We start from the raw sequence: 56,874 nt of genomic DNA on the forward strand, positions 1-56,874 counted from the left end.
GGAATGACTTTTGGTGTTGAGTGAACGAAGAAACGCGGACCTTGCGGTCCGCGTTCTCTGTTTTCTGGATTGTTTTGTCGGTTGCGGCACGACTGAAGTCGTGCCCTTTCAAAGCTGCCCGAGGCCGTAGGACTAGGAGCAGAGGATCGGTTTATGCCTTCGCCAGTGCTGGTGAGGCCTGGCCGAGTTTCTCGGCGATCATCTCGTGGGCGTGGGCGAGGAAGTCTTCGGTTTTGATCTTGCCTGCGTCTACGTCAGCGAGGATCGCCTTCTGTGCGAGGTATTCCTTGTTGACGATGCCGGCCTTGGACTGGAGCATACGCCATGCTTTGCGGCGTTCGACGCAGAACATGACCAGCTGACGCGAGAGCGCACGGTACTCGATCTTTCCGTTCTCTTCGTACTTGATGTAGACGCCGAAGTCGGGAATGAAGGAGCGGTGCTCAGGCAGGAGATAGCGACGGTAGACGACATCCTGCTGCGTGATGCGCACCAGCATGTTGTCGAGCGGGATGAGCTTCTCGGCCTGCTCGGGCTTGATCTTCTTGAGGTGGTTGCGGAAGCGGGCTTCCGTTGTGCACCAGTGAGCCACGGTGTAGCGCATGGTTTCGCCGGTGGACTTGAGCTTGGTCTCGTACCAGTCGAGTTCCTTGCTCGGGTTGCCGGTGATGTCGAGCGCTTCCTGATAGCTCTCGCCCTTGCGCGGATCGAAGACGAACTCGGGCACGCCACGCGAGTCGCGGGTGCGCTGCGCCTGGTGGAGAGCCATGTCGTCGGCGACGCCGTGTTCGGGCTGGCAGGTGGTGAATGCCTGCAGGAACATGGTGCCGCGATACTCGAGGCCGTCGAGGATGGCGCGGTAGAGCTTCGGTGCGTTGGCCATGGAGACCTGCGCGACAAAGGGCGAACCGTGTCCGGCGAGGAAGGTTTCTGCGACGGTCTTTTTCTCGGTGTTCTTGCCCTGCGTGGCTGCGCCGAAGACGTTCATGTCGTTGCCGCCGAGCATGGGGGTTGAGTCGGAGTTCTGACCGCCGGTGTTGGAGTAGACCTGGGTGTCGAGCATGACGGCCTTGACGTTCGGCCGGTTCTGCAGGATCACCTTGGACATATTCTGGTAGCCGATGTCGCCCATGCCGCCGTCGCCACCGACCACCCAGACCTTGGGAAGTTCGATGATCTCCTTGTCGGTCATCAGGGCATCGGTGAAGTGCGTGAACTCGTAGTACTCGCGCGGCGACACGCCCTTGCCGGCAAGGATGATGTCGGTGAGGCGCTCGGGCAGGACGGAGCGGCGGGCGTGGTCGACGATGAAGCTTTCGCCCATGAGCCAGCCGATGGTGATGCCGTCCTGGAAGAGTGAGTTCATCCAGGGGTACGGATGAGGGTTGTTCGGCGAGGTTGAGCCGTACACTGTGTTGCAACCCGTGTGCGCGGCCATGGCCATGACGCTCATGCCGTTGGCGAGGCGTCCGTCGATGGGCTGAAGGCTCTTGTGATTGAAAGCCTCGGTGAGCAGGACGGCGGCAATGGCCTCGACCATCTGCGCGTCGGTGATGGGGCCGTTCGCCTCTTCGTACGCGGCGATGCGGGCCTTGGTGTCTTCAGTCCGTTCGCCGCCGAGTCCGAGGATGAGGTGGGCAACGGTCTGACGGAGTGTCGCATACTCCTCGGGGTTCGAGGCCTTTAGAGCTTCGAGCTTCGCGACCCCGGTCTTCTCGAGATCGCCAGCCTTGGATACGAAGCGATCGGCCTTGGCGTGGTAGACGGGGCGCATGTAGGCCTCGGTTACCGCAGCGATGGAGCGGAGCACGCTCTTCTCACCGCAGCCTGCGCAGGCGCCGTCACCCGCGACGAGAGCGTCGTAGTTGCGGCGAACCATGAGCATGTTGCGGAGCGTTGCGGTCTTCGAGTCTGCCGGGTTGGCGGCGTTGAAGAGGCCGAGGTACTTCTGTGATGTGTCGGGCAACTGGTTGAGGAAGGCGGTGCCGGTTTCGTGCTCGGCATTGACGTCCTCGGTCTCCTTCACCATCTTGAGCGCTTCGTGATCGCCGCAAGCGGTGACGCAGGCTGCGCAGCCCTTGCAGAGATCGCTGACAAAGATGGAGAAGATGCCGCCGGAGCCGGGGGCCTTGCGCTCGGGCGAGGAGAAGATGGCGTTGACCTTCTGATAGGCCATCGGCACCTTGTCGATGATGGAGTAGAACTGCGCCTTGGCTTCCGCGGAGAAGCCGTCGACCGATTCGGTGACTTCGCGGATGATCTTCGGCAGCGGCGTGCCCTGCTTGATTTCGGCAAGCATGCGGGCGCGGGTCTGCTTCTCGATCTCGGGAAGTTTCTCGAGCATCTTGGCGCGTTCGGAAGGGATGCCGACGTAGCGCGAGACTGCAGTCTTGAGCAGGGTGCCGAGGTCCTGCGAGGTGTTGGGCAGCGCGGTGTCGGGGCATACCGAGATGCACTCCATGCACTGCGTGCAGTTCTCGGGGATGTAGAGCGGAGTTTCGCGGCGGGCAACATACTTGGAGGCCGTGTCGCCTGTTGCTGCTGCGATGACGCCCATGGCCGCGAGCGGTGTTGCGGGCTGGTCGTAGCCGAGGTTCGAACGGAACTCGGAGTCGAACATCGAGATGCTTGCGACCGGCGGGCGCGCGGACTGTCCGGTGGGCGGCGGTGTGGAGCGGCAGCCGCTGACGGTGCAGCTTTCGCCAGCGCCGGCTTCAGCGAATGCGGGAACCGGCTCGAGGATCGGAAGCAGCGCAGCGCCGCGGAGAGACGAGTGGTCGGCGGCATTGAGTTCGCCGATCTTGATCTCCTTGACGAGCTCGAAGCCCTGCGTCATGACTTCCATGTTGGAGTTGACGACGGCTTCGCCGAGCTTGCCGAACTTCTTGACGTACTGCTTGCGGACGACGTCGCGATACTGCTCGCTGGTGATGCCGAAGTCCTGCAGCAGCGGGCTGACGGCGAAGAATGCACCGAGGAACGCGTTGCCCTGCATGCGAAGCTGGAGGTCAGCGCGGTCCGTGGCCTTGCGGGCGATCTCAAACCCGGGCAGCGTGTAGACGCGAATGTTCTTCTCGATGATCTGCTTGCGCGCCCACTGCGGCAGGTTCTCCCACGCGCGCTCGCCTTCAGCGTCGGACTCCCAGATGAGAGCGCCGCCAGGCTGGATGCCGTCGAGCGGGTTGCAGTGGGTAAAGGCCTTGGGATCGCAGCAGAGGACCGTGGTTACGTGGCGCAAATCGCAGTTAACGCGGATGCGATCCTTGGCGGCAACCATGAAGTAGCTGGTGGGCGCGCCCTTCTTTTCTGAACCGTACTTGGGATTGGCGCTGACGTGGATGACTTCCTTGGGATTGCCCTTTTCGTCGACGAGACCGTCGCGCTCGTAGAGCAGGTCGTTCAGGTCGCCGAGGATGGCGCCGAGGTTCTTGCCGGTAGTGATGGCGCCCCATCCACCGATGGAGTGGAAGCGGACGGCGACTGCGCCTTCCGGAAGCAGCGAAGGCATCTCGTCGGCGATGACCGCGTAGGGGTGATCGATGCCGAGAACGAAGAAGTTGACCCCGTCGGCTGCGGTTTTGCCGTCTTTGCGTGCGCGGCCGGCCGTGGCGAACTCGTACGCGCCGATGATGTGCTCGGGGCGGAAGTCGCGCGAGCCGAGGCCGTAGCTGCCACCGTAGATGGCCGGGAGCTCTTCAAGGGCGATCTTGGGGATGCCGGCCGTGCCTTGAACCGCTTTCGAGAGAGCAGTGCGGATGTCGCGGCCGAGCGGGTTGTCGCCGGAGAGAGCTTCGTCGGTGCGCTCGAGGATGATGACGTTCTTTTTGCCCTTGAGTGCGGCGGCGATGGCAGCCTCAGGGAATGGGCGGATGACATTGACGTGGATGGAGCCGACTTTTACTCCGCGCGATTCGCGGAGGTAGTCGACTGCAGCCTCGATATTCTCAGCAGCGGATCCGAGCGAAACGAAGACGGTGTCGGTGTCATCGCACTTGTATTGCGTGACAAGGCCGTAGTAACGGCCGGTGAGATCGCCGAAGTCTTTGTATGCGGCTTCGAGGAAATCGAGAATCGGCTCGGCGAAGTTGTTACGGCGCGCGACGACGCCGTTCATGTAGTGTTCCTGGTTCTGCACGGGGCCGAGGAGGACCGGGTTGGCAAGGTCCATCATCTTGGGGACGCGGCGGCGGGTGGGTCCAAAGAGGACGCGCTGCGCTTCTGTCGGGCAGTCGATGATGTCTTCGGGCGAGCCGAGGTATTCGCGGATCAGCTCGGACTCGTGTTTGTAGAAGGTGCGCTCAAGGTGGCTGGTGAGAAAGCCATCCATGATGTTCATGCCGGGCGTGAGCGAGAGCTCGGTGACGCGGCGGAGAATAAGGGCCTGATCGGCAGCCTGCTGGGCATCTTTGCCGAAGACCATGATCCAGCCGGTGTCGAGCGCGCCGTAGATGTCGTCGTGTCCGCAATGGACGTTGAGGGCGTGCTTGGTGAGCGCGCGGGCGCCGACTTCGAGCACCATCGTCGAGCCCTTGCCCGGTGCGTGGTAGTACTGCTCGACGCCGTAGACTACGCCCTGGCCGGAGGTGAAGTTGACGACGCGTTTGCCGCAGACGGAGTGAGCGATGGCGCCACCCTGGGCCGCGTGCTCGCCTTCGGTCTCGATGGCGATGGTGTTTTTGCCGAAAACGTTCAGGTTGCCCTCAGCGTAGGCCTGCTGAAAGAGCTCGCCGCCTTCGGTGGAGGGCGTGATGGGGTAAAAGACGCCGGCTTCGGCGATGCGCGTTTCGGTGTGGTACGAGACGAGCTGGTTTCCGTTGGCTGTGACCCGGATTCCGGGATAGCGAGCAGCTTCCGACATTTGTGTCCCCTCCATGGGTGGCCGCCTCGTCACAGGGGCCCTGATGGTCTTGAAATCGTTTCCGTGCGGCGGGCTGAATTTCGATGGCGCGTGACCGCAGCGGCAAAAATCGTTATTCCAGCCTTAATGCGAGGGCGTGGAAAGATGGTTCCGGTGACCGCTGACTGACTGCGGTTTCGATCCAATTCCCTTGTTAAGTTCAATAGCCAGAATGAATGCGCGTGAGGTACCCAAGGGGGAGTTGCCCCGAATATGGCATATACACAAGTATGCACCCGCAGTGCGGTACGGTGTATCACGGTGTACCAGCGTGTGGTATTGAGGAGCGGGGCCGCTAAGTAGGAGCCGGCACTATACTTTGACGGGATTCACCGGCCCGGAGGAGGGCATATGCGATCAGCGCCCATCGGCAAGCGACGTTTGGTAGAACGAGGACGGGTTCGATCTGGAAAACTCGCATTACCTGCTGCCATGTGGTTGATCATCCTGAGTGGTCTTATAGTGACGTTGGTCTGCAGTTGCAGATCGGCACGCCAGTCTCCGGAGGGCCATCCGCATAGATTTGCTGGTGTTCGGCTAGAAGATGTCAGCTTCCATTCGGCCGGTTTAGAACGTGACGTAACCTACCGCGTCTACCTGCCGGCCCAGCTTGCGGGCGGCAAATTGCCGGTTATCTATCTTCTGCATGGGGCCTGGGAGAACTACCGCACGTGGTCGGACTACTCTCAGGCGGGTGCGCTGGCCGCAAACGGGGCGATTCTCGTGATGCCCGACGGAGTGCTCTCGTACTGGGTGAATGAAGCCGGCGCGCCGAAAGATCGTTATGGGGACTTTCTGCTGCATGATCTGCGAGCGGACGTGGAGGCGCGATTTCCGGCGCGAACTGACCGTGCGGTCCGAGCGATTGTCGGAGTCTCAATGGGCGGATTTGCAGCGATCGAATATGCGCTCACCAGGCCCGACTTGTTCGCCTTTGCCGGAGCGTTGAGTCCTGCGCTAGACGCGCCGGAGCGCAAATTCAGCTGGCGGCGCTTCGGCCAAAGCATCCGCTTGCGCAGAGTGTTCGGGGCAGACGGAAGCGCACAGCGACGGGATGAGGATCCATTTGTGCTGGTTACGAGGGCAGACCCGGCGACGACGCCCTACATCTACATCACAGCAGGTGACCAGGAGGCACTGCTGGGATCGGTGCGGCGGTTTGCAGCCCAAATGGAGCGGCGCGGGTTTGCGTTTGAATTTCATACGAGTCATGGCGGCCATAACTGGGGAACCTGGAATCAGCAGACGGCAGCATGCTTCGATGCTCTGGAGAGCAGGCTCCCTGTGCGCGGGATTTGAGAAATCGAGGATATAAAGAAAGATGCTGAGTGATTTGTTTGCGACGTATCCGAGCCTGCGGGGCAGGGCTGTGCTGGTGACGGGCGGGGCGACGGGGATCGGGGCGTCGATCGTGGAGCACTTTGCGCGGCAGGGGGCGCGGGTTGCGTTCTTCGACGTGCAGGATGAGGAGGCTCGAGGGTTGGTGGAGCGACTGCGGCCGGGGGTGGAGACAGCGCCGGTGTTTTTTCATTGCGACCTGACGAGCGTAAGTGAGCTGAAGACGCGAGTGGGGGAGGCGATCGAGGCGGTGGGTGGTGTGGACGTGCTGGTAAACAATGCGGCGAACGATCAGCGGCACAAGATCGAGGATGTGACGGAGGAGTACTTCGATCAGTCGATCGCCGTGAATCTGCGGCCGCAGTTCTTCATGATCCAGGCGGTGCTGCCGGCGATGAAGGGTGCGGGGCGGGGCTCGATCATCAATATGTCGTCGATCTCGTGGATGATTCCGTCGACGGGGGTGCCGGTGTACGTGACGGCAAAGGCGGCGATTGTGGGGCTGACGCGAACGATGGCGCACGAGCTAGGGCCGGCGGGAATTCGAGTGAATGCAGTGCTGCCGGGAGCGATTGCGACGGAGAAGCAGAAGCGGCTGGTCTACACGCCGGAGTACAAGGCGGAGATCATGGCTTCGCAGGCGCTGAAGCGGGACATTCTGCCGGAGGATGTGGCGCGGCTTGTGCTCTTCCTAGCGGCGGATGATTCGAGCGCGATTACGAATCAGAGTTATGTAATTGATGGCGGGTGGGTGTAGACCACCCCAGCGACGAGGACCTGTCGCTGGGGACCCCGGTGTAGCGCGCTCGAAGGCGCGCAGGGATTAGAGACTAGGGACTAGGGATTAGAGACTAGGGATTAGGGACCAGGGATTAGGGATTAGAGATCAGAGAACAGAAATCAGTTCTCCAGTGCGACGCGCTCAAATGTTGGTCAGGGTCTGGCGGACGAGTTGGCCGAAGGCGGTGGGGGTGTGGCGGGTGATGAGGTTGGGTTGGTCAATCCAGCTCCAGGCGGCGAAGCCGATTTGCTTCTGCTGAAGGTAGTCGAGAAGGCGGCGGACGTAGTCGAGTTCTTCGGGAGTGTCGACGCCTCCGAGTTCGCCGGCGAAGACGGGGACGGATTCGGAGAGGTCGCCGAAGACGCTGTCCCAGTCTGTGCCTTTGTTCGGGTAAACGTGCGTTGAGTAGACGACGTTATCGAGGTCGTCGATGGGCATGCCGCGAAGATCGTAGGCCCAGTTGGTGCCGCCGATGAAGATGAGGGCGTCAGGGTTCTCGTTGCGAATGGCCTCAGTGAGTTTGCGGGCCCAGGGTTGCCACTCGTTCATGGTGACGCGCGCCTGGCTGGCGGGGTAAGTGGTGCCGTCGGGCTTGTTGAGCGGATATGGATCGTCGGGCAGGCGATCGTGCGGCTCGTTGAAAAGGTCGTAGAGTACGGCGGGCTCGTCCTTGTAGCGGCGGGCGAGCGTGGACCAGAGGGTAATGGATTCGGGATTGGGGAGCGGGGCGACGAAGTTGCGGTTGCCGCCGTAGATGCGTTCGGCGTCGAGCCATTGCAGGTCGAGGAGCGTGTAGGCGCCGAACATGGACGCCCAGAAAATGACCTGATCGAGGGCCTGCTGGTATTCCTCGGCGGTGCGGCCTGAGCGGCCATTGAGAACCCAATCCTGATTGAAGGGAAGGCGGATGATGTTGGCGCGCCATTGCTGGGTAATGGCGTAGATCTCTGCGCGCGAGATGGAGGCTCCGGAGAGGAAGCCTTGCTCGTCTGGGTCGGAGTACTCAAGGCCAGAGCGGTTGATGCCGCGGAGGAGGAGGGGTGCGCCGGTGATGGTGTTGATGATGCGGTTGCCCGATGTGCGGAGGGGAGGGAGGTTGTGGGAGAGGTGTGAGGGCATCGAGACCTCTATGGGAGGGATTCTTAGTCTCTTAGCAAGTTAGCGTCGCTTGCGCGACGTAGCAAGTTAGCGAGTTAGCGGGATCCTTGTTGCTCGACCGGTGTTCATGTTAGGTCCAGGTTCTTCTTAGTCCTTTAGCAAGTTAGCGTCGCGTTCCGCGACGTAGCGAGTTGGCGAGTTAGCGGGATATTCTTTTTCACTCGGACGACGAGACGTCAGCGCTGGAGGAGGTCGATGGGTTTGGTGTAGTCGGTGGCGCGAATGTATTTGGCAAGTGAAGGGTGCTGGCGCTGTAGGGCGAGGTACATTTCCCAGGCTACGTTGCGGTAGCTGAAGTGGCCAGCCGGGCCGGAGCGGAGTTCGCTGATGTATTGCGCTTCGGCGAAGTCCATTTTGAAGAGGCAGCGGACGCGGGTGGCGAGTGGAAGCAGGTAGAGCGCGGATTGCGCAGCTTCGGGTGCGGAGCCGGCGGCAATTTTTACGCTGGCGGAGTGCGCGGATTCAATGGCGTGCTGGTATTCGGAGAGGACGCCGGCTTCTTCGAGCCCGGCGATGTCGCCGGAGTGGGGCGTGTCGTAGCCGTGACGCGCGGTGAAGCCCTGCTGAATCTGCGTGACGCGGCGGTGGCGGTGCATGTCGCGGAATCCGCCGATGTCCATGAGGATGTCGAAGCGGAGGGCGGCGCCGGCGTGGAAGACGCGCAGGGCTTCGTCGTGCTTGCCGCGATGGCGCAGGCCGATTTCGATGATCTCCGAAACGCGAGAGGCAGGAAGGCCGGCGACGATGTCGCGAATCTGTCGGTATGGGTGATGGCTGCCCCAGTAGAGGAGGGTGGCGGCCAGTTCGACTTCGAGGGACTCGGTGCGTTCGACGAGGTCGACGACAGGGGCTGAGGCAGGTTCGATTCCCTTAAGGATTTCGGAAGCTGCCTGTTCGATTTCGGCGCGGGTCTGGGTGAGGTAGGTGTTGGGCTCGGCGTACTTGACGAGCGTGGGCGCGGTGCGGACTTCGCGATTGAGGAGGGTGGCGGCTTCGGCGGCGAGATTTCCCTCAGGGGCTAAAGCCCCGTTTCCTACCGGGCCACTTTCGGCACGACTAAAGTCGTGCAAAGAAGAGAGCCCAAAGGCCTCCAATTTTTGGACGAAGGCGGCGCCGGATTTCGCGTTGACGTTCCAGGCAGGGCTGGTGGCGGCGTCCCGTAGTTTCTTGCCGAGGTCGCGTACTTCGGCGACGGGGTGGGAGAGGAGACGGGAAACCTGTGTTTCGAGGGTGCGGGCGTTGACGATCTGGCCGAGGGAGGTGTTGGTGGCGAGGGGCAGGAGGTAGCGGGCGACGTCGAAGGCACGGGCCTTGAGGGTGCGGTCGTAGGCGTCGGGCTTCATGGTCTCGGGGCAGGCGACGCGCTGCTTGAGAGCGTCGTGAACTGCCGCCGTGACCTGCTGGTAGGTGGAGAAGAGCTTGTCGATGGTTTGGGTATAAAGCTGGGCGGAGGCTGAATCGGGGCCGAAATCGGGGAAGTACCAGCCGGATTTCTGGAAGTTCTGGTAGCGGGTGGAGCGTTCCTGCCCGTCCCAACGTTGTTCATCGACAAGGACTATGGCGGCCAGCAGGCTAAGGCGCTCGACGGCTAAGGCGATGTGGGCGAGGTCGGCGATGGAACGATGGCCGTATTGGAAATAGAATGTATTGAGGAATTGCTCGGCACGCTGGGCGCTGATTTCGGCGAGCGACTCGCGCATGGAGAGGGCAGAACGGGAGTACTTGGCCATGGCGTAGGCAAGTACCTCGGGATCGGCTCCGTGAACGGCATAGACGTCAGTCTGATTATGGGCACCGGCGGGAAGGAAAGATTCACTGGACATGAAGGTGGGCTCGCGACCAGAATACGGCATCAGCGAGACCGGGCTGTGAACATCCGGGAACACAGGTCGAGCACGAGGCAAGCAGCACGGAGCAAGCGGAATGCGGGAGTATAAGTTGCGCACATCGCAAAGGCCCCGGCCATTGCCAACCGGCCGCTGGACCATGACCCAGCGCTGGAACGACATTCTCTATGCGCATTGGCGGGTGCCGGCTTCGGCGATCGCGCCTTTTTTGCCCGATGGTCTGCAGCCGGACCTGTTTCAGGGGTCGGCCTGGCTGGGTGTGGTGCCGTTGTGGATGGATCGCTTCAGCTTTCGCGGGGTTCCGACGATTCCCGGGACGAGTAGTTTTCCGGAGCTGCACTTTCGGACATACGTCAGCGATCAGACAGGGACGCCTGGAATTTTCAATCTAACAGTGGATATTGGAAGCCTGCTGGCCACGACGGCGGCGCGGTTTGTGTTCCGGGTTCCGTGCAACTGGGCGGAGATGCGGCTGAACCAGAGGACGGAGCGCGAGTTCTCGTTTTACAGCCGCAGGATGTTTGTGAACGACCCGGTAATTTTCAGTGCGCGGTATCGCGGGCTGGGGCCAACACGGCGGCTGGCGGAGATCAAGTCGGGGACGCTGGAGTACTTCTTCACCGAGCGGTACTGCATGTTCCGGCGGAATCATGCAGGACAGGTGGTACGGGCGAATATTCATGCGGTGGCCTCGCCGCTGGAAGACGCTGAGGCGGAGATTGAGCAGAATGATCTGCCCGCATCGGTGGGGATCCAGCTGCAGGATCAGGAGCCGGTGCTGCACTACTCGCGGCGGCTGGCGGTGTATATATGGCCGGCGGAACTGATCGAACTGGTAAGGCGACGTGCGCGGATTCCGGTGCAGGTTGTGCCGACGGGGTAGGTCTAGCGAGCCACTCTGCGATTTTCTGAAAACTGAATCTGAATGTTCTGCGTCGCGGCAACGATGCATGAGGCGGGGTGCGCCGGGTCTGCTTTCCTATAATTGGCACTGAAATGAACGGCGCATGAAAGGTGTGCGTCGGGAACGAGGGATGATGGCGGAGCTTGCAGGACGGATCGCGCTGGTAACGGGCGCATCGCAGGGAATTGGGCGCGCGTGCGCGCTGGAGTTGGCGAAGGCGGGAGCGACCGTCGCGTTGGCCGCGCGGAATGAAGCGAAGCTGGCGGAAGTGGCTGCAGAGATTGAGGCGGCCGGAGGGCAGGCTGCGGCGTTTGCGCTGGATGTGGCGAGCGAGGAGTCGATCAAGAACGGCGCGAAGGCGGTGCTGGACCGATTCGGCAAGGTTGAGATCCTGGTGAATAACGCGGGCATCACGCGCGACGATCTGATGATGCGGATGAAGCGCGCGGACTGGGACGATGTGCTGTCGACGAATCTGACGGGGACGTTTCTGCTGACGCAGGTACTGCTGCGGCAGATGATGAAGAACCGGTGGGGACGGATCGTGAACATCACGAGCGTGGTGGGGCGGACGGGGCAGGAAGGCCAAGTGAACTACGCCGCGTCGAAAGCGGGGCTGATCGGGTTTACGCGGTCGCTTGCGCGGGAGGTGGCTTCGCGCGGGATAACGGTGAATGCGGTGGCGCCGGGATACATTGAGACGCCGATGACGGCGGTGCTGGATGAAAAGCTGCGCGCGAAGATGGTGGAGCAGATTCCTGTTGGTCGGCCGGGAACGGATGCGGAGATTGCGCACTCGGTAGCGTTTCTGGCGTCGGAGAAGGCGGCGTACGTCACGGGGCATGTGCTGGATGTGAATGGCGGGATGTTTATGGGGTGACCACCACGCAGTGGTCAGTGCTCAGTGGTCAGTGTTCAAATCCCCAGGCGGTCTTTGAGGGTGCGGACGCGGTCTCGGGCTACGGTGAGCTGGGTGTGGGCGCCGTCCTTGAGGGTGAGGACGACTTTGCCGGCGAACCAGGAATTGACTTCGTGAATCCAGTCGACGTTGACGAGCGCGGAGCGATGGATGCGGAGGAAGCGTGCGGGATCGAGACGGTGCTCGAGGTCGGAGATCGTCTGGTCGACTGAATGCTTCTTTCCGTTGGCGATGGCGAAGGTGAGCTTGTCTTGCGCGATGAAGTGGGTGATGTCATCGAGCGCGAGGAACGAGATGCGTTCGCCGACGCGTGAGGCGATACGCGCGGGGTACGCGGGCTGAGGCTCGCGCAGAGACGCGGTCAATCCTTTCAACAGTTCAGGAAGCGCTGGGTTCTGTTGCCACTCGGGCTTGGCGATGGGGCGGAGGCGGCCGAGTTTCTTCAGGGCGCGTTCGAGTTGTTCTGGCTCGATGGGCTTGAGCAGGTAGTCGATGGCGTTGGTTTCGAAGGCGCGGAGCGCGTGCTGGTCGTAGGCCGTGGTGAAGATGACAAAGGGCTGCGATGAGAGCCGCGAGAGGAGTTCGAAACCATTGATGCCGGGCATCTGGATGTCGAGGAAGAGTACGTCGAAGGTGGGAGAGGAGCTGTTCAGGGCCGTGATGGCTGCGCTGGGATCGGTAGCGGAGCCGGCGATCTGAAGCTGCGGGAATTTTCCGAGCAGGCGCTCGAGTCGTTCGAGGGCGAGGGGCTCGTCGTCGACGAGGTAGGCGCGCAGCGGCGAGGCTTCTGTCATTGCGCTGCGTCTCCGGCAGGAATGCGGATGGTGACAACTGAAAGGGAATCGACGCCGGCGACAGTGAGTTGCGCGGAGTCGCCGTAGAGGAGTTCGAGGCGGCCGATGAGATTGGCGAGGCCGTGATCGGGCGATATATCGGCGAGCGAGAAGCCGGGGCCGTCGTCGGTGACGGTGAGTTCGCAGGACCTTTCGCGCTGAGCGGCGGAGATAGTGATGGCGACGGGCGCGGTGCATTGAGCGGCTACGTGCTTGATGCTGTTCTCTACGACGGTCTGAAGGGCGAGAGGGGGAACTCTGATGGCGGAAAGGTTTTCGGGGACGGAGATCTCGTAGCGCAGGCGCGGCCCGAAGCGGGTGGCCTCGATTTCGAGGTAGTCGCGAACGATTTTGAGTTCCTGCTCGAGCGGGACGAGGCTGGCCTGGTTGGCGTTGATGGAGAAGCGCAGGAGGGAGGCGAGTTTGCCGACGGTGTCTTCAGCGCGTTTGGGGTCGGTGGGTATGAGGGAGGAGATGGAGTTGAGGGTGTTGAAGAGGAAGTGGGGATGGATGCGCGACTCGAGCGAGGAGAGGCGTGCTTCGGCGAGGAGCTTGTTGGCGCGCTCCTGCTCCATCTGCTGCGTACGGAGCTGAAGGGTGGCGTCCTGGAGGCGATGGCGGAGCGTTTCGTAGGCGGTAACACTGAGTCCGACAGTAAGGGTGATGACAAGACTGATGGGAAGGGCGGAGCGGACCTCGCGCATATAGAAGCCCGGGGGAATGATGCCTGCAGCACGGATGATGGCTGCACCGATGAATGTTCCGACGATCGCCGTGGAGAGTAGAACACCTGAAAAGATGACGAAGATCAGGCGCGGGAACCGCTCGGTGTAGCGGAAGCCAACCCAGTTGAGAATGAGCGCGGTAGGAAACCCGATGAGGGTGGCGTAGATGAAAGACGAGAAGAACTTGGCGAGGATCTGCGCGTGAGCGTGCTCGATGACGAGGATCAGAATCGCGATGATGACCGCGATGATGGGAATGAACCAAATCTCTTTGCAGAAAGCCTTGAAGGCATCGAAGGACTTGCCGTGCCTCTTGCGGGATGGAGAGAGCTGTTCATTTGGAGTGCTGATCATAGGTGGAATCGCACTCCGATCGACGTGGCGGTCTGGTAGCGGGCGGAGTTGAAGTCGGCTGTTTTGGAACCGTGTGGAACTTCGAGGTGGGTGTAGGCGGTGAAGTGCGTGCCGAACCAGCGGCTGATGTCGGCAACGGTGACGAAGCTGCGGTCGTCGAGATTGGAGACGACGGAGGCGGAGACGTCCCACTGCTTCCAGCCGGGAAGCTCGCGCAGGCGGGATTTTCCGGCGTTGAAGAGAGCGTAGTGCTGGCGACCGGCTAAAGGTGATATGGAGATGTCGCGGAAATACGCGGTGTTGGGTGGGGTGTAGAACTCACCAAGGAACGTGAGCCCGGACTGGAAGGTGTATTTCGCGCCGATGAGGGCGGCGGCCTGTTCGCGCCAGACGGCTTCACCGTGGACCTCCCAAGCCTGGCCGACGACGCGCGTAAAGGTGAGCGCGCCGAAGGTGTCGGCGCCGCGGTCGTGACCGGCGATGAATGAGGAGTCGAAGCCGCGCACGAGTACGTTATACCGGAAGGCCGTTGTATCGCGAAGAGCAGAGTGCGCGGGCGCGAGTGCGGCGGTGGACCATGCGACGGTGAGGGCGTGCGGACCGTGGACCCAGTCGGCCTTGATCATGTCGCGGCCTTGATTCGTGTTGAGGCGGTCGGAGGGGTTGGTCGGAACGCGAGGTGGATCGAGGACGCCCGCCGCGCTGAAGGCGTATCCGGTGCCCCAGCGAAGCATTTTGCGGCCGGCGGTGAAGTCGAAGTCGCCCGCGGAGAAGCCGGCGTATGTCTCTTTCACGTGAAGGGTGGAGGCGGTGTGGTCGTAGGTGGCGGAGAGGCCGATGAGGCTCGTCGAAAAGGTGAGCCGGTCTTTGTAGCGGATGCCGAAGTTCGGTTCGACGAGGACTTGGTTGAGAATTTGCGGAGTATGTGCGGGAGAGCCGGTGTAGAAGGTGGCGTCATCAATGACGGCGAGGGAGTAGCGCGTGCTCACTGAACTCTCTTCCGAAGAGGGAGCGGGCTCCTGTGCTGATGCGGTGAAGCTCGTCAGCAGGAGGAGGAGAGTCGGGATGAGCACGCGCGATAGCATGGCGATCGGATTTACGGCCAGTAGATGAGGTTGATGGTGATGGTCGTTGTGGGTGCGGAGAAGACAAATTTGGTTTCGTTGAAGTCCGGCGGCCCCTGGCGCTTCGATGGATTGTTGGAGTGGCCGTAGCCTTCGGTTGGCATGCCGTAGTCGTTGAAGTCGAGCTTCTCGTTTTTGTTCTCGTCGTGAATGACGGCCACGCCATAGTCGCCTTCCGGAAGGTTGTCGAAGACGGCCTCGGCAGTAAGAGACTTGGGATCGATGGTGGCGATCTGCGCAGCGGCGATGGTGGATTCATCGGTACGGACGGCGATCCGGATGTTGCCTTCGGCGTTGCGAATGCCGGTGATCTTGACGATGAGCTTGCCGGTTTTTTGCGCGGGAGCTTGCGCAGCCGCTGTCATTGCGAAGACGAGTAAGCACCAAAGTGCGGGCAGGATTGTGAGCAGGAGGTTTCGGCGGACGGTTCCGATCATGTTGTTCTCCTTTCGTGATCGGGTTTGACAGCGATGATGGCGCAAATCGCAGCGGCGCGTCTGTGATGGGCGTCGTCAGAAGCGGTCGGCGCGGCCCTGATAGAAGAGCTTGTCAGGAAGATCGCGGGGAGCGGCGTTGGAGTATTCGAGTACGGAATGCGAGTTGTGGCGGATCTCGTCGTAGAGGGTGAGTTTGCGCAGGAGCAAGTGCCCGTTTGATTCCTTGAACTCGTCGAATGTGGCGGACTTAATGTGCTTGCCTGACGTCAGGTAGAACTCAGCGCGCAGGGGGCGAGCGTCTGCGGTGCGAACCCAGTAGACGATGCGCTGGTAGGTTGCGCCTTTGCGCTTCGCGGTGAGGTTGAGGACGTAGCAGTTTTCTGCGCCGAGCTTTTCTTCGCGGACGAACTCGGCGGAATAATCGACGGCGTAATTGGTGCGGGCGACATCGCCATTGGAGGCGTCGCCGGAAAGGCGCTCGAGCGGGGTGATGCGCACGGGACGGCTGGTGTCGGGAAGGTAAATCCACATGTCGTCGGCGAGCATGAGCAGGTGGCGGCCTTTTTCGCGAGGGCTCATGAATTCGACGTACGTTTTGTCAGTGCCTTTCTGCGAGACGTCATAGAGGTGCTCTTCGTCGGATTTGCCGGCTTCGTAGTTGGTGATTTTGACGCGGAGCGAGTAGGAAGGCCAGCCGTTGCGGTAGGTGTCTGAGCGCTTGAGGAGGGCGGTGGCGTCTGGCGCAGCAGCGGCATGGCCGAGTGCGGCCCAGGTGATGAGGAATGCGATGGTGACGCCGAGGAGGAAGGAACGGAGAGCCCAGTTGATGGTGCGGGCGTTCTTGGAGTCGTAAGAGCGACGTTGATGTGCAGAAGCAGGGGCTAAAGCCCAGCTTTCTCTTTTGAGCGGATTCGGCACGACTGAAGTCGTGCCCTGACGCTTATGCCTTCGGGAGGGCATTTGTCGCGCAGATGAGAGTGGCGCTGCGTTGAAAGATTTGATCATTGCGTTGGAGTGTCTAGACATGGGCTAATGCCTCCGCGATTTGCAGGCGCGACGCGCGCACTGCGGGAAGTATGGATGCGAGGGCGAGCGAGACGACGACCATGAGGGAAGCGCCCATCATGAGCGCGGGAACGTGCAGGACGCGGAAGGCCATCTCTGTGCTGAGGCCGGGAGGCGGAGGAAGGTGAAGGCCGGAGGCGTTGAGAGCGATGCCGATGAGGTTTCCGCCGATGAGGCCGACAGCTGCGCCCAAGATCCCCGTGATAGTCGCCTCCAGCATGAAGAGCGCGACGATCCAGGGGCGGGGGGTTCCCATGGCGAGCATGGTGCCGATCTCGCGGGTGCGTTCCATCATGGCCATGAGCAGTGTGTTGACGCTGGCCATGAGGACCATGAAGAAGACGATGATACCGAGGAATAGGAAGATTCCGCTGAAGAGCGTGCGGACCTGTTTGTAGTACGCGGCGAGGTCAATCCACTTCTTCATGGTCATCTCCTGTGAAAGACCACGAAGACGCGGAGTGAACGCGGCGGCGACGGCGTCAGTGTTTTCGGTCTTGTCGAGGCCGACGACGAGGTTGGTGACGCGGTCGCTTTGCAGGAGACGCTGCGCCGAGGGAAGCGTGATGCGGAGGTAGCGGTCGTCGAGGTCTTTGAAGCCGGTGTTGACGATGCCGACGATCTGGACGTCGATGCCGTTGAGTGCGCCGTCTGCGGTGACGGCAAGGATGGTGAGGCCGTCGCCGACTTTGACGCTCATGGATCGGGCTACGCCGGTGCCGACGAGCGCTTCGATCTCGCCGGAGGAGGATTCGGCCAAGTCGCGGCCGGAGGCGAGGCGCGGGCTGAAGCTCATGGCGCGTTCAGCGTCGGGATCGACGGCGCTGCCCATGAAGACGGAGGACTTCACGCCATTGGAGAGCATGCCGTAGAACTCGATGCGCGGTGCGACGCCGCGTACGTGGTCGGCGGAGCGGACATTGGATGCGACGTGCTGCCAGTCGCTGATGCCGGTGTCGAGAACGTGGACTTCGTCGCGACGGAAGTGCTCGGCAGTGAAGATCTGAATATGGCCGAGGCCGTTGCGGATAGTGCTCTCGCGAAGGCCGCGGAACATGAAGGCGAAGAATCCGCCGACGAGCAGGAGGCCGGCGACGCCTCCGCCGACCATGAGCAGCGTCATGACGGTGCGGCGGCGATTGCGAAAGACGTTACGAAACGCTAGCTGCAAAAACTTCAGCATGGGAAGGCTCCGAGATGGTGTCGCTGACGATGCGGCCGTCGGTGAGGCGGACGATGCGCGGGGTGTGTTCGAGGAGGCGCTGATCGTGCGTGGAGAAGATGAAGGTGAGGCCAAGGGTCTGGTTGAGGTTGCGCATCAGGTCGATCAGTTGGGTGGCGTTGCGCGTATCGAGATTGGCAGTGGGCTCGTCGGCAAGGACGATGGCCGGGCGATGCACGATCGCGCGAGCGATGGCGACGCGCTGGCGCTCGCCGCCGGAGAGGAGGTCGGGGCGGTGGTTGGCGCGGGCGGAGAGGCCGACGTTGTCGAGGGCCTCGGATACGCGGCGACGGCGTTCGGAGTTGGAAAGACCCTGGACGAGGAGTGGGTACTCGACATTTTCAGCGGCGGTGAAGACGGGGATGAGGTTGAAGGTCTGGAAGACGAATCCGATCTTTTCGCGGCGGAGGATAGATGTTTGTGCGGGAGTGAGACGGGAGGTGTCGGTGGCTTCGATGAGGATGCGGCCGGAGGTGGGCTTGTCGATGCAGCCAATGAGGTTGAGGAGGGTGGATTTTCCGCTGCCGCTGGGGCCGGAGATGGCGAGGAATTCGCCGCGATCGATGACGAGGGAGAGGTTGTCGACGGCGATGACGGCGTTGTGGTCGAGGGGAAAGCGGCGGGTGACCTGCTCGACGGCGATGATGGGGTCCGATGTGTGCATCGGGCGATGTCCTTTCCGGAGCTTTCGCTCTCGAGCAGACGATAGGGCGGAGCGGGTGGCGAAGGGGAGCGTATTTGGATGAGGGGTGGAAGTTGCGGATGAGGGGTAGTTCCGGGGAGATGAGCCGGAGGGTTTCGAAGACAAAAGCAGCGAGTTAGCGTCGCCTGGGGCGACGTAGCGAGTTAGCAAGTTAGCGGGTTGGGACAGAGATTTACTGCTGAGGAGCAGAGGGTGAGTTGGGGCGGTCGGGGCGCGCGCCGATAACGGAAATGGTGGTTGCGACGAAGGTGCCGTTCTTCAGTTCGCCTTCGACGCGGACCATGTCGCCGGTCTGGATGTCGGCGAGAGTGATGGGTCGCGGCGCTTGCGGAAGGTGGTGTTCTCGTCGGCGGAGAAGGTGTGCGTGGCGTTGTCGGGGCCGCCCTGGATGGTGATCGCGGTTTGATGGATGGCGGTGACGCGGCCCAGGAGCCAGGTCTTGCCGTAGTTGGCGCGCATCTGGCGCATGCGCCTGACCGTTTCGGGGTCGAGCTGGATGATGGCGATGGCGCCAATGGATTTGGCGGGTGGATCCATTTCACCAGAGGCGGCGATAGCGTCACCGATCTTGATGTCGGAGGCTTTGATGGAGATGGGTAGACCCACGTAGCGGTCGCGGTCCCGGTCGTTTGCCGGGCGGGGAGGAGCCTTCATGATGCGGGTGTTCACGCTGTAGTACGCGGTGTAGAGGTCGCCGGATTCGGTCTTTACGGTGAAGTGATCCGGAGCGATTTCGGTGACGGTGCCGGCAAGACCGGCGCCAGCAAAACCGCCCATCATGCCGCTACCACCGACCCCCAGGCTGCGTTCATCCTGCGTGGGCGGGACCTGAGATGAAAGCGAGAGAGCTATGGACGCGAGCAGGAGGGCTGTTGCGAGAGCGAAGCGAACGGCGTTCATGAGTTCTCAGCAGAATAGACGGACGGGGAGCGCTGGAAGACGAAGGTTGGAAATCCTTATTGCCGCTTCTGGGTCTGGGAGGCCAGGAGCTCTTCGAAGGCGGGGAGACCGTGGAGGGTCGCAAACTCGTTGTCCGCGATTATCTTTTTGGGATTTGTGTATCCCTCGTTGATTGCCATGCGCAGGTACTGAATGGCGCGTTCCGGCATTCCGGCACGAACGCAACCCTTGGCCATGTAGTAGTTCATCGCACCGCGATCGGATACGGAGGCGGGGTTCTCAACGCGCGGCCTTGAGGTGTCCTGGAAGATGTTCGGGTCGTACTTGATGGCCATCTGGTACTGCTGCCAGCCCTTTTCATATTTGTGCTGGGCGAGGAGGTTGGTGCCGAGGTTTTTAAGGATCAGAGCGGAGTGCGGGTCGATCTTTAGCGCTTTGCGGTACATCTTCTCTGCGTTGTGATACTGCTTGAGCGCGTCGTAAACGGTGCCGAGATTGTTCAGCACGTTAGAGTTTTTTGGATCGATCTTGTGAGCTTTCTCGTAACTTTGCATCGCATCGGTGAGGTCGAACATGAGCTGATAGGCGATGCCGAGCTTGTTCCACACGGACGGCTCGGAGGGAATTGCTTTCTTGTAAGCCTCGATGGCTGCCTGATAGCGTTGGTGGGCCATCAAAGCGTCACCGATCTGCTCCTGCGTCGGTTGGGGTTTCGGGGAGGCGGGAGCGGTGGTGGAGGGAATGGATTCCGAGACGGTTACGGCTGGGGCAGGGACCGGAGCCTGTGCAATGGCCAGGGCACAGGTCGCGGCAAGGACCGCGATGAGGATCGAAGCCGGGAGGAGTGGGTTATGGAACCTGCTCATGCTTCCTCCTTGCGAAGGAACGGCGGCGATACACGATCGTCATCGTCTGCACAGAATTAGAGCACCGTTCTGTGGAGCATCGTCAAGCTCATTAGTCACAGAGATGTAAGGCGGACAGAGAAGTGCACCAAACGGAGGAGTTTCGAATCCAAGGAAACAGCGTCAAAGGTTGAGGAGCGCCGAATGAGCACCGCGGTATCGCCGAAGTTGCAATCTGGGGTGGCGGAGAGGTTCAGGAGTGTCCGGCAGCGGACGATGGAGCTGTGTAAGCCACTCACTCCGGAAGACATGATGGTGCAGTCGTGCCCGGAAGCCTCGCCAGCGAAGTGGCACCTGGCGCATACGGCGTGGTTTTTCGAGTCATTCATTCTGAACGTGTTCCAGCCAGGTTACAAACTGTTCAACGAAGATTTTCCGTGGCTGTTCAACAGCTATTACCGGAGTTTTGCCGAGTTTCCTGAAAAGAAGCTTCGGGCGTCGTTTTCGCGGCCGGGTCTGGATGAGGTGCTGCGATATCGATGTTACGTAGACGAGCACCTGGAGCGTCTGCTGGAGGAGAATCCCGAGCCGGAGGTTCTGAGCAGGGTTGAGCTGGGGGCCAATCATGAGGAGCAGCATCAGGAGCTGCTGCTGACGGATTTGCTGCATGCGTTTTATACGAATCCTCTGCGGCCGGCGTATCTGGAAGAGACACCTCGAGCTCAGGCGGGCAGTTTGGACAAGCTGAGCTTCGTGGAGTTTGCGGGCGGGCTGGTCGATGTGGGATTCAGCGGCGGTGGATTCTGCTACGACAACGAATTGCCAAGGCATCGTGTGTGGCTAGAACCTTATGCGCTGGCGGATCGGCTGGTTACGAATGCCGAGTACGCGGAGTTCATCGCGGATGGTGGGTACAGGCGATCGGAGCTGTGGCTTTCTGCGGGTTGGGATGCGATCGAGCAGAACGGGTGGAAGGCGCCGCTGTATTGGAGCAGGGATGAAGCCGGATGGCGGATTTTCACGCTGCGCGGAGAGAAGAGTCTCGAGGAGTTGAAGAACGCCCCCGTGAGCCAGGTGAGCTACTTTGAGGCGGACGCTTACGCGCGGTGGGCGGGGAAGAGGTTGCCGACGGAACTGGAGTGGGAGGTTGCCGCGGAGGAGCGGCCGGTTGCCGGAAACCTGATGGACTCGGGAAGGTTGAGGCCGGCGCCGGCGGAGGCGACAGATGGGAAGCTCTCGCAGGTCTGGGGGGATTGCTGGGAGTGGACGGCGAGCGCCTATCTTGGCTACCCGGGCTTTGCACCGCTGGCGGGATCGCTGGGTGAGTATAACGGGAAATTCATGAGCGGGCAGATGGTGCTGCGGGGTGGCTCGTGCGCGACGCCGCAAGCGCATATTCGGGCGAGCTATCGCAATTTCTTTCAACCGGAAACGAGATGGCAATTTTCCGGAATCCGATTGGCAGAAAAGTAACTCACATCTCCGGGAGAGCATCCTACATACCTGCATGACCACGACCCCGATTTCCCCAGCAAAGATTCACATTTCAGACAAGATCGCTGCGGCGGTTTACGAGGGACTGATGTCCCGCCCCAAGTGGCTGCCGTCGTGGTTGTTCTATGACGCGGCGGGGTCAAGGCTCTTCGACGAGATCACGCGCATTCCCGAGTACTACGTGACGCGGACGGAGCGCGCGATTCTGGCGAAGCACGCAACGGAGATCGTGGCCAGAGCTGCGGGAGAACAGGTGCTGCGGATCGTGGAGCTGGGAGCAGGTTCGGCGGACAAGACCCGACTGCTGCTAACGGCTGCGGCTGATCGGCAGGATACCGTCTTCTACGAGCCGGTGGATGTGTCGGCGAGCGCGCTGGTCGAGGCGCAGTTGCGCATTGAGGATGAGCTGCCGGGCGTGATCGTATGCCCGCGCGTGCAGGACTATACCCAGGATCTGGAGCTGGATCCGACGCTGCCGAAAGAGCGCCGCTTGCTGATGTACATCGGATCAAGCATCGGGAACTTCGAGCCGGGTGAGTCGCTGATGCTGCTTGAGCGCGTGCGTGCGGCAATGGACATGGGCGACTGCTTTCTGCTCGGCGTGGATCTGGCGAAGGACGAAGCGGTGCTGCAGGCTGCGTATGACGACGCAGGTGGGGTTACGGCAGCGTTCAACCGGAACATTCTGACGCGGCTCAACCGGGAGCTGGATGCGGATTTCAATCTTGCGACGTTTGGGCATCGAGCAGTGTGGAATTCGACCGAGTCGCGGATGGAGATGCACCTGGTGAGCGCGAAAAGCCAGGAGGTCTGGCTGCCGGGCATCGATCTGCGTGTCGGGTTCGAGATGGGGGAGAGCATCCACACCGAGAACAGCTATAAGTACAAGCAGGGTGCTGCGGAAGCGCTCCTGGCGAAGACCGGGTTTGCGCCGGAAGTGACGTGGACGGATGAGCGTGGGTGGTTTGCGGTGGTGCTGGCGAGAGCGGTGTGATTCTCTTGCTCGCGACTTCTTCGCTCCCCACCCTAGATTGGTCTGACGACCAATTTAGAATGGGGCACCCGAATGATGTTGAATCATCGCGCGATGAGTGGGCCGCGAATGGACATAGACCTTTTCGATCCCACCCTAAATTGGTCTGACGACCAATTTAGAATGGGGCACCCGAAATGATGTTGAGGTGAGGATTTTCTCCGGTTCCCAAGTGCGAGGACCGGGGCACCCGAGTTGCTTACAATTCACCATTGTTACTGAACGATTGTGAACGGCGATGGCTCAGGTTGAGCGGGTGAGGGTGAGAGACTCTCACGGAAGCTGCTCCAGCGCTTGCCGATTCTGTCGGAAAGAAAGAAGAAGTCCCCCGCAGTGATGCCTCCGATCACTTTGTGATGGCCGACTGCGGCGAGGCCCATCGAAGCGATACATCCACATTGTGAGCAGTCGGGGTCGCCGCCGAACTGGCACGGCGTCACTCGCGTCTTGAGATCGGCCGAGATGGTGCGTGTGGTGCGGGCGAAGATGCATTGGTCTGGGTTGGACGGCGGAGTTGAGAGCTCGCGGAGCAGGGAGTCGGGCATCTCCAGCTTTGGGAAGCGGGGGCGCAGGCGCTTCAGTTCCGCGATGACGGTGGCCCGCTGAGCTGGCGAGAGAATCTCGATCTCGGTTGCGCCGCGCTGCGGAGTGAAGAGGCTGAACCACACCTTGACGACTTCAGTGCGAGCGCACCAGAAGTCGAGGAACTCTTCGATGTAGCCCGGGCGGTCGGCGATCTGCGAGGTGATGGTGCAGTGGACGTTGATGTGCGCGTCGGCGATGTTCTTGAGGATGCGTTCGTAGGTGGCTGGTTTGCGGCGGACGTCGTGCTCCGGTGCGAGGCCGTCAATGGAAACCACGATGTTGAGGCGCTTGTACTGCGCCCAGGCTGCTGGGATTACACGGAACGCGCTGGTGACGACCTGGGTGTGAATGCCGCGGGCGTCGATCTGCGGGATGAGCTGGTCGAGCTCGCGATAACGAACGAGGGGATCACCGCCGACGATGGAGACGTGGAGCGGCTTGTAACGGTCGATTACAGCGAGGGTTCTTGCGACAAGTTCGTCGCCGCGGAAGTCAGAGAGCTCGCGCAATTGCGAGTCACCGCCGAGGTGTGCGGGATCGAAGGCGTAGCAGCCGGGGCAACGGAGCGGGCACTCCTTAGTGATTTCGATGGAAAGGTTTGGGGCATGGCCAGTCAGGATCCTGGACCAGGCGTGAAGGACTTCAGACGTCTTCATGAAAACTCCGGCGTGCAAATACGGTTGGTCTTTCCGAGGGGACAGATAGCGATGGATCAGCTACCGGAAAGGGGCCCGACGCGCGGAGATATCAGATCAATAGGGGAGTACGGAGAGCAGGAAGGCTGGGCAGTGATGGAATTTGCGATCGGTGTTCGAACGATTCCACGGGAGCCGACGGGGAGAAGGCGATGTGCGCCAAAGCGCTCATGAGCAGCGCTCTGAAAACGGAGAGCCATCCGAGGCGGCATCGATTTTGCTGAACGCGGAGCAACACCAGGCAGAGACAGGTGACGATGATGAGGAGGCCGAGTTCGAAGTCCTGGCCGCCGTGGAGGAACTTGTCCCACGACCAGATGCCCTGCGTGATGGGCATTGTGAGTGCTTCAAGAGCGATGAAGAGAAGAAGCAGCCGGCTGAGACACGCAGCCGAGCGAGCTCTGGCAATCAGGGCTTCGAGCCTAGCCCGCGCGAAGATAGGTGGCTGGATCACGCTGGTCTTTGGATTCTACCGCACAGGGATAGGTGGCTTGTGAATCAAGCAGAGCACCTTCTATGTTCCCGGAGGCAAGTATCCCCACGCTGAGCGTGGGGATACTGAACGAGCCGCAGATTCGCGCCTATTTCGCAGAGTCGATGCGGAAGAGGCGTACGTCGTGACTGTCGATTTCGAAGCTCATATTGTCAGCGAGCTGCACGTCCTTGCCGGTCCAGAGTTCTCTGGCGTGCTGGGCGCCGTGCAGGCCGAGCTGCTTGAGGTCGAGATGGAAGGGATGGGTTGAAACGCGATCGCTGCCGATGTTGATGATGGCGATGGCTTTCGCACCGCCTTTCAGATCGCGCTCCCAGACTTCGACCTGGCCGCCGCTATAGATGTAGCGAGCCTGGTGTCCGAGTGGGTCCTGGTTGATGGCGATGACGTCTTTGTTGGTGAGGATGGCCTTGATCTCGGGCTTCATGTGCGGGAGGTCGTTGCCGGCGAGAAGCGGCGACGCAAGCATGGCCCACATGGAGAAGTGAAGGCGATTTTCGGCAAGGGAGAGCTTGCCGTTGCCGACTTCAAGCATGTCGGGGTCGTTCCAGTGGCCGGGGCCTGCGTAGGAGTAGAGGCCCTTCTGCTGCTCGAGGATGTCGCAGATGCTTTGCCATTTGGCTTCGATGTCGCCGGTGGTGCGCCAGAGGTTGCCGCCGAGCTCGGGAGCCCATTCCCATGGAGAGTCCCAGCCGTACTGGCAAAGGGAGAGGACGATGGGGCGGCCTGTGGCTTTGAGCGCCTTGGACATTTTGTCGTAGGCGGCGATCATGAGCTTCATCTGCGCGGCTTTGTCGTGCGGCGCCTGTTTCTGCATGACAGCGGGGATGAAGGAGCAGAGGTCGTACTTGAGGTAGTCGATGCCCCACTCGGCGTACATCCTGGCGTCCTGCTCTTCGTGGCCGAGGGAGCCTTCGTAGTTGGCGCAGGTTTTTGGGCCAGGCGAGGAGTAGATGCCGAGCTTGAGGCCTTTGGAGTGAACGTAGTCGGCGAGGGCCTTCATGTCGGGGAACTTGGAGTTGGTATGGAGGAGGCCGTTGGCGTCGCGCTCGCCTTCCCAGGTGTCGTCGATGTTGACGTAGATGTAGCCGGCGTCTTTCATGCCGGTGGAGACGATTTGGTCGGCGGAGTCGCGGATGTCTTTGTCGGTGACTTTGCCGGCGAAGTAGTTCCAGCTGTTCCAGCCCATGGGCGGGGTTTGGGCTACCTGGGCTGACTGCGCCTTAGTCACGGGTGACGAGGCCATGAGAGCGAGGGTGAGAGCGGCAGTGAACAGCGAGGAAAGGCGTGGTTGCATTGGCGGGACTCCTCGAGTGAAAACGATTACAGACGAGAATAGTAAGGGGATGATGCGGGTTTTGACAATCATTCTCAACCGCGTCGGTACTACCTAGGTCAGCACCACTCCCAGGTCTCAGAATCGAGACCCTTCGGCAGGCTCAGGGCAGGCTCTGGGGCACCCACCTTCTACTTTCTACCTATCGGAGATTCCTGAGGACTGCGATGGCGATGGCGTGCGAAGATGCGGGAACGATGGGTGAAGATGAGAGCGCTTCGAAGGCTGAGCATCAACTGCGACGGCAACTTGGGCTGCGCGATCTCGTGTTTTCGCAGGTGCTTTGCGTAGTCGGCACCATGTGGGTGGGCGTTGCGGCCGGGCTGGGCAAGGCGCAGACGCTGATGTGGCTGGGCGCCATGGTGGCGTTCTATCTGCCGATGGCGGGGTCGGTGATCGCGCTGAACCGCGCGATGCCGCTGGAGGGCGGACTTTACATTTGGGCGCAGAAGGCGTTTGGAAATCTGGGCGGATTCCTGACGGCATGGAATTTGTGGTTTTACGGCATAGCGGTGACGGCTTCGATTCTGTATGGAATTCCGTCGGAGGTGGCGTATCTGGTGGGCCCGAGGGGTGCGTGGCTGCCCGAAAATCGAGTCGTTTCGATTGCCATTGTGACGGTGCTCATTGTGCTGCTGACCGCGGCGGAGATCCGCGGCTTAGAGATCGGCAAGTGGATCCACAATGCTGGAGCGGTCGCGATTATGGCGGTGTTCGTTGCGCTCATCGGGCTCGGTCCGTGGGCGGTGGTGCGGCATGTGCCGGTGCACTGGACGCCGCTGTCGTTTGAAATGCCGCCGCACGATTTGCGTACCCTGGCGATGTTCGGGCAGATGATGTTCGGCGCGCTGTGCGGGCTTGAGTACATCGCGATTCTTGCCGGAGAGAGCAAGAGCCCTGAGAAGACGATTACGAAATCGGTGTGGATTGCCTCGCCGATCATCTGCCTGATGTTCATCCTGGGGACGGGCACGGTGGTGGCGTTTGTGCCGCGGGACCAGATCAACTTCATCGCACCGATTCCGCAGACTCTGCGAATCGCGCTGGGGAATGAGGGGGCGGGAAATCTGTTCGCGATGACGGCGATTCTGCTGCTTGAGATGAGGCTGCTGGGAGCCGTCTCGTACCTGATGACGGGTGTGAGCCGGTTGCCGCTGGCGGTGGGCTGGAACGAGATGATCCCGGCGTGGTTCACGCGGCTGCATGAGCGGTGGAAGACGCCGGTGAACTCGATTCTGTGTACATCAGGGTTGCTGGTTGTGATGGTGGTGCTGGCGACGGCAGGCGTGCATGCGCAGGAAGCATTTCAGGTGCTGTCAAACGCAAGCCTGACGCACTATGAGGTGGCGTACCTTGCGATGTTCGCGATTCCGCTGGTGGGAGCGGCGGGGTTGCGGAAGACACTGCCGCGCTGGCTGAAGTGGACATCGGTGGTGGGGCTGGGCGCGACGCTGTTCAGCCTGATGATCTCGGCGTATCCGTTTGTGAGCGTCGCGAATCCGCTCTCGTATGCGGTGAAGATCGTGGGTACGCTGCTGGTGAGCAACCTGGTCGCAGTGACGTTCTACAAGATGCGGACGCGAACGGTTCGGTCTGATGTGCTGGAAAGGGACGCGGAGTTCGAAGCGGGGGCGGACTAGTCTGCGGCGTTGGCGATGTCGTAGTGGGGCGTATTCGCCATCAGGTCTTCAATGGCTTCGACGTTCTTGATGCCGCCGCGAGCGCCGGAGCAGGTGCAGTTGAGGGCGGCGGCTGCGCAGGCGAAGTCGAGCTGCTGGACGAGGGGCCACTCCTGAAGAAGGCCGTAGATGAAGCCAGCATGGAAGACGTCACCAGCGCCAGTGGTGTCGGTGACAGGAACGTGATAGGCGGGATTGAGGTGGAAGTCTTCACCGTCCCAGGCGATGACGCCGTCGGCACCGAGCGTGGCAGCGGCGAGCTTGCAGCCGTACCGATTCTTGATTTTGCGGAGCGCTTGCTCGAGGTTGCGCTCGCGGGTGAGGCGTGACGGGAAATCTCGGCTCACGATGAGGTAGTCGACGTTGGCGATGAGGTCGTCGACACCGGGGTAGGTTTCATCGAGGTCGGCGATGACCGGAATGCCGGCTTCGCGTGCCCAAGCAGTGGCTTGCGTTGCGGCTGCGGTTTCGAAGCCGTCGACGTGAAGGGCGCGGGCGCTGACGATCCATTCGCGCTTGAGATCGGCGGGTTGCAACAGCAGGCGTTCGTCGCGGCGGCAGAGGACGGTTCGCTCGCCGCCTTCGTCGACGATGATGAGCGACTGCGGGCTGGCGGCGTTGGGAACGGTGATGAGGCGGGCATCGACGCCGGTGCGCTCGAATTCGCGCTGATGGAGACGGCCGGCGTCGTCTTCGCCGACTTTGCCGATGTAGCGGGTTTCGAGTCCCCAGGTCTGGCAGGCGACGATGGCGGTCGCAGTCTGACCACCGGGCATGATGCTGGCGTTGCTGTACTCGGTTTTGGAGCCACTGGCGGGAAAGTGCCGAAGCGGGATGAGGGTGTCGATTGCGTTCAATCCCACGCCAACGAGGTCGACCTTTTGCGCACCAGACATCTCAGGTAATTGTATAGGCGTTAATTCGCCGCCTGAGGTGATGGTTGCCGCTCAATCGAAGCGGGTTGCTTTCCAGAGCACCCAGGAGCTGATGGATGCGGAAATAACGAGGACGACGCTGAGGATGGCGATCCAAGTGTAGTTCATGCTGAGCGTGGGGACCTGCGCGTTGACCCCGAGCCAGATGAAGACGGCGATAGCGGCGCCGATGATAATGAAATCCCACCAGGCGCGGCCACCAGGGCGATCGGAGTCGGATGAGCTGGCGTGCAGCTCGGAGATGCGGTCGTAGTCGAGTTCGTAGCGGGCGCACTCGCGGACAACGGCTTGACGCATGGAAGCTTTTTCTTTTTCGGTGGCGACAGCGGTGGAGACAGCAAGGGCCCCGAGAATCATGACGATGGAGCCGGCTACGACGAGCATCCAGTGAGATGAGCTGGCGTGGGAGAGTTCGCCGAACACCAGCGCGCCCCAGGCAAGTCCCCACATCTGGTTGGTGTTGGAGAGGGGGATGCCGCGGCCGATGCCGAGATACTTGGTTGCGTATTGCTGGAAGAGATCGCCGATGACCCAGACGAATCCGCCGAGGAAGAGCCAGAAGAGCAGAGGGCGGACCTCGCTGGAGTGGAAGACTGCAGCGTGCGATCCGCCATCGAATGCGAGAACGAGCGCGAACATGGTGCCGAGTTCGCCGATGGTGAAGACGGTGACGAAGGAGAGCGGGTTCATGCCGCTGATGTAGGCCTTGCGGTAGGGGACATACATGGTGCCCCAGAGCAGGCTTGCTCCGATCGCTGCGAGGATGCCGCCAATGGCGCGCTGCGGATGCGAGCTGTTTGCCGAGATGGTGCTGAAGCCGAGCATGATGGCTGCGGCAACGATGGCCAGAGCGCCGAGGACGACTTTGGCGATGTTCTGGCGGCTGGCGCCTTTCAGTTCGCCGAAGAGCAGACGGCCCCAGAGGATGCCGACGAGGGAGTTGGTGTTCCATAGGGGGAAGGCAATGGCGAGGCCGACATCACGGATGGCGAAGACGGTGAGGGTATTAGCGACGGCCCAGAGCATTCCAGCGAGGATTGCAATGGGGATGAGATGGCGATGCTCGGAGAGGTCCGCGAAGACGTTGCGCGTGCCCTTGAGCATTGTGGGGACTGTCCAGCGGGCGGTGAAAACGCCAGCGACCATGCAGAGGGAGATGGCGTAAGGAGACAGGCCGGAATTGACGAGCTTGGTAGGAGCTTCTGCGGCTCCGAGCCAGACTCCGGCAGTGAGCGCGCAGAGCACGCCGAGGCCGTGAATCGAGGGGAGGATTACGGGTGGGTTGGTGCGAGCCGTCGAGGGCATCTGGGTTGAGAGTGTCCTTTCCGTGGAACCCGTGTCCCCGGTGCCCAAAAGCGAGGGACCGTGGGCACCCATGCAATCGTGAGGTCCTTTCCGTGGAGCGTGAGACCGGAACAGGGTAACAAACGTGGGTTAGTGCAGGGCGATGAGAACGGCGAGTCCGAAGCAGAAGACGAGGACGGGGATCAGGAAGTGCGAGTCGGTTAGGACGGCCTTGAGGCGTTGAGTCTCGTTCATGTGGTGACCTCGGGTGCGGGGTTGATCATAGATCAGGATTTCAGTCTCGACATTCTCGTCTCCCACCCTAAACAGTCCTGACGGACTGTTTAGAATGGGGCCCCCGTTGCTGGAGAAGGTTAGTTGAATCCCATGTCTCCAAAAACGGGAGACATGGGGCACCCATCACCCAGACTGAGTCGACTACTTCAGCGTGGACATTTCGATGACGAAGCGGTATTTCACGTCCTGCTTGAGCATGCGTTCGAAGGCTTCGTTGATCTGCTGGATGGGAATGACTTCGACGTCGGCGGTGATGTTGTTCTTGCCGCAATAGTCGAGCATCTCCTGCGTTTCGGGCATGCCGCCAATCATGGAGCCGGCGATAGAGGCGCGCTTGGTGATAAGGCTGAAGACGGAGACGCTGGGCGGCTGATCGGGGAGGCCAACGAGAGCGAGCGTGCCGTCCTGCTTGAGCAGGCTGAGATATGGCTCGAGCGCGTGGGGAGCGGAGGCGGTGTCGAGGATGAAGTCGAAGGTGCCGGCGTGCTTCTTCATCTGTGCTTCGTCCGTGGAGACGATGACTTCGTCGGCGCCCAGCTTGATGGCGTCGTCTTTCTTCTTGAGCGACGTGGTGAACTGGATGGTCTGCGCGCCGAAGGAGTGCGCGAACTTGAGACCCATGTGGCCGAGTCCGCCGAGTCCGACGATGCCGACCTTTTTGCCGGGGCCTACGTTCCAGTGGCGGAGCGGCGAGTAGGTGGTGATTCCGGCGCAGAGCAGAGGCGCAACAGCAGCCAGGTCGAGGTTCGCGGGAACGGTGTGGGCGAAGCGCTCGTCGACCACGTGGTTGCTGGAGTAGCCGCCCATGGTGATGGAGCCATCAACGCGGTCTTTGGCAGCGTAGGTGAGGGTGGCGCCTTCAAGGCAGTAGTGTTCTTCGCCGCGGTCGCAGGGGGCGCAGTGTCGGCATGAGTCGACGATGACGCCGACCGCGGCGATATCGCCAGCTTTGAATTTCTTTACTTCTTTGCCGGCGGCGGTGACGCGGCCGACGATCTCGTGGCCGGGGACCATGGGATAGATAGACTGGCCCCACTCGTTGCGAGCCATGTGGAGGTCGGAGTGACAGACTCCGCAGAAGAGGATGTCGATGGCGAGTTCAGTGGGGCCGGGTTCGCGGCGGCTGAAGCTGTAGGGAGCGAGGGGAGTTTTGGGGTCGGTCGCGGCAAAGCCTTTGGATTGCGGCATGAAGTGTTCCTTTCCGGAGACGAGTCTAAATGACGGGGTCGGGAGGGGTGGTCCACAGAGGTGGGTGTTTGTTGTCGAGATCCGCCGTCCCTTGTATCTGTGAATGAGCGGCTGTTCGCGTAGTGCAGCTGAATCAGCAGCGGCTGGTCACTGATCGGGCGGTGTTGAGATCGTTCAACAAGATTCTGGAAGTGCTGGAGCACCAGATTCGAGATTTGGAGCAGCGCATCACCAAGCTGATCGAGCAAGACCCGCTGTGGCGGGAGCTCAACCATGCATTTCGCACGATCAAAGGTGTGGCCGATCGCACGGTAGCGCGGTTGATGGCCGAGATGCCGGAGATCGGCATGGTGTCGAACAAGACCGTCTCCAAGCTGGCCGGAGTTGCCCCTCTGGCAAATGACTCAGGTAAGCACCAGGGGAAGCGTGCCGTGCGTGGAGGACGCGCCGCAGTACGCGAGATCCTCTTCATCGTGGCCAGCGTCGTGGGTCGTTACGAGCCTGACTTCGTCCTCTTTCAGAAGCGGCTGCGAGCTGCCGGCAAACCGCCTAAAGTCGTCCGCATCGCATTGGCGCACAAACTGCTCGTCCGTCTCAATGCCAAGGCGAGAGAAGTGCGACGGCGAATGCATGCCACTCCTGTTTGCGCCATCACGGCCGAGGCCGGAATTTAATCAAACAGCCGCCGTGGTTGTGGGAAAGCGGAAAACGAAATCCGTTTTCCGAGGCGCCCCGCCGCCGTCTTTTCCACCAACCCCTTGACAAAACAGACAGTCGCTACGGGACTCTACAGATCTTCTGCGTATTTACCCCGCGCTGAAGCGCGGGGCTAACGAACACTGCGCCTGACGGCGCGAATTAAGGGAACGAGGGGACAAGGTGACGAGGTAATGAGATGCGATTCAGGGGCGGCGGGCGGAGGCGATGCGGGGGATGCCCTGGAGGTCGTGGGTGAACTCGATCTGCTGGAAGCCTGCGGAGGTGAGGAGGGATTCGATGTTGGGTTGCTGGCTGAAGCCAAATTCGAGGACGAGATAGCCGCCGGAGACGAGGGCGTTGTAGGCGGCGGGGATGAGGCGGCGGTAGATTTCGAGGCCGTCCTGGCCTCCGAAGAGGGCGACGTGGGGCTCGTGCTCGCGGACTTCTACTGAAATGAGGGCGCGATCGGTGTTGGGGACGTAAGGCGGGTTGGAGGCGATAATTTCGAATTTCTCTCCGGCGACGGGGGCGAGTAGGTCGCCTTGAAGGAAACGGATTCGATTGGCGATGTTGTTGCGGGTGGCGTTTCTGCGGGCTAGGGAGAGAGCGGGTTCGGAGATGTCGATGGCGGTGAGGACGGCGTTGGGGAGTTGGGTGGCGAGGGCGACGATGATGGCGCCGGAGCCGGTGCCGATGTCGAGGATGCGAACTGGGTGGCCGGGGGTCGTCGTTTCCCCGGTCCCCAAAAGGGAGGGACCGGGGGCACTCGGGATTGGGGGTTGGTCGAGGTTCTCTGTATCCCATGTCTCCAAAACCGGGAGACATGGGGCACCCGCGTTTTTGCGGGTCTCAGAAGAGAGTTCTGGGGCACCCGGGGATCTGGTGAGGTCGAGGATTTTTTCGACGAGGTGTTCGGTTTCGGGGCGGGGGATCAGGACGTCGGGGGTGACGTGGAACGGCAGGCCGTAGAACTCGCACTCGCCGATGATGTACTGGATGGGCTCGCCTTTACAGCGGCGTTCGAGGAGAGCGGCGTAGCCAATCGAGGAGCAGCCGGCGTACTCGTCGTCGCCATGCGCCATGAGCCAGGCTTTGTTTTTGCCTATGTGGTGGAGGAGCAAGGTCTCGGCGTCGCGGCGGGCGCGTTCGGGGTGAGGGCTGTCGGCGAGGAGGCCCTCGCCGTACTGGAGCCACTCACGGAGTTTCATCAGGCTGCCTGAGTATCGCCTTTGAGCGCCTCGGCCTGGTAGTGAGCGACGAGCGCGTCGACTACGGATTGCAGACGGCCTTCCATGATGAGGTCGAGCTGGTGGAGGGTGAGGCCGATGCGGTGGTCGGTAAGGCGGTTCTGCGGGAAGTTGTAGGTGCGGACCTTCTCGCTGCGGTCGCCAGAGCCGACCTGCGACTTGCGGGCGGCGGCGAGCTCCGCGTTCTGGCGCTCCATCTCGACTTCGTAGAGACGGGTGCGGAGGACGCGCATGGCTTTCTCGCGATTCTTGATCTGCGACTTTTCGTCCTGGCAGCTGACGACAGTGTTGGTGGGCAGGTGCGTAATGCGGACAGCTGAGTAGGTCGTATTGACGGACTGACCGCCGGGACCGGAAGAGCAGAAGGTATCGATGCGGATGTCTTTAGCTTCAATCTTCACGTCGACATCTTCGGCTTCGGGGAGGACGGCGACGGTGATGGCTGAGGTGTGCACGCGGCCCTGGGTTTCTGTGGCGGGCACGCGCTGCACGCGGTGGACTCCGCTCTCCCATTTGAGCTGCGAGTAGACGCGATCGCCTTCAATGATGGCGATGACTTCCTTGTATCCGCCAACGCCGGATTCGGAGAGATCCGTGACCTGGACCTTCCAGCGGTGCTGCTCGGCGAAGCGGGTGTACATGCGGAAGATTTCGGCCGCGAAGAGAGAGGCTTCATCGCCGCCGGTGCCGGCGCGGATTTCGAGGATGACGTTCTTCTCGTCGTTGGGGTCCTTGGGGAGGAGGAGGATGCGGAGTTCGTCTTCGAGGGCGGATTTGCGCGGCTCGAGAGCGGCGATCTCTTCCTCGGCCATAGCGCGGAGATCGGGGTCGGATTCGGCGAGCATGGCGCGCGCGTCTGCAAGGCCCTGGGTGACCTGCTTGAGTTCGCGGTATTTTTCGACCGGCTCTTCAATTTCGCGCAGGGACTTGCCGACCTTCTGGTACTTCTCGTGGTCGTTCAGGACTTCCGGCAACGCGAACTGCGCCTGCAGGTCGTTGTAGCGTTGCTCCATTTGTTCAAGGCGGTCCAGCATGTGGGCCCTCCGGGCTCTTGTGTTTTGGAGTGGATCTGAGACTGAAAGGAATGCGCAGCAGAGTCTTGGCGGCGGGAGCCGCTAAAGGAGAGCCGGTATTGGCTGGTGGAGGATCATTGCGCTGTTCCTATTCTACCGCGAGAGTCAAATCGAGCAGCTTCTCTCTCGTGTCTCCAGAGGAAGGAGACATGGAGCACCCGGATCCGGGGGTAGATGCAGCCTTCAGCTATTTGAATTCGGTGCCGTATTTGAGGGCGATCTGGTGGATCTGGTCTCGGGTGAGCTGCTTGCGGGGTGCGCCGGGAGGGGAGCAGGTTTCGCGGAAGAAGCCGTCAAGACCGGCAGGGGAGACGATCCACAAGAGGAGGAGTTCGTGGTCGGGGTTGGCGAAGCCATGCCAGTGGTTCTTGGGGATGAAGATGGTTGAGCCCTGCTGGATGGCATGGCGCACGTCTTGGAGAATGAAGAAGCCGCTGCCCTCGAGGACGTAGAAGGACTCTTCCATCTCGAAATGGCGGTGGACAGGAACGCCGGCACCCACGGTAATTTGCTGCGTGCCGATGGCGTAGCGCTCGGAGCCGGTCGCGGCACTGACCTTAATGAAAATGTTGCCGCCGTCGCGGAAGTGGATGAGGTGTTCGCCTTGTTCCGGATTGAGTGCGCCGCCTTGATGGGGCGATGGCTGCCCAACTGCTGAATGGCCAGATAGGGCAGAGCTCATGGCGAATCCTCCGATTCCGAGGAGAAGGGATCGCCGGATGTCGTCGGGTGCGTTCATGGTAATCTTGCTCCTCGATCTAGAAACAGTCGATGTGGTCGCAGGCGTTGATCAATGGGACCTGCAGGTTTGAGTCGTGGTCCTTCTCGGAGTAGATGGTGATGGTGGCTGGTTTGTAATCCTCGGGTTTGGCCAGCATGATGTTCTTCACGTAGGTCTGAGGATTGCGGTCGTAGAGCGGGAACCAGGTGCTCTGGATCTGGACCATGACGGTGTGGCCAGCCTTGAAGACGTGATCTGCGGCGTGAAGGCTGAAGCGGTATTCGCGGATGGTGCCGGCGCGTATGGGGGTGGGCTTGTCAAAGCCTTGAAGGTAGCGGCCGCGAAAGATCTCTTCGTTGATCATCAGTTGATAGCCGCGCATCTTCGGGTCGGGGTCATCGTCGGGGTACTGATCGATAAGCTTCACGACCATGTCGTTGTCGGTGCCGGTGGTAGAGGCGAAGATGTCGGCAATGACTTCGCCGGTCATAACCAGGTCTTTCTTGAGGGCGGGCAGCCTGAAGGTTGCGACGTCTTTGCGGTCGGCAACGAAGCGCTGATCTTCTGTGAGCCAGTTGAACCACTCGGAGCCCTGGCTGTAGGTGGGCTGGATGGGGCGATGGCGATAGGGGACGGGATTTGCGGGATCGCTGACGTAGGTTGTCTTGGCGGGCTCTTTCGGTTCGGTCCAGCTGAGGGCGCCATTGGCGGTGAGATGGAGCGCGGTGGATTGGGATTGTTCGGGCGGGAAGTGGGAGTAGCGCTTCCAGGTGTTGGAGCCGGTCTGGAAACTGGCGGTGTCTTCGAGGTCGAAGCCGGGCTCGTCTTTAAGAAAGTGGCCGAAGAATTTCGCCTCGATGTCTCTGCGGAACTCGGTGCCGATGGACTCGCCGTAGTTGAGGTTCCCGAGGTGACGCGAGGACGAAGACCAATAACCGTGCCGCCAGGGGCCGAGGACGAGGAAGTTCTCCTTCTTCGAGTCATGAGGTTCAAGGGACTTGTACTCTTCCTGGGGACCCCACATGTCTTCCTGGTCGTAGTAGCCACCAACGCTGAGCGTGGGCACGGCGACTTCGGAGAGATGGTTTTCGACGCCGCGGGACGCCCAGACTACGTCGTAGCTGGGGTGATCGAGGAAGAGCTTCCAGGTCGGATATGGCGGCTTGACTCCGGATCGCTGCACGTCTTCAGCGAAGGAGCCGCGCTCGAGGAAGAAGTCGTAGCCGTCGTTTGATTTGCCGTCTTTGCCTTTGCCATAGCTGACGTCGCTGTTCTTTTTACTGCTGGCTTCCATGCCCCAGACATAGTCGTAGCCGTAGGTCTGGCGGAAGGCGCCGTTATGAAAGAAGTCGTCGCCCTTCCAGACGTCGATCATGGGGGCCTGCGGTGAGATGGCCTTGACGGCCGGATGCGGATCGATCCCGGCTTCCATGGCGAGGAAGCCGGGATAGCTGGTGCCGACGAAGCCGGCGCGGCCGTTGTTGCCGGGAATGTTCTTGAGGAGCCATGCGACCGTGTCGTAAGCGTCGGTGCTTTCGTCGATGGCCTTTGGATCTTTGTGATCTTCCTGGGGGCGGCTCATGACGAAGACACCTTCGGACTTGAAGCGGCCGCGAATGTCCTGCTCGACGTAAATGTAGCCGTCGCGGGCGAGTTCGGGTCGTCCGCCGAAGAAGGACATACGAGTTGTGCCGTCGGCTCCGTAGGGCGTGCGCTGGATGAGGAACGGGAGGGCCGTGGTGATGTCGGAGGGTTTGAGGATGATGGTGTGAAGCTTGATGCCGTCGCGCATCGGGATCATCACGTCGGAGGCCTGGTAGTCGTGGAAGACGTGGTGAACTGCGTCGCCGGTGCGCTTGAAAGTTGCATCGGGATTGTTGGAAGAGACCAGGGAGACGCCTCGGCCGGAGGCGTCAACGGTGAACTTCATCGTGATTCGGGTGACGGGAGCGGCGAAGTCCGTGGGGGAGTTTTGCGTCAGGACGGTGGGGACGAGGCGATCGGACTCGACGACGAGTTTGCCGTCTTTTACATAGAAGCTGTAGGGGACGTCGGGCTCGATGGGGTTGGTGTACTCGCCGGAGAGGGCTTCGAGGCTGCTGGACGGGGTCGATTGCGTTTCGCGCGGCTGAGGGGAAGCTGGGCGGGCGATCAGGTTTGCGGCGGGGAACGAGAGCGCAAGACACAGAGCGACAGCAGAAACTCGGGAGCGAGTCAAAGCGGGTGACCTCCTGTTTCGTACGTACTAGTGAGCGTGGCCGTGGTGGCTGTGAGCAGCGGTGCTCGACATATCCTCGATGGGTACGACGCAGCCTTCCAGTTCCGGGCAACCCTGATGTTCGAACTGGATGGTTGAGTGGTGAATGTTGTAGTGGTCGCGCAGGACGTGCTTCAACTTCACCAGAATACATTCGCTCTCGGAGGGGGGAATGTCGGAGATGGTCACGTGGCAGGCCAACGCGTGGCTCTGCGAGCCGAGGCTCCAGACGTGGAGATCGTGCACGTTGATGACGCCTTCGACCTCCTCCATGCCAGAACGAATCTGGGTGAGCTCGATGCCACGGGGAGTTCCTTCGAGAAGGATGTTCAGTGTCTCGCGGACGATGTCGATGCTGGACCACAGGATGAGAGCGGCGATGATGAGCGAGAGAACGGGGTCGATCCAGGTGTGGCCGGTGAAGAGGATGGCCGCGCCTCCGGCGATAACGGCGGCGGTGGAGAGGGTGTCGCCGGCCATGTGAAGGAAGGCGCTGCGCATGTTGACGTCGCGGGCGACTCCCCAGAGGAGCGCGGCTATGACGCCGTTCATGACGACACCGGCCGCGGCCACGCCCATCATCAGCTTGGGTTGGACGGCAACGGGAGAGCTGAGGCGGTGGATAGCTTCTATGCCTATCCAAATGGAGATGACGACCAGGGTTGCCGCGTTCACAAAAGCAGCCAGAACGCCGGCGCGCTGGTATCCGAAGGTCCTGGAGTTGTCGGCAGGACGGGTCTGGAAGTAGACGGCCGCGAAGCTGAGCAGGAGGGCGAGGAAGTCGGAGGCGTTATGGCCGGCTTCAGACAGGAGCGCAAGAGAGTGGGCGCGGAGCCCGAAGATGAAGGTGATGGCGACGTAGGCCAGGGTTGCTACGAGGGAGAAGCGGAGTACGGATTGTGTCCTTGAGGCGCCCGGGGCGGGCGCGGCGTGGACGTGCATGATGCCAGTTTAGATGGAAAGACAGGGGACGAGGGAACAAGGGTACGAGCAGACTGGGAACCGGGAGCTTAGCCGCGGTCGGCGGTGAGATTGCCGAGGCTGGCGCGTTTGGCGGCGGCGGGGTAGACGGGCAGGCTGGAGCGGAGGCCGGACCAGGATTCGGCGAGGACGATACTGTTCTGCGGGTTACCGGGCTGGTAGCGGACGGTGCAGGGGTATCCGGCACGCACTTCAGCGGGATCGACGATGGTAAGCAAGGTGCTGACATCCTGGGAGCACTCATAGTCAACGCCGGCGCTGCGGTACTTGTACTCGAGCAGGGTGAGCGGGCGGCCGTCATCCAGCGTCAGCTCACGGATGTCGAGCAGCATACCGTCGACGAGGCGTCCGGTCTGGGAGAGCATCTTGCGGCGCGCACGTTCCAACTCCTCTTCCGTCGGCTTCTTGCGCCGGAGATAGAGGACTGCGCCGGCGGCCAAACCGGCGACGAGGGTGACTCCGGCGGCAGCTTCCCATGTGGTTCGATTGCTGAAGAGGATCATTGCAAGGAACGGTTGAAGATTTCCCAATTCGAGCATACCGCAGAGTGGGTTTCTGTGTACCACAGGGAGGGAGTCTGAAAGGAACCGAAGGTACTGCTTGTTGGGCGGTGGTGTGAAGGAGCAGTCGGTCGTCTACACTGCTTGACGAAATGGTCGAGACGGGGGAAATCCTGCGAACGGAACGCCTGATCTTGCGGAGGCCGCGCGAAGAGGACCGGGCGCCGTTTGCGCGCATGAACGCCGACCCGCGAGTGATGGAGTTCTTTCCGGGCACATTGTCGCGCGAGGAGAGCGATGCGCTGATGGACCGGATCGAGGCGCATCAGGCTGAGCGTGGGTTCAGCTGGTGCGCGGCAGAGCTGTGCGAGACGGGCCAGTTCATCGGGTTTATCGGGCTGTCGGTGCCGCGGTTCGAAGCGGCATTCACGCCGTGTGTTGAGGTTGGCTGGAGACTGGCGGCAGAGCACTGGGGGCGCGGACTGGCGACGGAAGGCGCACGGGCGGTTGTGAAGTACGGGTTTGAGGATGTAGGCATTGGTGAGATTGTGTCATTCACTACGGTGGGGAATATGCGTTCGCGGCGGGTGATGGAGAAGATCGGAATGACTCGCGATCCGGCGGACGACTTCGATCATCCGGCTCTGCCCGAGGGACATCCGCTGCGGCGGCATGTGCTGTACCGATTGCAACGGGATTAATCTTGCGTTCATCGGCCGCCTTGACCGCTGGAGCGGGTGCTCGTATTCTCGGGGCGACTGCGGGGCCTGTTTCGGACGCGTGAGGATATGACATGAGCGCTGCTGCACCTGCGACAAACGTGATCCATCGATTTGCAGCACAGCCCTTGCTGGTGCGGCGCGCGGCGGTGCTGGGTGCCGGGACGATGGGGTCGCGGATTGCAGCGCACCTGGCGAATGCTGGAGTTCCTGCGCTGCTGCTGGACATGGTGCCGGAGGGTGCGCGATCGAGGAATGAACTGGCAGAGAAGGCGCTGGTGGCTCTCGCGAAGGCTAAGCCCGCGGCGTTTTACGAGGCGTCGCTCGCGCCGATGGTGGCGCCGGGGAATTTTGAAGACGATCTGGGGAAGCTCAAGCAGTGCGACTGGGTGATCGAGGCGGTCGCTGAGAATCTGGAGATCAAGCGGGCGCTGCTGGAGAAGGTTGCGGCGCAGCTTGCACCACAGGCTGTGCTGACGACGAATACTTCGGGTTTGCCGATTGCGAAGATTGCGGCGGGACTGAAGTCGCATCGCGAGAGATTTTTTGGAACTCACTTCTTTAATCCGCCGCGCTATATGCAACTGCTGGAGATTATTCCGACTGCGGAGAGCGATGCGGGCTTGGTGGCGGCGTTCGCGACGTTTGCCGATCGCGCGCTGGGTAAGCAAGTGGTGTTTGCCAACGACACGCCGAACTTTATTGCAAACAGAATCGGCGTGATGGTGATGTTTACGGCTGCAGCGCTGATGCTGGAGCAGGGACTCACCATCGAGGATGTGGATGCGCTGACAGGGCCGGTGCTGGGTTTTCCGCGGACGGGAACGTTCCGGCTGGCGGACATGGTGGGAATCGATGTGCTGGCGCATGTGGCGGCGAACTTCCCGCAGGGAGTAACGCCAGGCGGGTTTGGAGAAGTGCTGCAGGAGATTGTGAAGCGCGGCTGGCTGGGCGATAAGTCCGGGCAGGGTTTCTACAGGAAAACGCGCGGCGCGGATGGAAAAGAGCAGAGGTTTGTTCTGGACCTGAAGACGTTTGATTACCGGCCACTCGAGAAGGCGAATCTCCCCGCGCTGGAGATGGCGAAGAATGCGGCCACCGTGCAGGAAAGGCTGAAGCTGCTGCTGGCCAATGATCCGAAGAAGGACAAGACCGCGCGTTTCCTCTGGCCGTTCTTGTCGACTCTATGGAATTTTGCGGCTGAGCGGATTGGCGAGGCGGCGAACGATGCGCCTTCGATCGATGAGGCGATGCGGGCGGGATTCAACTGGGAGCTTGGGCCGTTCGAGCTGTGGGATACGGCCGGTGTGCGCGAGACGGTTGCGCGGATGCGGGAGATGGGGGTCGCTGTGAGTCCGGCAACCGAAGGGTTGCTCGATTCTGCTCCGGAGCAGGCAAGGGTTTCGTGGTATTCGCCGGATGGGCCGCAATGCTATAACCCGACGTCGCGAGAGTGGGAGTCGATCGTGCAACAGCCGGGCCACGGGCGCGTGGCTGGTTTTCGCCGGAGCAACGGGGTGGTGAAGTCGAATCCCGGAGCATCGCTGGTGGATGTGGGCGACGGGATCGGATGCATCGAGCTGCACTCGCTGAAGAACGCGATTGGCGGCGACGTGGTAGCGATGATTTCGTCGGTGTTGAACCCTGCGTCGGATGCGGTGAAGAACTTTCGCGGCTTTGTGATCAGCGGCGATCGAGACCGGTTCAGCGTGGGCGCGAATCTGATGCAGTTGCTGCTGGGGGCGCAGGAGGGCGAGTGGGAGGAGGTCGAGGGAGCGATCAGGACCTTCCAGCAGATGTGCTCGGCGGTGAAGTTCTGCCCGCGGCCGGTGGTGGTGGCGCCGTTCAACCTGACGCTGGGCGGCGGAGCTGAGATCTGTCTGCACGCGGCGCGACGGCAGCCATATGCGGAGACATATATCGGGCTGGTGGAGACGGGGATCGGGTTGATTCCGGGCGGTGGCGGGACGAAGGAGATGCTGCTGCGCGCGGTGGATGCGGCGCAGGCACTGGGGGCTCCTGATCCGAAGGATCCGCCGTCGAGGTTTGCGCAATCGGCGGAGATGAATTCGGCGCTGAAAAGGACGCTGGAGACGATTGCGATGGCGAAGGTGTCGACTTCGGCCGCGGAGGGACGAGCGCTGGGGCTGTTTTCGGATTCGGACAGGATCACGATGAATCGGGAGCGGCTGCTGCCCGATGCCAAGGCGCAGGCGATTGCGCTGGCGGAGGCGGGGTATGTTGCGCCGCAGATGCGGACGGTGGCCGCGCCGGGGACGGCCTCGCTGGGCGTGCTGAATACGGGAATTTTTCTCATGGGAGAGGCGGGGTTCGCTTCAGAGCACGATATGAAGGTGGCGCGGTGGGTTGCGTACATTCTGTGCGGCGGAAAGGTGACGGCGGGTTCGCTGGTGACCGAGCAGTATCTGCTGGAACTGGAGCGTGAGGCGTTTCTGTCGTTGTGCGGCGAGCGCAAGACGCAGGAGCGCATCGCGTATACACTGAAAACCGGCAAACCACTGCGCAACTAGACGAGCGTGAATGAGCCGGTCGGCGGCTGCGCCGTGCATGGGCCTGAAGAAGGTGCGATGAAGATCGCAGCGGGCATTTCGATCGGGCTGATCTCAGCTTCGTTATTCGTGAAAGCACAGGATTCGGCTGTCACGACGAATGCACAATCCTTCAATGCGGCGGGCAAGACGAATGTGAATGGGAAGGCAGTCTCGTATCTGATTCGGCGACTGCCGGTCGATTCGTTTCCCGATTTGCCAGCTGCCGTGGCTGAGACGTTGACACAACGAGGGTGCCTGATACCGCAGACCTACCAGGCGCATCGGCCGGAGAACGTGATCAATGCGAGCTTCGACAGGGCGGGATCGTCGGATTGGGCGGCGCTATGTTCGACGCACGGAACTGTGGAACTGCTGGTGTTCTTTGCGCGAAAGCCCGGGAAGGCGATGATAGTGGCGTCGGCGCCGGAGTTGGAGAGGATACAGCGGCATGACTCGAGTGGCGTTTACGGATTTGACTGGGGCATCGATTCTGTAACGCCGAAGCAGGTGAGAGAGGCGCAGTCGGGACTGGAACATCATCCTCCGGCGGTCGATCACGATGGGCTCGCAGATACGGTGTTGAATCAGAAGACGGTGTACCACTTCTACGCGCATGAGGAGTGGACGAAGCTGGACGTGCCGGAGTAGGCGAGTTGACCGTAGTGGGGGAGAGGGGCTAATCGTCTCTCATCCCACGTCTCCAAAGGAGGGAGACGTGGGGGCCCAAATTCTTCGCCGTTCATCTGTAGTTCAGGAGCAAATCTCGATGACTGAAGCAGTGGTGGTGAGCGCGGTACGTACGCCGGTGGGACGCGCGCCCAAGGGAAGTCTGTCGACGACGCGTCCGGATGATCTGGCGGCGCTGGCGATCAACGATGCAATCGGCCGGGTGAGCGGCCTGGAGAAGGCGGAGGTGGAGGATGTGATCCTTGGGTGCGCGCAGCAGGAGGGCGAGTCGGGGTGGAATATGGCGCGCATGGCGGCGCTGCGGGCACAGTTGCCGACCGACGTACCGGGGATGACGGTGAACCGGCTATGCGCGTCAGGACTCGAGGCGATTGCGCAGGCGGATATGCGCATCAGGACGGGGACGCAGAAGGTGGTGGTGGCGGGCGGGGCGGAGTCGATGAGTCTGCTGCCGATGGGAGGGCTGAAGCCTCGTCCGAACCCGTGGCTGGCGGAGAACTATCCTGCGGCGCTGCTGACCATGGGCCTGACAGCGGAGAGGGTCGCGAAGCGCTACGGGATTTCGCGTGAAGATGCGGACGCATTTGGGCTCTCAAGCCACAGAAAGGCGCTGGCGGCGCAGGCTGAAGGGAAGTTCAAAGATGAACTGGTGCCGGTGACGGTGACGATGGCTGCTCCGGGAACGAAGGCAGGGAAGCCGGTGACAACGGAGAGCACATTCTCGGCGGATGAGGGGCCGAGAGCGGACACGACGGCGGAGGCGCTGGCGAAATTGAAGCCGGTTTTTCACGCCCAGGGCACGGTAACGGCGGGAAATGCGTCGCAGACCTCGGATGGAGCCGCTGCCGCGGTGCTGATGGAGGCGGGACGCGCGAAGGAGCTTGGAGTGGAGCCGCTTGGCCGGCTGGTTGCGTACGCGGTGGCGGGGTGCCTGCCGGAGGAGATGGGGATGGGGCCGGTGTATGCGGTTCCAAAGGCGCTGAAGAAGGCTGGGCTCAGGCTGGAGGATATCGGGCTGGTGGAGTTGAATGAGGCGTTCGCGGCGCAGGCGCTGGCGGTGATCAAAGAACTCGGGCTCGATCCAGAGAAGGTGAACGTGAATGGCGGGGCTGTGGCGTTGGGGCATCCGCTGGGATGCACCGGCGCGAAGCTGACGGCGACTCTGTTGAGCGAGATGCGGAGGCGCGGTGTGCGCTACGGGCTGGTGACGATGTGCGTGGGGGGAGGGCAGGGTGCGGCGGGGGTGTTTGAGCTTCTGGCGTCTCAGTAGCCAGTAGCCTGTAGCCGGTAGCCGGCAGTCAGCGTTTGCGATCCCACCCATTCGGCAAAAGCAGCCGAATGGATGGGGCACAGCCCGTGGCTGAGTGGGTGGCAAACCGGCACAGAACCCGGCACAGCCTGCGGCTAGTGGCTGGCGAACCAGCGGAGGACGCGCAGGGCGCGGAGGGTGTTCCAACGGCTGGGTTGGCCGGTGGTTTCGCCCGTGGAGATGGTGATGGCTTCATCGTAAGAGCGGTCGAGGAGCCAGCGGCCGTCGGACTGACGTTTGCTCTTGAGGATCTGGATGGCGTCGCGAAGGCGCGGGTCGGCTGGATTGTGACCAGCGGCGCGGAGGTGGTCGAGCGCGCGGAGGATGTCGTAGTGGTAGCGGGGCGGAAAGGCGAGCTCGAGAAAGTCCGGGCTCGCGACTTCTCCAGTGGAGAGGCGCCGGAAGAGATGGCGTTCGAGGAGATACTCTTCGCCGCGATGGCGGGCGGCGCAGACTTCGGTTGTAATCGGGTGTGCGGGGCCGAGAGCGCGTTCGTATTCGAGCAGACCTTCGAGGACGCAGATGGTGGTGTTATACGAGGAGACTTTGCTCTTGGGCGCATCGCAGTTCCAGCCGCCGTCGGGGAGTTGCCCGTTCAGAAGGCGACGGGCGAGAGTGTCGTTCGGATGGCCGAAGTAAGAGCCGAAGGCGAGGACTCCGCCGTTGATGCAGGGCTCTTCTTCGCCCCGGAAGAAGGGATTGCCGCCGGGATCGCAGCCGTGTTTGCCATCGGCCGGAGCGGGGCCGAAGTCGGGGGAACGGAGATCCCAGAAGCCGGGGTAGTCGTTCCAGCGCAGATTGGATTCGGCGCGGGCGAGTGCTGAGGCGACTGAAAGATTGGCGGGATCTGCTCCCGTGGCGCGAAGGAGCTGAAGCGTGAAAAGGGTCGTGAGCCAGGCGGGGGTATCGGGGCGACGCCATGCGCCGTTGGAATGCTGCGTGGAGAGAATCGCAGCCCCGATGCCTTCGTACGGGATCCTCGCGCGTTCGGCGGCGAGTTCGTCGCCTGAAGCCTCGGTCAGATCGCGCAGCGTCTGCCAGCGTACCGCGGGGTCGGAGGCGAGGAGCCAGTCCAAAGTATCCAAGGCAGGTCGAGTGTTCACACAGAGATCCTAACCAATCCTGCAACCCACTCCGGTTCATTCGGCATCCTAAACCTGAGAAGCCATTCTTGCGGTGAGCTGCGCCTTCGCGCCGTAGGGTGTTCTCGGATTTTCAAATCGATCGCTACCGCATTCATGGGCTCTTCGAATTCAGGTCGGACCGTAGCATTTGTCGTGGATGACGAGGACGTCATCGCGTCCACGCTCGAATTGATTCTTCTGAGCCGCGGGTTCGCGGTGCGGTCGTTCGTGGATCCGACGGATGCGGCGGAGGCAGCGCACTCGGAGAAGCCGGACTTTCTGCTCACCGACGTGATGATGCCGAAGCTCAACGGCATCGAACTTGCAATCAAGGTTAAAGAGGTGAATCCCAAGTGCTGCGTTCTGCTCTTCTCCGGTCAGGCGGGTACGAGCGATCTGCTGGCGAAAGCCAGTGAGCAGGGGCACTGTTTCGACATTCTTGCGAAGCCGGTACACCCGCTGGAGCTCCTGGGAAAGATCGCGGAGTTGCTGGGGGAGTCGATGCCTCAGCAAGGGATGTCGCGCGCGGTTGGGGCTGCGGACTAGGCAGTGCGGCCAGATGCGGGGCAATCATTTCTAGGTCCCGAAGAGGCACCATTCTATAAAGCGCAACTGCGGACCCCTCCACTTCGGCCGTTCGCGACGCGAACGGCCTGCGGTCGGGATGACAGTCGTTGTTGGGGGAGCTTCTCAGCTTGAATAGAGATTCGTCTGGATGAAGTCGTTGCGGAACTTGCCGGTGGGGTCGTGCTGGTTGGCGAGGGATCTGAAGTCGGCGAGGCGGGTGTACTGAGCCTGTAGTTGCGCGGGCGGGATGGTGAAGAGCTTGGCCCAGTGGGGGCGGGGGTTGAAGGGCTTGAGCTGGGTTTCAATCTGCGGCAGGATCTGCTTGACCGCGTCCCATTCGGGCTTCCATGTGAAGTGGATGGCGAGCAAGTCGCGCTGGTAGGCGGTGCTCATCCAGAGGTTGTCGGCGGCGATGGTGCGCAGTTCTGTCACGAACAGGTGTGGGGTGATCTTGTCCTTGAGCTTCTCGACGGCGAGGATCGCTTCGTAGCCGTGCTCGCGCGGGACGAAGTACTCTGTCTGAAGCTCGCGGCCGCTTGAGGGAGTGAACTCCATTTTGAAGTGCGGCAGGCGTTGGTACCAGGGACCGGGGATACCCATCTGCTCGGTGCAGCTTTCGGCGGGGTGTTCGGTGATGGGGTGCAACTTCCTGGTTGCGCGTCTGGCGTTGTAGAAGAGCTCCGGCGCGGTGTGCTGTTCGCCGGGAGTGACGCGGCGTTTGATCCAGACCTGGGTTGCGCGGTGCTTCTGCCAGTCGGTGAAGAGGCTTACGCTGTAGCCTGCTCCGAAGATGCCGTCGAAGTTGTGTTCGAGCTCGGAGAAGGAGAGGTCTTGGTAGACGGTCTGGGCGACCTGAAAGGTGGGCTCGAGGTCGAGGGTGACGCGGGTGATAGCGCCGACCGCTCCGAGGTGGACGACAGCGCCGGCGAACTGGTCGCCGTCCTTGTCGCGAGAGAGGTTGAGGACGTCGCCGTTGGCACTCACGACTTCAAGGGCGCGAACGGGCGTGGCGAGGTTGCCGTTGTGAATGCCTGAGCCATGGGTGGCGGTGGCGATGGCTCCAGCGACCGAGATGTGCGGGAGCGAGGCGAGGTTGGGCAGGGCGTAGCCTTTGGCGTCGATGACGGGGGCGAGCTCGCCGTAGCGGACTCCGGCTCCGACGGTGACGGTGCGGGCTTTGTCGTCGATGTCGATGGAAGTGAGGTGCTCGAGAGAGACCTGGTTTGCGTTGCTGTCGGCAATGCGATTGAAGGAGTGGCGGGAACCGAGGGCACGGAGCTTAGAGCACTTCTTGACTACGTCGCGGACTTCGTCGAGCGAAGCGGGGGTGTGGACGTGGTCGGTGCTGTAGTGGATGTTTCCGGCCCAGTTCTCGTGAGGAGCGGGTTGCTGGGCATGTGATTGTCCTGATGCGAAACGAGAGGCGACGGTGCCGGCCACGAGGGCTCCTGAGGTTTTGAGAAATTCCCGCTTATCCATTTTCGGTGATGACCTCGGGGCGGAGTTATAGGAAGGTCCGCGCGTGACAAGAATAGGCACGGGACTTACAACTGGCAAGGACTTAGGAGTTAGAGCGAGATCTCATATTGCGAAATCGTTAACAGAATTTCATCCGAGCTTGTGCGTTGGAACCAATGAAGATGCGGCTTTCCGCTGACAGAAATGGTACAGGGCGGATGTTAGTGCTTTATCGGCACTTGACTATCTAGTAACCTGAATAAGATGGCCAGTTATGTGACAGATTGCAAAGACGCTGGCCACAATTTCAGGAGGTAGAGTCTGATGACAGAGACCACGAAGAAGACGACCACGCGGAAGAAGACGAGCGCTTCCGCGTCTGCTCCGAAGGCGATTGCAGCGAAGAAGACCACGAAGGTTCAGGAGATCCGCACGGTGAGCCGTGAAGAGATTGCCGCCCTGGCGCACAAGCTCTGGGCAGAGCGTGGTTACCAGCACGGCCACGATGCCGAGGATTGGTTCCGCGCGGAGCAGGCCCTGCTCGGCAAGGCGTCGTAAGCCAGATTCAGAACGGAAAATCAGAACGGCCGCGATTCGGGATCACCCGCTCTTATACTTTTGCCCTGCGACGAAGACCTGTCACTGGGGAGTTGTTGCTGCATAGGCTATCCGGCCCTCGCTGATCGTCCAGCGAACTTTGCCCTGCATCGTCCAGCCGTCGAATGGAGTGTTGTGCGCCTTGGAGCGCGTCTCTTTGGCGTGGTAGGTCCATTCGGCCTTGGGATCGAAGACAACCACGTCGGCGAAGCTGCCGACCGCTAAAGTGCCGCGGCCTTTGAGGCCGAGCAAGGCGGCGGGCTGCGCGCTCAGCAGGCTGAGAACGCGGCCGAGGGGAAGCTTCCACTCTTTGTGGAGCCAGCGGAGGCAGAGGCCGAGTGCGGTTTCGAGGCCGGTGATCCCGTTGGGGGCGTGTTCGAATTCGACTTCCTTCTCGTGGACCGCGTGTGGGGCGTGATCGGTGGCGATGGCGTCGACTACGCCGTCGAGGATGCCTTCGATCATGGCGTCGCGGTCGGCGGCTGAGCGGAGCGGCGGGTTCATCTTGGCGTTGGTGTTGTAGAGGCCGACGTGCTCCTGGGTGAGCAGGAAGTGGTGCGGCGCGACTTCGCAGGTGACGCGAAGTCCGTTGCGGCGTGCCTTGCGAACGGCGGCGACAGCGGCGGCTGTAGACGTGTGCGCCACGTGCAGGTGGACGCGGGAGTCTTTGAGTTCGGTGACGAGGCGGATGTCGCGCTCGACGAGGCCGCTTTCGGCTTCGGCAGGCATACCACGCAGGCCAAGTTTGAAGGCCATGGGACCGGCGTTCATGCTGGCTCCCTGGGTCATGCGCGTGTCTTCAGCGTGCTGGATGACGCTAAGGCCGACGCGTGCTGCGGAGGCGAGGGTCTCGCGCATGATGTTGTCTTTGAGGATGGGGTGGCCATCGTCGGTGACGGCGACGGCTCCAGCTGCCTTAAGGGCGGCAAAGTCGTTGATCTGCTCACCCTTCGATCCGCGCGTGGCAGCTCCGATCGGGTACACGCGGACGCACGCTCCGCGATCGGGAGAGAGCATCCAGCGGGTGATTTCGGGCGAGTCGTTCACCGGGTTGGTGTTGGGCATGGCGGCCACGGCGGTGAATCCGCCGGCTGCTGCCGCGGCTGTGCCGGTGGCGATGGTTTCTTTGTGGGCCTGGCCGGGCTCGCGCAGGTGGACATGAATGTCGATGAGGCCGGGGGCGACGGTGAGGCCGGTGGCGTCGAGGACCTGGACGTCGGAGCCGACGCCGTTGCCAGGCTTGATTTTTCCGGGGCCGGCGATTTCGGCGACGCGGCCGTCTTTGAGCAGAATGTCTTTGGGGGCGTCGAGGCCGGCGGCGGGATCGATAAGGTGTCCGTTGCGGATCAGAATCGAACTCATGCGCGGCCTTCTTTCGGTTGCGCAGTGAGCGCACGTTCTACGACTGCCATCCTGATCGCTACTCCGTGGCGGACCTGTTCGAGAATGGCGGACTGCGGGCCGTCTGCGACACCGGCGGTGAGTTCAAGACCGCGGATGATGGGGCCGGGGTGCATGACGAGGGCTTTGGGCGCGTGGGCGGCGAGGCGCTGGCCGGTGAGCTGATACGCGTCTTTGTACTGGCCCAGATCGATTTGCAGTCCAGCGAGGCGTTCGGCCTGAATGCGGAGCATCATGACGACTTGCGACTGACGGAGTGCGGCTTCGAAATCGCGCTCGACTGATATGCCGGGACCGGCGTTGGCGGCGGAGTCGGGCAGAAGCTGGGTTGGTCCGCAGAGGATGACGCGTGCTCCGAGGCGGGGGAGCAGGAGCATGTTGGAGCGGGCAACGCGGCTGTGGAGGATGTCGCCGACAATGGTGACGGTGACGCCGGAGAGGGTGGAGGACGATACTGCGGATCCCTCGGCTGCGCTCGCTGCGCGAGCTTCGCTCGGGATGACAGTCTTCGATGAGAGATCGAGATGAGTGAGGATGGTGCGGAGGTCGAGGAGGGCCTGGGTGGGGTGCTCGTGCATGCCGTCGCCGGCGTTGAGGATGGGTAGGCGGGTTTCCTGTTCGAGCAGCCACGGCGCGCCGGAGGAGTTGTGGCGGATGATGATGGCTTCTGCTCCGAGGGCGCGGAGGGTGAGGCCGGTGTCCTTGAGTGTTTCGCCTTTCTCGATGCTCGAGGAGAGGCTGGAGACCAGGGTCGTGTCAGCGCCGAGGCTTTTCGCGGCGAGTTCGAAGCTGGTTCGGGTGCGCGTGGAGGACTCGTAGAAGAGCAGGGCAATACGGCGCTTGAGGAGAATGCGGTCGCGGGTGAGCGGGTCTTGACTCTCGAGTGCGGCTGCGCGCGCGAGGAGTTGGCTGATGGCGGGTAGGTCCAGGTCCATCACAGAGAGGAGCGAGCCGGGATTGTATGGGAATGAGGATGTTGGCGGTTGCGGTGTCTGGATTTGGCGGCGTGCGGGGGGCGATGAGGTGGCATTCATGGCGATCGATCCCAGAGCTTCGTTTCCCACCCTAAACGTGCTTCTTCTATCGAAGAAGCACGTTTAGAATGGGGCACCCGGTGAAAGTCGGGCACCCACTGTTTGTTTAGTCCACCCGCTCAACAAGGAGTACTTGCTCGTCGTTGTCGACCTCGTGGAATTTGACTTCGATGATTTCGCGGCTGCTGGTGGGGACGTGGCGGCCGACGTAGGTAGCTTCGATGGGCAGTTCGCGATGGCCTCGGTCGATGAGCACGGCGAGCTGGACGCGCCGGGGACGGCCATGGTCGAAGAGGGCATCGAGGGCGGCGCGTATGGTGCGGCCGGTGTAGAGCACATCATCGCAGAGCACGACATCGCGGCCTTCGACGTCACAGCCTAGAGCGCCGGGCGTGACCACGGGGCGCACGTCGGCAGTGGAGAGGTCGTCGCGATAGAACTGGATGTCGAGCGTGCCGGTGTCGACGGTGCGCTTTTCGATGTTGGAAATGAGCTTGCCGAGGCGCTGGGCCAGGGGGACTCCGCGGCGCTTGATGCCGATCAGGGTCAGGTCTTCGCTGCCGTTGCTCTTCTCGACGATCTCGTGGGCGAGCCGCACCAGGGTGCGCTCAATCTCGGAGGCGGACATCAGCCTGCCCTTGACGCGCAGGGCCGTGGAAGTTGTTTGTTCGCTCATAGGCTCTCTTGCGGGATGATAGAAGGCTGCGGCGGGAGGGGGCAAGCTGTGGAGAAGCTGCTGAGAGCCGTTAGCTGGTAGCCAGTAGCCGGTAGCTGTTGGTGCGCACCGCTTTCCCTGACCTGAACAAGGCTGCGCAATAAAGAGCTAGCGGCCATGAGCGACGGGCTCTCGGCACTTCCTGTGGTGCCTGTCTGTTCGCGCGAAATTTTCTCCTAACCGCAGGTAAAAACCTGGTGTCAAAGGGGCTGAATGCAGGGAAATGATCACTCGATCGTCCGGGCGGTGCTGGCCGGGGACAAGGAAGCGTACGGGGCGCTGGTACGGGCGCACAGTGCGGCTGCGTTTCGAGTGGCATTTCGAATCACCGGCAACGAGGCCGATGCGGAGGAGATTGTGCAGGAGGCGTTTCTGCGTGCCTATCAGCGGCTGGAGAAGTTTGAACAGCGTTCGGCGTTTGGGACGTGGGTCTACCGGATCGCCGTGAACTGCGCGCTGAGCCGGATGGGCCGGCCGGAGATTGAGGCCGAATACCGGCACGGCGAAGAAACCGACGCTGAAACAAAGACGGTGCAGCTCGCGGCGCAGGATGCCGATCCGGAGAGGGTGTTGCTGGGGCGGGAAGCAAGCGCAGCACAGGAGATGGCGATGCAGAGACTGACGGCGACGGAGAAGTGCGCGTTTGTACTGCGGCATCTTGAGGAGCGCTCGATGGGGGAGATTGCAGAGGCTCTGGGTGTGGCGCCGAATGCGGCGAAACAGGCGGTGTTCCGCGCGGTGCAGAAATTGCGCAGAGAGCTTGCGCCGCTGAGGGGGAATGCATGAAGCACCTGAGCGAAGAAGAGCAAATAGAGATGTACTACGGCGACGGTTCGGAAGAGGCACGAAAGCACTTGAAGGTTTGCCAGGAGTGCGCCGCTGAGTTTGCGAAGTTCAAGCGGAGTCTGGATGCGATCAAGAGCGAGGATGTTCCGCAGAGAGGTCCTGACTACGGGGATTTCGTGTGGCAGGCGCTTCGGCCGCAGTTGATTCCGTATGAGAAGAAGACGACAGGCTGGCATGGCTGGAGTTGGTGGAAGCTGGCAACGGCAGCTGCGGCATGCCTGGCGCTCATGACCGCCGCGTTCATTGGGGGCCGCTTGTGGGAGCACCGGAGCGCAGGTCCGAACGACGTTGCCGGCGGCACAAATGCAGGGAATGCTCAGCCGCAACAGCGGGTTGTCCTGGTGGTGCTGACGGATCATCTGGATCGCACTGAACGGTTGCTGGTGCAGTTGAACCATGCTGATCTTCGCGACCGGTCCGAAAGCGCGCAGTTGCAGACGGAGGCGCGGGAACTGCTGGCGTCGAACAGGCTCTACCGGGTCAGCGCCAACAAGGAGGGCGATCCGGCGCTGGCGGGAGCACTGGATCGGCTGGAAGGAGTGCTGGCCGAGATTGCGAATGATCCGCACCTGACGGCGGCGGATCTTGAGCGAGTGCGGAAAGACATGAATACCAGCGGAATTCTTTTTGAAGTGCGGGTGTTGCTCACGCGCAAACCTAATGAGGAAGGCGGGCCCAAGCCCGCGAAGGGAGTATCGATCTAATGAAAGCGAACGGATTATTTGCACGTATCCTAATTGCTGCGGTGACGGCTGCGCCGTGCTTGCGCGCTGAGGTTCCGATGCCGCTGGTGGCTGCGTTCGGCGAGGGTGAAGGCGGCGGGATGGCTGATGATGCGAGTCTCTATGCCGATGGGACACGCGCTATCAATGAGAGCCGCTGGTCTGATGCCGCGGGCCTGTTCGATCGGGTTGCGCAACTGCACGGAGAGCGTGCAGATGGCGCACTCTACTGGAAGGCGTACGCGGAGAACAAAGAGGGGCAGCCTGCGAGCGCGCTGAGCACTTGCGGGGAGTTGCGCAAGAAGTATCCCAGGAGCCATTGGCTTGATGAGTGCGGCGCGCTGGAGATCGAGATTCGCGGCAAGAGCGGCCAGCCAGTCTCGCCACAGGCGGAATCTGACGAGAACCTGAAACTACTCGCGCTGAATGCGCTGATGCAGCAGGACCAGACGCAGGCGGTGCCGATCCTGCAGAAGATTCTGACCGGGAATCAGTCGGAGGAGTTGAAGAGCAGGGCCTTGTTTGTTCTGGCGCAGAACCACTCGCCGCAGGCCGAGACGCTGATCGACCAGATCGCGCAGGGGCAGTCGAATCCTGCTCTGCAGGTTAAGGCAATCCGGATGCTGGCTATCGCGAAGGGCAAAGGCTCGAACGACATTCTGGCGTCCATTTATCAGAAGAGCAGCGATGAGAAGGTGAAGCGGGCGATCCTGCAGTCCTACTTGATGACCGGCGATCCGGCGAAGCTGCTGGAGGCGGCGAGGACTGAGAGTAATCCGGAGTTGGCCAAGACGGCGGTACACACGCTTGGCGCGATGGGCGCGGCATCGGATCTGCTGGCCATGTACCGTGCAACCAACAGCGCGCAGACGAAGGAAGAGATTATCAGCGCATTCATTCCCTGCGGTCCCAAAGGGGTGGGCCCGTTGTCGGAGATCGCTAAGTCGGAGCAGGATGCGCAACTGCGGCGTAAGGCGATCCGCAATCTTGGAATAGCTGGTGGAATGTCTGTGGCTCCGACGCTGGTGGAGACATATCAAAAAAACCCGGATGCGGAGACGAGACGAGCTGCTGCTCAGTCGCTGTTCCTCGCGAACGATGCGCACGATCTGGTGACGCTGGCGCGCGGCGAGAAGGACACAGCGATGAAGGAGTACCTGGTGCAGCAGCTGAGCCTGATGCACAACGAAGAAGCGACGAAGTACATGATGGAACTTCTGAACAAGTAGAGAGAGGACATTCCCCATGAGACGAATCTGGTTGTTCGCAGCAGTATTCGGATTTTCGGCGCTCGGAGTGGCGCAGCAGCCAAAGGTGGTCAATGCTCAGCTTCACTCAGAAACTGCGAGCGCGGGTTTGGCGACAGCGGTTGACCAGCTGAAGCATTCGCAGGAAACGCAATGGCTCGGCTATTCGGTTCCGGCGGTTCCGGGGTCGCACTTTTCGACGTGGTGGAGCGAAGACTCGAGGAAGCAGGATGGGTGCTGTGGGGTGTACAGACTAGAAGCGGAGAATGACAGCTACCGCTCCTCGGATGGTGATCACGGAACAGAGACGAGTATTACTGTGCTCGCGCGATTCGAGAAAGGTGCGATCGACAAGATCCGCTTCGTAGGGACAAGCTGCGAGATCGATGCGGGAGGTCTGCCGTTCACGTGGCTCACGGGTGTGAATCCGGACGACAGCGTGGCTTGGCTGTCGAGCCTTGTTACTGCGGATGAGAAGCGGCATTCCGATCAGGCGCTCGCTGCGATTGCAATGCATGAGACGCAGAAAGCAACAACGGTGCTGGACCGGTTCGCATCTTCGTCGAATCCGCTGTGGCTGCGGGAAAAGGGCGCGTTCTGGCTGGGTGCGGGGCGCGGTCATGAAGGGTACCTTGCGCTCAAGAAGATGATGGGAGACTCGGATCCGGAATTCCGCAAGAAGCTGAGCTTCGATCTTTTCGTCAGCAAGGATCCGGCTGCGGTGGATGATCTGATCGGGATGGCGAAGTCGGATAAGGACGTTGGCGTTCGTGAACAGGCCATCTTCTGGGTGGGACAAAAGGCAGGGCACAAGGCCGTTGCGATGCTGAAGGACACGGTGGAGAACGATCCTGAAGTCGGAGTCAAGAAGAAGGCAGTGTTCGCTCTGAGCCAGCTGCCGAAGGATGAAGCGGTACCGGAGTTGCTGCATGTTGCGCAGACAAATGCCAGCCCTACGGTGCGCAAGGAGGCCATCTTCTGGCTCGGGCAGACGCACGATCCGAGAGCGCTGGACTATTTCGAACAGATCTTGTCGAAGTGAGAAATCGGGCCGCGGCGTCGGCCTGGAAACACTTAGATCTCTGGGCGGCGCCGGCGGCTCGTCATTCGCGCACCGATGGCCCCGCCGGCCACGGCGAAGAGCGTGAGGATCGAGCAGTACCAGGCAAGTCCTATGGTCTGAAATCCGGCCTCGCCCTCGGGGGAGAGCATCCACCTGCGTTGCGCTTCAGCCATCGCAGCGTTGTAGGGCACGGACATCTGCGCTTCTAAGCGCTGCGTCTGCTTATCCATCTCTGTGACAGCCTCAGTCCAGGCAGAGTCAATCTGTGGGCCCTGATGGCGCACGACACGGGTAACGAAGAGGCTTGCACCGCTCAGCCCGAAGGCCAGCCACCCAGCAAGCAAGCCGGTGACGAGACCCATACGGGCGCCTGCGCCGATGGTGATCCAAGCCGGACGCTGATTGCGCATGTAGAGCGCGACGGCCCAAGCCGCGGCTCCTGCCATCCAGAAGATTCCGAGTCCGCGAAGCGGAGAGAATTGCGATGTAAGAAGTCCTGCTGCAGGGGCCAGGAACGCAATCACCCTCAGCGCGGATCTCCAGTCAATGGAACTCGCGTCACGAACCGCTTCGGGCCAGCGCTCTGAGGAGGGCGGGATCGCGCCCGGTTCGGCTGCGTAGACCAGCTGGGGAAGTCCACACGACGGGCAGTAGCAGCTGTCTGCTGGTATTGACTGGTGGCAGCGCGTGCACGTCGTCTCCATGGATCAAGCCTAATGCATCGGGGTGAGAGTGGACGTGATCGGGTTCGCGATGCGCAGGAGGGATTCTGGCAGCTAGAAGGTTCTTTTTTCTCGGATGCGTGGATGCGTGGGACGGGGCAGTTGCACAGCTACATGAACCGGCGCGTAGGAGCGTGTCTTGCAGGCGCGGCAGCGGATCGGGTATTTGAGCGCGAGCAATTTAGACCAGTCGCGCCACTGCAGGTGGGCGCTGCGCAGGTCGGTCGATCCGCACTCGTTGCAGTAGAGAGACATTCCGTGCTCCAGACTCATTACTGCTGCTATGAAAGGGGGCCCGATCAGTATGTCACATCCTGTACTTGGTTTGTTGAGGTTCGGAAGCGCAGGAGAGCGCAACTCCATTGTAGGAGATGTTGAGCCGGGAGCGGCGGGAAGGATGGGCTACTTGTTGCCTGCGGTGGAGAGACGGATTGAGTTGATAATGTGCTCGAATGTAGGCCGCATCGCGGAAGAATCCTGCGCCGGGGAGACAAAGACGAAGTAGCGCAACGGCGTCCGCTCCCGCGGGATGCCAACGATCCAGTCATGTTCACCGTTGCCATTATTCGCGGAGCGGTTAACTGCGTCTACGGACTGCGCTGTGACATCGCCGATACGGATGTTGCTGATCTGACCGGCCTGGATGCCTGGATTCTCGCGCGCGAGCTCGTCTACGAGCGAAGCAAAGGTATCGCCACCTGCCTCCTGCGGATCGGGATCGTAGAGATCTGTGAGTACGCCGTAGACCAGGTTTCCGGTTTTGCCGTCGGCGGACGGGGAGATGCCTCCCGGCGGGGCGACCATTGCGGAGTTACGGTCGCCTGCCGCTTTCCAGTCTGAAGGCACCTGCATAGTGAACCCATTCCCCGTGAAGGTGATCCATTGTTGCGGAAGTGTTGTGTCGACCCTTGTACCGACCGGCGCGCCGGCGTCGTATTCATTGACTCCGGTGCTGACCGTCTGATTCGGATCTTTGCGCTTCCATACGCCGGACTCAACTTCCTTGGCTGTATAGGCGCGCATGCCGGAGACCTGTTGCTGAATGCGTTTGAAGTCCGCAGTGTTGGTGACGTAGCGCGCTCTAGGGACGAAACTAGAGATCTCGCGGTTGACGTATTCAGTGCGGTTACCCGGGTTAGGGTGGTCGCTCAGGAATTGCGCGCCTCCCTTGCCATACTTGCCTTGAATGGTTTCGAAGAACTGCGGCATGGCACGGGGGTCGTAGCCCGCATCGTAGAGGATGCCGACGCCCTCGAGATCGGCTTGCTGCTCAGCTTCCCGGCCCATCCTCAGGAAGCTGAGCCCGGCTGTGAGGCCGATTGTCTTCTGGGCCAGTGCGCCCAGAGTCGAATTGCCGAGAATGAGTCCGCTGGCGATCTCGCCGATGCCGGCGAAAATGCCGACCCGCTTTTCCTTTTCGAGATTGCAGACGGAGTGCTGCAGAGCGACGTGGGAGATTTCGTGTGACATTGCTGCGGCAAGCTGCGCTTCATTGGAGGCGGCCTGGATTGTTCCGAGATTGACAAATATGGAACCGCCGGGAAGAGCGAACGCATTGATGT

At 61.4% G+C, this 56,874-nt stretch carries 49 protein-coding genes and 1 pseudogene (1 of these 50 only partly in view); 18 read left to right on the top strand and 32 right to left on the bottom strand.

Annotated elements, in window-relative coordinates; translation table 11 throughout:
• Positions 1-151 precede the first annotated feature (151 nt).
• Positions 152-4,858, bottom strand: coding sequence for a 2-oxoacid:acceptor oxidoreductase family protein (locus DHV10_RS26375; RefSeq protein WP_204101544.1), 4,707 nt, complete (start codon positions 4,856-4,858; stop codon positions 152-154).
• Between the two features lie 501 nt (positions 4,859-5,359).
• Here DHV10_RS26375 and DHV10_RS26380 point away from each other — a divergent pair.
• A complete protein-coding gene (locus tag DHV10_RS26380) occupies positions 5,360-6,196 on the top strand; it encodes an alpha/beta hydrolase (RefSeq protein WP_162601928.1) in 837 nt (278 codons plus the stop codon).
• A gap of 22 nt (positions 6,197-6,218) precedes the next feature.
• Complete coding sequence (locus tag DHV10_RS26385) at positions 6,219-6,992, top strand: SDR family NAD(P)-dependent oxidoreductase (protein WP_109489430.1); 774 nt, start codon at positions 6,219-6,221, stop codon at positions 6,990-6,992.
• A 165-nt stretch (positions 6,993-7,157) separates the two neighbouring features.
• On the opposite strand, the gene DHV10_RS26390 is transcribed toward DHV10_RS26385, so the two are convergent.
• A complete protein-coding gene (locus DHV10_RS26390; protein WP_109489431.1) occupies positions 7,158-8,135 on the bottom strand; it encodes a glycoside hydrolase family 5 protein in 978 nt (325 codons plus the stop codon).
• 215 nt (positions 8,136-8,350) lie between these two features.
• A complete protein-coding gene (locus DHV10_RS26395; RefSeq protein ID WP_109489432.1) occupies positions 8,351-9,997 on the bottom strand; it encodes an FAD-dependent thymidylate synthase in 1,647 nt (548 codons plus the stop codon).
• Positions 9,998-10,097: 100 nt separating this feature from the next.
• On the opposite strand from DHV10_RS26395, the gene DHV10_RS26400 reads away from it, so the two are divergent.
• A complete protein-coding gene (locus tag DHV10_RS26400) occupies positions 10,098-10,904 on the top strand; it encodes a YqjF family protein (protein ID WP_109489433.1) in 807 nt (268 codons plus the stop codon).
• A gap of 154 nt (positions 10,905-11,058) precedes the next feature.
• Positions 11,059-11,805 carry a 3-oxoacyl-[acyl-carrier-protein] reductase gene (gene fabG / locus DHV10_RS26405; RefSeq protein ID WP_109489487.1) on the top strand — a complete coding sequence of 249 codons (747 nt, stop codon included), beginning with the start codon at positions 11,059-11,061 and terminating at the stop codon, positions 11,803-11,805.
• Positions 11,806-11,840: 35 nt separating this feature from the next.
• Here the strand turns inward: fabG and DHV10_RS26410 are convergent, their stop codons facing one another.
• The 9 genes from DHV10_RS26410 to DHV10_RS26450 all read right to left on the bottom strand — a co-directional run bounded on the left by DHV10_RS26410 (position 11,841) and on the right by DHV10_RS26450 (position 20,073).
• A complete protein-coding gene (locus DHV10_RS26410; protein ID WP_162601929.1) occupies positions 11,841-12,638 on the bottom strand; it encodes a LytR/AlgR family response regulator transcription factor in 798 nt (265 codons plus the stop codon).
• Complete coding sequence (locus DHV10_RS26415) at positions 12,635-13,756, bottom strand: sensor histidine kinase (protein ID WP_109489435.1); 1,122 nt, start codon at positions 13,754-13,756, stop codon at positions 12,635-12,637. Before DHV10_RS26415 ends, DHV10_RS26410 begins: the two co-directional genes overlap by 4 nt.
• A complete protein-coding gene (locus tag DHV10_RS26420; protein WP_162601930.1) occupies positions 13,753-14,745 on the bottom strand; it encodes a hypothetical protein in 993 nt (330 codons plus the stop codon). Before DHV10_RS26420 ends, DHV10_RS26415 begins: the two co-directional genes overlap by 4 nt.
• Positions 14,746-14,852: 107 nt before the next feature.
• Complete coding sequence (locus tag DHV10_RS26425; protein WP_109489437.1) at positions 14,853-15,317, bottom strand: DUF2141 domain-containing protein; 465 nt, start codon at positions 15,315-15,317, stop codon at positions 14,853-14,855.
• Between the two features lie 75 nt (positions 15,318-15,392).
• Positions 15,393-16,343, bottom strand: a complete 951-nt coding sequence (locus DHV10_RS26430; RefSeq protein WP_109489438.1) for an outer membrane lipoprotein-sorting protein — start codon at positions 16,341-16,343, stop codon at positions 15,393-15,395.
• The gene (locus DHV10_RS26435; protein WP_109489439.1) at positions 16,336-17,565 is read right to left on the bottom strand and encodes an ABC transporter permease; all 1,230 of its coding nucleotides are present in this window, start codon (positions 17,563-17,565) and stop codon (positions 16,336-16,338) included. The genes DHV10_RS26430 and DHV10_RS26435 overlap by 8 nt, the downstream gene beginning before the upstream one ends.
• Entirely contained in the window at positions 17,534-18,268 is a 735-nt protein-coding gene (locus DHV10_RS26440; RefSeq protein ID WP_109489440.1) for an ABC transporter ATP-binding protein, read from the bottom strand. Before DHV10_RS26440 ends, DHV10_RS26435 begins: the two co-directional genes overlap by 32 nt.
• Positions 18,269-18,565: 297 nt before the next feature.
• Positions 18,566-19,207, bottom strand: coding sequence for a hypothetical protein (locus DHV10_RS26445; RefSeq protein WP_109489441.1), 642 nt, complete (start codon positions 19,205-19,207; stop codon positions 18,566-18,568).
• Positions 19,208-19,263: 56 nt separating this feature from the next.
• On the bottom strand, positions 19,264-20,073 hold the full coding sequence (locus DHV10_RS26450) for a tetratricopeptide repeat protein (RefSeq protein WP_109489442.1): 810 nt from the start codon (positions 20,071-20,073) through the stop codon (positions 19,264-19,266).
• Positions 20,074-20,256: 183 nt separating this feature from the next.
• Between DHV10_RS26450 and egtB the strand changes: the two genes are divergently transcribed.
• Both egtB and egtD read left to right on the top strand, forming a co-directional pair.
• Positions 20,257-21,525 (top strand): ergothioneine biosynthesis protein EgtB, encoded by a 1,269-nt coding sequence (gene egtB, locus DHV10_RS26455; protein ID WP_109489443.1) that lies wholly within the window; start codon positions 20,257-20,259, stop codon positions 21,523-21,525.
• Positions 21,526-21,559: 34 nt separating this feature from the next.
• Positions 21,560-22,540, top strand: a complete 981-nt coding sequence (gene egtD, locus DHV10_RS26460; RefSeq protein ID WP_109489444.1) for an L-histidine N(alpha)-methyltransferase — start codon at positions 21,560-21,562, stop codon at positions 22,538-22,540.
• Between the two features lie 254 nt (positions 22,541-22,794).
• Here the strand turns inward: egtD and DHV10_RS26465 are convergent, their stop codons facing one another.
• From DHV10_RS26465 to DHV10_RS26475, 3 genes are all read right to left on the bottom strand, one after another.
• Positions 22,795-23,820, bottom strand: a complete 1,026-nt coding sequence (locus tag DHV10_RS26465; RefSeq protein ID WP_109489445.1) for a radical SAM protein — start codon at positions 23,818-23,820, stop codon at positions 22,795-22,797.
• A gap of 91 nt (positions 23,821-23,911) precedes the next feature.
• On the bottom strand, positions 23,912-24,313 hold the full coding sequence (locus tag DHV10_RS26470) for a hypothetical protein (RefSeq protein ID WP_109489446.1): 402 nt from the start codon (positions 24,311-24,313) through the stop codon (positions 23,912-23,914).
• A 127-nt stretch (positions 24,314-24,440) separates the two neighbouring features.
• Positions 24,441-25,649, bottom strand: coding sequence for a glycoside hydrolase family 27 protein (locus DHV10_RS26475; protein WP_109489447.1), 1,209 nt, complete (start codon positions 25,647-25,649; stop codon positions 24,441-24,443).
• Between the two features lie 206 nt (positions 25,650-25,855).
• On the opposite strand from DHV10_RS26475, the gene DHV10_RS26480 reads away from it, so the two are divergent.
• Positions 25,856-27,328: an APC family permease gene (locus DHV10_RS26480; RefSeq protein WP_239462062.1), complete on the top strand. Its 1,473-nt coding sequence runs from the start codon at positions 25,856-25,858 to the stop codon at positions 27,326-27,328.
• Here DHV10_RS26480 and DHV10_RS26485 read toward each other — a convergent pair.
• The 4 genes from DHV10_RS26485 to DHV10_RS26500 all read right to left on the bottom strand — a co-directional run bounded on the left by DHV10_RS26485 (position 27,325) and on the right by DHV10_RS26500 (position 31,071).
• A complete protein-coding gene (locus DHV10_RS26485; protein ID WP_109489448.1) occupies positions 27,325-28,263 on the bottom strand; it encodes a carbohydrate kinase family protein in 939 nt (312 codons plus the stop codon). The two genes, DHV10_RS26480 and DHV10_RS26485, sit on opposite strands and share 4 nt — an antisense overlap.
• Before the next feature lie 51 nt (positions 28,264-28,314).
• Positions 28,315-29,607, bottom strand: coding sequence for a GRP family sugar transporter (locus DHV10_RS26490; protein WP_239462063.1), 1,293 nt, complete (start codon positions 29,605-29,607; stop codon positions 28,315-28,317).
• Positions 29,608-29,736: 129 nt separating this feature from the next.
• The gene (locus DHV10_RS26495; RefSeq protein ID WP_109489489.1) at positions 29,737-29,841 is read right to left on the bottom strand and encodes a translocated intimin receptor Tir; all 105 of its coding nucleotides are present in this window, start codon (positions 29,839-29,841) and stop codon (positions 29,737-29,739) included.
• A 183-nt stretch (positions 29,842-30,024) separates the two neighbouring features.
• Complete coding sequence (locus tag DHV10_RS26500; RefSeq protein ID WP_109489450.1) at positions 30,025-31,071, bottom strand: NAD(P)-dependent alcohol dehydrogenase; 1,047 nt, start codon at positions 31,069-31,071, stop codon at positions 30,025-30,027.
• A gap of 116 nt (positions 31,072-31,187) precedes the next feature.
• Here DHV10_RS26500 and DHV10_RS26505 point away from each other — a divergent pair.
• Positions 31,188-31,745, top strand: a pseudogene (locus DHV10_RS26505) (transposase); the annotation flags it as partial.
• 228 nt (positions 31,746-31,973) lie between these two features.
• Here DHV10_RS26505 and DHV10_RS26510 read toward each other — a convergent pair.
• The 6 genes from DHV10_RS26510 to DHV10_RS26535 form a co-directional block, all read right to left on the bottom strand.
• Positions 31,974-32,978: a N5-glutamine methyltransferase family protein gene (locus DHV10_RS26510; RefSeq protein WP_109489451.1), complete on the bottom strand. Its 1,005-nt coding sequence runs from the start codon at positions 32,976-32,978 to the stop codon at positions 31,974-31,976.
• On the bottom strand, positions 32,978-34,051 hold the full coding sequence (gene prfA, locus DHV10_RS26515) for a peptide chain release factor 1 (protein ID WP_109489452.1): 1,074 nt from the start codon (positions 34,049-34,051) through the stop codon (positions 32,978-32,980). Before prfA ends, DHV10_RS26510 begins: the two co-directional genes overlap by 1 nt.
• Positions 34,052-34,277: 226 nt before the next feature.
• Positions 34,278-34,829, bottom strand: a complete 552-nt coding sequence (locus tag DHV10_RS26520) for a cupin domain-containing protein (protein WP_109489453.1) — start codon at positions 34,827-34,829, stop codon at positions 34,278-34,280.
• A gap of 19 nt (positions 34,830-34,848) precedes the next feature.
• The gene (locus tag DHV10_RS26525; RefSeq protein ID WP_109489454.1) at positions 34,849-37,029 is read right to left on the bottom strand and encodes a CocE/NonD family hydrolase; all 2,181 of its coding nucleotides are present in this window, start codon (positions 37,027-37,029) and stop codon (positions 34,849-34,851) included.
• 27 nt (positions 37,030-37,056) lie between these two features.
• Positions 37,057-38,010: a cation diffusion facilitator family transporter gene (locus DHV10_RS26530; RefSeq protein WP_109489455.1), complete on the bottom strand. Its 954-nt coding sequence runs from the start codon at positions 38,008-38,010 to the stop codon at positions 37,057-37,059.
• Between the two features lie 68 nt (positions 38,011-38,078).
• Positions 38,079-38,588, bottom strand: a complete 510-nt coding sequence (locus DHV10_RS26535) for a DUF3592 domain-containing protein (protein ID WP_239462064.1) — start codon at positions 38,586-38,588, stop codon at positions 38,079-38,081.
• A 155-nt stretch (positions 38,589-38,743) separates the two neighbouring features.
• On the opposite strand from DHV10_RS26535, the gene DHV10_RS26540 reads away from it, so the two are divergent.
• From DHV10_RS26540 to DHV10_RS26555, 4 genes are all read left to right on the top strand, one after another.
• Positions 38,744-39,250, top strand: a complete 507-nt coding sequence (locus DHV10_RS26540; protein ID WP_204101545.1) for a GNAT family N-acetyltransferase — start codon at positions 38,744-38,746, stop codon at positions 39,248-39,250.
• A gap of 92 nt (positions 39,251-39,342) precedes the next feature.
• The gene (locus DHV10_RS26545) at positions 39,343-41,799 is read left to right on the top strand and encodes a 3-hydroxyacyl-CoA dehydrogenase/enoyl-CoA hydratase family protein (RefSeq protein WP_109489457.1); all 2,457 of its coding nucleotides are present in this window, start codon (positions 39,343-39,345) and stop codon (positions 41,797-41,799) included.
• Positions 41,800-41,856: 57 nt separating this feature from the next.
• Entirely contained in the window at positions 41,857-42,468 is a 612-nt protein-coding gene (locus DHV10_RS26550; protein ID WP_162601931.1) for a hypothetical protein, read from the top strand.
• 118 nt (positions 42,469-42,586) lie between these two features.
• Complete coding sequence (locus DHV10_RS26555) at positions 42,587-43,777, top strand: thiolase family protein (protein WP_109489459.1); 1,191 nt, start codon at positions 42,587-42,589, stop codon at positions 43,775-43,777.
• Positions 43,778-43,911: 134 nt separating this feature from the next.
• Here DHV10_RS26555 and DHV10_RS26560 read toward each other — a convergent pair whose 3' ends face one another.
• Complete coding sequence (locus DHV10_RS26560; protein ID WP_204101546.1) at positions 43,912-44,919, bottom strand: hypothetical protein; 1,008 nt, start codon at positions 44,917-44,919, stop codon at positions 43,912-43,914.
• 174 nt (positions 44,920-45,093) lie between these two features.
• On the opposite strand from DHV10_RS26560, the gene DHV10_RS26565 reads away from it, so the two are divergent.
• Complete coding sequence (locus DHV10_RS26565) at positions 45,094-45,486, top strand: response regulator (RefSeq protein WP_239462065.1); 393 nt, start codon at positions 45,094-45,096, stop codon at positions 45,484-45,486.
• A gap of 144 nt (positions 45,487-45,630) precedes the next feature.
• Here DHV10_RS26565 and DHV10_RS26570 read toward each other — a convergent pair whose 3' ends face one another.
• The gene (locus DHV10_RS26570; protein ID WP_109489462.1) at positions 45,631-46,986 is read right to left on the bottom strand and encodes an FAD-binding protein; all 1,356 of its coding nucleotides are present in this window, start codon (positions 46,984-46,986) and stop codon (positions 45,631-45,633) included.
• 303 nt (positions 46,987-47,289) lie between these two features.
• On the opposite strand from DHV10_RS26570, the gene DHV10_RS26575 reads away from it, so the two are divergent.
• Positions 47,290-47,523, top strand: a complete 234-nt coding sequence (locus DHV10_RS26575) for a DUF2934 domain-containing protein (RefSeq protein WP_109489463.1) — start codon at positions 47,290-47,292, stop codon at positions 47,521-47,523.
• 81 nt (positions 47,524-47,604) lie between these two features.
• Here the strand turns inward: DHV10_RS26575 and DHV10_RS26580 are convergent, their stop codons facing one another.
• From DHV10_RS26580 to pyrR, 3 genes are all read right to left on the bottom strand, one after another.
• Positions 47,605-48,924 (bottom strand): dihydroorotase, encoded by a 1,320-nt coding sequence (locus tag DHV10_RS26580; RefSeq protein ID WP_109489464.1) that lies wholly within the window; start codon positions 48,922-48,924, stop codon positions 47,605-47,607.
• Positions 48,921-49,898, bottom strand: a complete 978-nt coding sequence (locus DHV10_RS26585) for an aspartate carbamoyltransferase catalytic subunit (protein WP_239462068.1) — start codon at positions 49,896-49,898, stop codon at positions 48,921-48,923. Before DHV10_RS26585 ends, DHV10_RS26580 begins: the two co-directional genes overlap by 4 nt.
• A gap of 205 nt (positions 49,899-50,103) precedes the next feature.
• Positions 50,104-50,673, bottom strand: coding sequence for a bifunctional pyr operon transcriptional regulator/uracil phosphoribosyltransferase PyrR (pyrR, locus tag DHV10_RS26590; protein WP_275425945.1), 570 nt, complete (start codon positions 50,671-50,673; stop codon positions 50,104-50,106).
• 252 nt (positions 50,674-50,925) lie between these two features.
• On the opposite strand from pyrR, the gene DHV10_RS26595 reads away from it, so the two are divergent.
• The 4 genes from DHV10_RS26595 to DHV10_RS26610 are packed head-to-tail and all read left to right on the top strand — an operon-like array spanning position 50,926 to position 54,569.
• Complete coding sequence (locus DHV10_RS26595; RefSeq protein WP_109489465.1) at positions 50,926-51,498, top strand: RNA polymerase sigma factor; 573 nt, start codon at positions 50,926-50,928, stop codon at positions 51,496-51,498.
• Positions 51,495-52,262 (top strand): hypothetical protein, encoded by a 768-nt coding sequence (locus DHV10_RS26600; protein WP_109489466.1) that lies wholly within the window; start codon positions 51,495-51,497, stop codon positions 52,260-52,262. Before DHV10_RS26595 ends, DHV10_RS26600 begins: the two co-directional genes overlap by 4 nt.
• Entirely contained in the window at positions 52,262-53,509 is a 1,248-nt protein-coding gene (locus DHV10_RS26605; RefSeq protein WP_109489467.1) for a HEAT repeat domain-containing protein, read from the top strand. The genes DHV10_RS26600 and DHV10_RS26605 overlap by 1 nt, the downstream gene beginning before the upstream one ends.
• Positions 53,510-53,525: 16 nt before the next feature.
• Positions 53,526-54,569 (top strand): HEAT repeat domain-containing protein, encoded by a 1,044-nt coding sequence (locus DHV10_RS26610; RefSeq protein WP_109489468.1) that lies wholly within the window; start codon positions 53,526-53,528, stop codon positions 54,567-54,569.
• 32 nt (positions 54,570-54,601) lie between these two features.
• On the opposite strand, the gene DHV10_RS26615 is transcribed toward DHV10_RS26610, so the two are convergent.
• Positions 54,602-55,294: a zinc ribbon domain-containing protein gene (locus tag DHV10_RS26615; RefSeq protein WP_162601932.1), complete on the bottom strand. Its 693-nt coding sequence runs from the start codon at positions 55,292-55,294 to the stop codon at positions 54,602-54,604.
• A 420-nt stretch (positions 55,295-55,714) separates the two neighbouring features.
• Positions 55,715-56,874, bottom strand: partial view of a M48 family metallopeptidase gene (locus tag DHV10_RS26625; RefSeq protein WP_162601933.1) — the 3' portion only. The gene runs 181 nt beyond the window's last position; 1,160 of the gene's 1,341 nt are visible here — the last part of the coding sequence; its start codon lies off the right edge, out of view; its stop codon occupies positions 55,715-55,717.

This window comes from Occallatibacter savannae, assembly GCF_003131205.1.
GTDB lineage: Bacteria > Acidobacteriota > Terriglobia > Terriglobales > Acidobacteriaceae > Telmatobacter > Telmatobacter savannae.

Excerpts from the sequence above, each read along its gene's own strand:
- DHV10_RS26385 (WP_109489430.1), top strand. The coding sequence starts at position 6,219 with ATGCTGAGTGATTTGTTTGCGACGTATCCGAGCCTGCGGGGCAGGGCT.
- DHV10_RS26520 (WP_109489453.1), bottom strand. The coding sequence starts at position 34,829 with ATGAACGCACCCGACGACATCCGGCGATCCCTTCTCCTCGGAATCGGA.
- DHV10_RS26595 (WP_109489465.1), top strand. The coding sequence starts at position 50,926 with ATGCAGGGAAATGATCACTCGATCGTCCGGGCGGTGCTGGCCGGGGAC.
- fabG (WP_109489487.1), top strand. The coding sequence starts at position 11,059 with ATGGCGGAGCTTGCAGGACGGATCGCGCTGGTAACGGGCGCATCGCAG.
- DHV10_RS26510 (WP_109489451.1), bottom strand. The coding sequence starts at position 32,978 with ATGAAACTCCGTGAGTGGCTCCAGTACGGCGAGGGCCTCCTCGCCGAC.
- DHV10_RS26450 (WP_109489442.1), bottom strand. The coding sequence starts at position 20,073 with ATGAGCAGGTTCCATAACCCACTCCTCCCGGCTTCGATCCTCATCGCG.
- DHV10_RS26615 (WP_162601932.1), bottom strand. The coding sequence starts at position 55,294 with ATGGAGACGACGTGCACGCGCTGCCACCAGTCAATACCAGCAGACAGC.
- DHV10_RS26530 (WP_109489455.1), bottom strand. The coding sequence starts at position 38,010 with ATGCACGTCCACGCCGCGCCCGCCCCGGGCGCCTCAAGGACACAATCC.
- DHV10_RS26400 (WP_109489433.1), top strand. The coding sequence starts at position 10,098 with ATGCGGGAGTATAAGTTGCGCACATCGCAAAGGCCCCGGCCATTGCCA.
- DHV10_RS26500 (WP_109489450.1), bottom strand. The coding sequence starts at position 31,071 with ATGCCGCAATCCAAAGGCTTTGCCGCGACCGACCCCAAAACTCCCCTC.
- DHV10_RS26435 (WP_109489439.1), bottom strand. The coding sequence starts at position 17,565 with ATGCTGAAGTTTTTGCAGCTAGCGTTTCGTAACGTCTTTCGCAATCGC.
- DHV10_RS26535 (WP_239462064.1), bottom strand. The coding sequence starts at position 38,588 with ATGCTCGAATTGGGAAATCTTCAACCGTTCCTTGCAATGATCCTCTTC.
- DHV10_RS26465 (WP_109489445.1), bottom strand. The coding sequence starts at position 23,820 with ATGAAGACGTCTGAAGTCCTTCACGCCTGGTCCAGGATCCTGACTGGC.
- DHV10_RS26600 (WP_109489466.1), top strand. The coding sequence starts at position 51,495 with ATGAAGCACCTGAGCGAAGAAGAGCAAATAGAGATGTACTACGGCGAC.
- DHV10_RS26440 (WP_109489440.1), bottom strand. The coding sequence starts at position 18,268 with ATGCACACATCGGACCCCATCATCGCCGTCGAGCAGGTCACCCGCCGC.
- DHV10_RS26575 (WP_109489463.1), top strand. The coding sequence starts at position 47,290 with ATGACAGAGACCACGAAGAAGACGACCACGCGGAAGAAGACGAGCGCT.
- egtD (WP_109489444.1), top strand. The coding sequence starts at position 21,560 with ATGACCACGACCCCGATTTCCCCAGCAAAGATTCACATTTCAGACAAG.
- DHV10_RS26475 (WP_109489447.1), bottom strand. The coding sequence starts at position 25,649 with ATGCAACCACGCCTTTCCTCGCTGTTCACTGCCGCTCTCACCCTCGCT.
- DHV10_RS26485 (WP_109489448.1), bottom strand. The coding sequence starts at position 28,263 with ATGTCTGGTGCGCAAAAGGTCGACCTCGTTGGCGTGGGATTGAACGCA.
- prfA (WP_109489452.1), bottom strand. The coding sequence starts at position 34,051 with ATGCTGGACCGCCTTGAACAAATGGAGCAACGCTACAACGACCTGCAG.
- DHV10_RS26495 (WP_109489489.1), bottom strand. The coding sequence starts at position 29,841 with ATGAACGAGACTCAACGCCTCAAGGCCGTCCTAACCGACTCGCACTTC.
- DHV10_RS26480 (WP_239462062.1), top strand. The coding sequence starts at position 25,856 with ATGGCGATGGCGTGCGAAGATGCGGGAACGATGGGTGAAGATGAGAGC.
- DHV10_RS26555 (WP_109489459.1), top strand. The coding sequence starts at position 42,587 with ATGACTGAAGCAGTGGTGGTGAGCGCGGTACGTACGCCGGTGGGACGC.
- DHV10_RS26580 (WP_109489464.1), bottom strand. The coding sequence starts at position 48,924 with ATGAGTTCGATTCTGATCCGCAACGGACACCTTATCGATCCCGCCGCC.
- egtB (WP_109489443.1), top strand. The coding sequence starts at position 20,257 with ATGAGCACCGCGGTATCGCCGAAGTTGCAATCTGGGGTGGCGGAGAGG.
- DHV10_RS26425 (WP_109489437.1), bottom strand. The coding sequence starts at position 15,317 with ATGATCGGAACCGTCCGCCGAAACCTCCTGCTCACAATCCTGCCCGCA.
- DHV10_RS26585 (WP_239462068.1), bottom strand. The coding sequence starts at position 49,898 with ATGGACCTGGACCTACCCGCCATCAGCCAACTCCTCGCGCGCGCAGCC.
- DHV10_RS26390 (WP_109489431.1), bottom strand. The coding sequence starts at position 8,135 with ATGCCCTCACACCTCTCCCACAACCTCCCTCCCCTCCGCACATCGGGC.
- DHV10_RS26445 (WP_109489441.1), bottom strand. The coding sequence starts at position 19,207 with ATGAACGCCGTTCGCTTCGCTCTCGCAACAGCCCTCCTGCTCGCGTCC.
- DHV10_RS26375 (WP_204101544.1), bottom strand. The coding sequence starts at position 4,858 with ATGTCGGAAGCTGCTCGCTATCCCGGAATCCGGGTCACAGCCAACGGA.
- DHV10_RS26570 (WP_109489462.1), bottom strand. The coding sequence starts at position 46,986 with ATGGATAAGCGGGAATTTCTCAAAACCTCAGGAGCCCTCGTGGCCGGC.
- DHV10_RS26430 (WP_109489438.1), bottom strand. The coding sequence starts at position 16,343 with ATGTCTAGACACTCCAACGCAATGATCAAATCTTTCAACGCAGCGCCA.
- pyrR (WP_275425945.1), bottom strand. The coding sequence starts at position 50,673 with ATGAGCGAACAAACAACTTCCACGGCCCTGCGCGTCAAGGGCAGGCTG.
- DHV10_RS26550 (WP_162601931.1), top strand. The coding sequence starts at position 41,857 with ATGAAGATCGCAGCGGGCATTTCGATCGGGCTGATCTCAGCTTCGTTA.
- DHV10_RS26490 (WP_239462063.1), bottom strand. The coding sequence starts at position 29,607 with ATGCCCTCGACGGCTCGCACCAACCCACCCGTAATCCTCCCCTCGATT.
- DHV10_RS26545 (WP_109489457.1), top strand. The coding sequence starts at position 39,343 with ATGAGCGCTGCTGCACCTGCGACAAACGTGATCCATCGATTTGCAGCA.
- DHV10_RS26410 (WP_162601929.1), bottom strand. The coding sequence starts at position 12,638 with ATGACAGAAGCCTCGCCGCTGCGCGCCTACCTCGTCGACGACGAGCCC.
- DHV10_RS26415 (WP_109489435.1), bottom strand. The coding sequence starts at position 13,756 with ATGATCAGCACTCCAAATGAACAGCTCTCTCCATCCCGCAAGAGGCAC.
- DHV10_RS26610 (WP_109489468.1), top strand. The coding sequence starts at position 53,526 with ATGAGACGAATCTGGTTGTTCGCAGCAGTATTCGGATTTTCGGCGCTC.
- DHV10_RS26605 (WP_109489467.1), top strand. The coding sequence starts at position 52,262 with ATGAAAGCGAACGGATTATTTGCACGTATCCTAATTGCTGCGGTGACG.
- DHV10_RS26395 (WP_109489432.1), bottom strand. The coding sequence starts at position 9,997 with ATGTCCAGTGAATCTTTCCTTCCCGCCGGTGCCCATAATCAGACTGAC.